The sequence below is a fragment of the Brevibacterium gallinarum genome, assembly GCF_014836885.1.
Classification (GTDB): domain Bacteria; phylum Actinomycetota; class Actinomycetes; order Actinomycetales; family Brevibacteriaceae; genus Brevibacterium; species Brevibacterium gallinarum.
Genome location: NZ_JACSPY010000003.1, coordinates 57672 through 115342, shown reverse-complemented (window position 1 = coordinate 115342; position 57671 = coordinate 57672). Strand labels below are relative to the sequence as shown.

Annotated in this window: 54 protein-coding genes and 1 riboswitch (2 of these 55 cut by a window edge); of the genes, 50 read left to right on the top strand and 4 right to left on the bottom strand. The window is 68.5% G+C overall.

Annotated features, from left to right (window positions below):
• The 10 genes from H9634_RS04670 to H9634_RS04625 form a co-directional block, all read left to right on the top strand.
• Window positions 1-1592, top strand: the 3' portion of a protein-coding gene (locus tag H9634_RS04670; protein ID WP_191725600.1) for an alpha/beta hydrolase family protein. It extends 442 nt beyond the left edge of the window; the window shows 1592 of its 2034 coding nt (coding positions 443-2034); its start codon lies beyond the left edge, outside the window; it ends in the stop codon at window positions 1590-1592.
• A 94-nt stretch (window positions 1593-1686) separates the two neighbouring features.
• The gene (locus H9634_RS04665) at window positions 1687-2166 is read left to right on the top strand and encodes an NUDIX hydrolase (RefSeq protein ID WP_191725599.1); all 480 of its coding nucleotides are present in this window, start codon (window positions 1687-1689) and stop codon (window positions 2164-2166) included.
• A 105-nt stretch (window positions 2167-2271) separates the two neighbouring features.
• Window positions 2272-3027 carry a YebC/PmpR family DNA-binding transcriptional regulator gene (locus H9634_RS04660; RefSeq protein WP_191725598.1) on the top strand — a complete coding sequence of 252 codons (756 nt, stop codon included), beginning with the start codon at window positions 2272-2274 and terminating at the stop codon, window positions 3025-3027.
• Between the two features lie 4 nt (window positions 3028-3031).
• Window positions 3032-3643: a crossover junction endodeoxyribonuclease RuvC gene (gene ruvC, locus H9634_RS04655; RefSeq protein ID WP_191725597.1), complete on the top strand. Its 612-nt coding sequence runs from the start codon at window positions 3032-3034 to the stop codon at window positions 3641-3643.
• Between the two features lie 126 nt (window positions 3644-3769).
• Window positions 3770-4384 carry a Holliday junction branch migration protein RuvA gene (gene ruvA / locus H9634_RS04650; RefSeq protein WP_191725596.1) on the top strand — a complete coding sequence of 205 codons (615 nt, stop codon included), beginning with the start codon at window positions 3770-3772 and terminating at the stop codon, window positions 4382-4384.
• On the top strand, window positions 4381-5469 hold the full coding sequence (gene ruvB / locus H9634_RS04645; RefSeq protein WP_191725595.1) for a Holliday junction branch migration DNA helicase RuvB: 1089 nt from the start codon (window positions 4381-4383) through the stop codon (window positions 5467-5469). The genes ruvA and ruvB overlap by 4 nt, the downstream gene beginning before the upstream one ends.
• A 73-nt stretch (window positions 5470-5542) precedes the next feature.
• Window positions 5543-6031 (top strand): preprotein translocase subunit YajC, encoded by a 489-nt coding sequence (locus H9634_RS04640; protein ID WP_318244997.1) that lies wholly within the window; start codon window positions 5543-5545, stop codon window positions 6029-6031.
• Window positions 6032-6055: 24 nt separating this feature from the next.
• A complete protein-coding gene (gene secD, locus H9634_RS04635; protein WP_191725594.1) occupies window positions 6056-8161 on the top strand; it encodes a protein translocase subunit SecD in 2106 nt (701 codons plus the stop codon).
• Complete coding sequence (gene secF, locus H9634_RS04630; RefSeq protein ID WP_191725717.1) at window positions 8161-9186, top strand: protein translocase subunit SecF; 1026 nt, start codon at window positions 8161-8163, stop codon at window positions 9184-9186. The genes secD and secF overlap by 1 nt, the downstream gene beginning before the upstream one ends.
• Window positions 9187-9323: 137 nt before the next feature.
• Window positions 9324-11663 (top strand): RelA/SpoT family protein, encoded by a 2340-nt coding sequence (locus H9634_RS04625; RefSeq protein WP_191725593.1) that lies wholly within the window; start codon window positions 9324-9326, stop codon window positions 11661-11663.
• Between the two features lie 10 nt (window positions 11664-11673).
• Here H9634_RS04625 and H9634_RS04620 read toward each other — a convergent pair whose 3' ends face one another.
• Window positions 11674-12252 carry a hypothetical protein gene (locus H9634_RS04620; RefSeq protein ID WP_191725592.1) on the bottom strand — a complete coding sequence of 193 codons (579 nt, stop codon included), beginning with the start codon at window positions 12250-12252 and terminating at the stop codon, window positions 11674-11676.
• A 121-nt stretch (window positions 12253-12373) separates the two neighbouring features.
• Window positions 12374-13816 (bottom strand): DUF349 domain-containing protein, encoded by a 1443-nt coding sequence (locus H9634_RS04615; protein ID WP_191725591.1) that lies wholly within the window; start codon window positions 13814-13816, stop codon window positions 12374-12376.
• A gap of 127 nt (window positions 13817-13943) precedes the next feature.
• Here H9634_RS04615 and H9634_RS04610 point away from each other — a divergent pair, with 127 nt between their 5' ends.
• A complete protein-coding gene (locus H9634_RS04610) occupies window positions 13944-14627 on the top strand; it encodes an MBL fold metallo-hydrolase (protein WP_191725590.1) in 684 nt (227 codons plus the stop codon).
• 130 nt (window positions 14628-14757) lie between these two features.
• Window positions 14758-16110 carry a histidine--tRNA ligase gene (hisS, locus tag H9634_RS04605; protein WP_191725589.1) on the top strand — a complete coding sequence of 451 codons (1353 nt, stop codon included), beginning with the start codon at window positions 14758-14760 and terminating at the stop codon, window positions 16108-16110.
• Window positions 16111-16129: 19 nt separating this feature from the next.
• Here hisS and H9634_RS04600 read toward each other — a convergent pair whose 3' ends face one another.
• Window positions 16130-16519 (bottom strand): ArsR/SmtB family transcription factor, encoded by a 390-nt coding sequence (locus H9634_RS04600; RefSeq protein ID WP_191725588.1) that lies wholly within the window; start codon window positions 16517-16519, stop codon window positions 16130-16132.
• Window positions 16520-16646: 127 nt separating this feature from the next.
• Here H9634_RS04600 and aspS point away from each other — a divergent pair, with 127 nt between their 5' ends.
• The 13 genes from aspS (at window position 16647) to nusB (ending at window position 31118) form a co-directional block, all read left to right on the top strand.
• Window positions 16647-18425, top strand: a complete 1779-nt coding sequence (gene aspS / locus H9634_RS04595) for an aspartate--tRNA ligase (RefSeq protein ID WP_191725587.1) — start codon at window positions 16647-16649, stop codon at window positions 18423-18425.
• Window positions 18422-19858 (top strand): replication-associated recombination protein A, encoded by a 1437-nt coding sequence (locus tag H9634_RS04590; RefSeq protein WP_191725586.1) that lies wholly within the window; start codon window positions 18422-18424, stop codon window positions 19856-19858. Before aspS ends, H9634_RS04590 begins: the two co-directional genes overlap by 4 nt.
• Before the next feature lie 245 nt (window positions 19859-20103).
• Window positions 20104-20730 (top strand): 30S ribosomal protein S4, encoded by a 627-nt coding sequence (rpsD, locus tag H9634_RS04585; protein ID WP_102160322.1) that lies wholly within the window; start codon window positions 20104-20106, stop codon window positions 20728-20730.
• 170 nt (window positions 20731-20900) lie between these two features.
• The gene (gene alaS, locus H9634_RS04580; RefSeq protein ID WP_191725585.1) at window positions 20901-23558 is read left to right on the top strand and encodes an alanine--tRNA ligase; all 2658 of its coding nucleotides are present in this window, start codon (window positions 20901-20903) and stop codon (window positions 23556-23558) included.
• The gene (gene ruvX, locus H9634_RS04575) at window positions 23558-24034 is read left to right on the top strand and encodes a Holliday junction resolvase RuvX (protein ID WP_191725584.1); all 477 of its coding nucleotides are present in this window, start codon (window positions 23558-23560) and stop codon (window positions 24032-24034) included. Before alaS ends, ruvX begins: the two co-directional genes overlap by 1 nt.
• 1 nt (window position 24035) lies before the next feature.
• Window positions 24036-25184 (top strand): endolytic transglycosylase MltG, encoded by a 1149-nt coding sequence (gene mltG / locus H9634_RS04570; RefSeq protein WP_318244996.1) that lies wholly within the window; start codon window positions 24036-24038, stop codon window positions 25182-25184.
• Between the two features lie 75 nt (window positions 25185-25259).
• Window positions 25260-26141, top strand: coding sequence for a shikimate dehydrogenase family protein (locus tag H9634_RS04565; protein WP_191725583.1), 882 nt, complete (start codon window positions 25260-25262; stop codon window positions 26139-26141).
• Window positions 26138-26908, top strand: a complete 771-nt coding sequence (locus tag H9634_RS04560) for an A24 family peptidase (protein WP_191725582.1) — start codon at window positions 26138-26140, stop codon at window positions 26906-26908. Before H9634_RS04565 ends, H9634_RS04560 begins: the two co-directional genes overlap by 4 nt.
• Before the next feature lie 10 nt (window positions 26909-26918).
• Window positions 26919-28112, top strand: a complete 1194-nt coding sequence (aroC, locus tag H9634_RS04555; protein WP_191725581.1) for a chorismate synthase — start codon at window positions 26919-26921, stop codon at window positions 28110-28112.
• Window positions 28109-28825: a shikimate kinase gene (locus H9634_RS04550; protein WP_318244995.1), complete on the top strand. Its 717-nt coding sequence runs from the start codon at window positions 28109-28111 to the stop codon at window positions 28823-28825. The genes aroC and H9634_RS04550 overlap by 4 nt, the downstream gene beginning before the upstream one ends.
• Window positions 28822-29925 carry a 3-dehydroquinate synthase gene (gene aroB, locus H9634_RS04545; RefSeq protein ID WP_191725580.1) on the top strand — a complete coding sequence of 368 codons (1104 nt, stop codon included), beginning with the start codon at window positions 28822-28824 and terminating at the stop codon, window positions 29923-29925. The genes H9634_RS04550 and aroB overlap by 4 nt, the downstream gene beginning before the upstream one ends.
• Before the next feature lie 84 nt (window positions 29926-30009).
• Window positions 30010-30573, top strand: a complete 564-nt coding sequence (gene efp / locus H9634_RS04540; protein ID WP_102160310.1) for an elongation factor P — start codon at window positions 30010-30012, stop codon at window positions 30571-30573.
• A complete protein-coding gene (gene nusB, locus H9634_RS14455; protein ID WP_191725579.1) occupies window positions 30570-31118 on the top strand; it encodes a transcription antitermination factor NusB in 549 nt (182 codons plus the stop codon). Before efp ends, nusB begins: the two co-directional genes overlap by 4 nt.
• Window positions 31119-31207: 89 nt before the next feature.
• Here the strand turns inward: nusB and H9634_RS04530 are convergent, their stop codons facing one another.
• A complete protein-coding gene (locus H9634_RS04530) occupies window positions 31208-32371 on the bottom strand; it encodes an alpha/beta fold hydrolase (RefSeq protein WP_191725578.1) in 1164 nt (387 codons plus the stop codon).
• A gap of 132 nt (window positions 32372-32503) precedes the next feature.
• Here H9634_RS04530 and pyrR point away from each other — a divergent pair, with 132 nt between their 5' ends.
• From pyrR to H9634_RS04405, 25 genes are all read left to right on the top strand, one after another.
• Window positions 32504-33076 carry a bifunctional pyr operon transcriptional regulator/uracil phosphoribosyltransferase PyrR gene (gene pyrR, locus H9634_RS04525; protein ID WP_191725577.1) on the top strand — a complete coding sequence of 191 codons (573 nt, stop codon included), beginning with the start codon at window positions 32504-32506 and terminating at the stop codon, window positions 33074-33076.
• Window positions 33073-34047 carry an aspartate carbamoyltransferase catalytic subunit gene (locus tag H9634_RS04520; RefSeq protein WP_191725576.1) on the top strand — a complete coding sequence of 325 codons (975 nt, stop codon included), beginning with the start codon at window positions 33073-33075 and terminating at the stop codon, window positions 34045-34047. Before pyrR ends, H9634_RS04520 begins: the two co-directional genes overlap by 4 nt.
• Window positions 34044-35357, top strand: coding sequence for a dihydroorotase (locus tag H9634_RS04515; protein ID WP_191725575.1), 1314 nt, complete (start codon window positions 34044-34046; stop codon window positions 35355-35357). Before H9634_RS04520 ends, H9634_RS04515 begins: the two co-directional genes overlap by 4 nt.
• Window positions 35345-35839 (top strand): PH-like domain-containing protein, encoded by a 495-nt coding sequence (locus H9634_RS04510; RefSeq protein ID WP_191725574.1) that lies wholly within the window; start codon window positions 35345-35347, stop codon window positions 35837-35839. The genes H9634_RS04515 and H9634_RS04510 overlap by 13 nt, the downstream gene beginning before the upstream one ends.
• Window positions 35836-37026 carry a glutamine-hydrolyzing carbamoyl-phosphate synthase small subunit gene (gene carA / locus H9634_RS04505; protein ID WP_191725573.1) on the top strand — a complete coding sequence of 397 codons (1191 nt, stop codon included), beginning with the start codon at window positions 35836-35838 and terminating at the stop codon, window positions 37024-37026. The genes H9634_RS04510 and carA overlap by 4 nt, the downstream gene beginning before the upstream one ends.
• A complete protein-coding gene (gene carB, locus H9634_RS04500) occupies window positions 37019-40291 on the top strand; it encodes a carbamoyl-phosphate synthase large subunit (protein ID WP_191725572.1) in 3273 nt (1090 codons plus the stop codon). The genes carA and carB overlap by 8 nt, the downstream gene beginning before the upstream one ends.
• Window positions 40288-41163, top strand: a complete 876-nt coding sequence (gene pyrF / locus H9634_RS04495; protein ID WP_191725571.1) for an orotidine-5'-phosphate decarboxylase — start codon at window positions 40288-40290, stop codon at window positions 41161-41163. Before carB ends, pyrF begins: the two co-directional genes overlap by 4 nt.
• Before the next feature lie 41 nt (window positions 41164-41204).
• Complete coding sequence (gene mihF / locus H9634_RS04490) at window positions 41205-41522, top strand: integration host factor, actinobacterial type (RefSeq protein WP_175294823.1); 318 nt, start codon at window positions 41205-41207, stop codon at window positions 41520-41522.
• On the top strand, window positions 41519-42094 hold the full coding sequence (gene gmk / locus H9634_RS04485) for a guanylate kinase (protein WP_191725570.1): 576 nt from the start codon (window positions 41519-41521) through the stop codon (window positions 42092-42094). Before mihF ends, gmk begins: the two co-directional genes overlap by 4 nt.
• A 10-nt stretch (window positions 42095-42104) precedes the next feature.
• Complete coding sequence (gene rpoZ, locus H9634_RS04480; protein WP_191725569.1) at window positions 42105-42443, top strand: DNA-directed RNA polymerase subunit omega; 339 nt, start codon at window positions 42105-42107, stop codon at window positions 42441-42443.
• Window positions 42440-43711 carry a bifunctional phosphopantothenoylcysteine decarboxylase/phosphopantothenate--cysteine ligase CoaBC gene (gene coaBC / locus H9634_RS04475; protein WP_191725568.1) on the top strand — a complete coding sequence of 424 codons (1272 nt, stop codon included), beginning with the start codon at window positions 42440-42442 and terminating at the stop codon, window positions 43709-43711. Before rpoZ ends, coaBC begins: the two co-directional genes overlap by 4 nt.
• A 9-nt stretch (window positions 43712-43720) precedes the next feature.
• A complete protein-coding gene (metK, locus tag H9634_RS04470) occupies window positions 43721-44920 on the top strand; it encodes a methionine adenosyltransferase (RefSeq protein ID WP_191725567.1) in 1200 nt (399 codons plus the stop codon).
• Window positions 44921-44941: 21 nt separating this feature from the next.
• Window positions 44942-47113 (top strand): primosomal protein N' family DNA-binding protein, encoded by a 2172-nt coding sequence (locus H9634_RS14450; RefSeq protein WP_225210591.1) that lies wholly within the window; start codon window positions 44942-44944, stop codon window positions 47111-47113.
• A 30-nt stretch (window positions 47114-47143) separates the two neighbouring features.
• Window positions 47144-48088 carry a methionyl-tRNA formyltransferase gene (fmt, locus tag H9634_RS04460; RefSeq protein WP_191725566.1) on the top strand — a complete coding sequence of 315 codons (945 nt, stop codon included), beginning with the start codon at window positions 47144-47146 and terminating at the stop codon, window positions 48086-48088.
• Window positions 48081-49577 carry an RsmB/NOP family class I SAM-dependent RNA methyltransferase gene (locus tag H9634_RS04455; protein WP_191725565.1) on the top strand — a complete coding sequence of 499 codons (1497 nt, stop codon included), beginning with the start codon at window positions 48081-48083 and terminating at the stop codon, window positions 49575-49577. The genes fmt and H9634_RS04455 overlap by 8 nt, the downstream gene beginning before the upstream one ends.
• Window positions 49578-49602: 25 nt before the next feature.
• The gene (rpe, locus tag H9634_RS04450; RefSeq protein WP_191725564.1) at window positions 49603-50265 is read left to right on the top strand and encodes a ribulose-phosphate 3-epimerase; all 663 of its coding nucleotides are present in this window, start codon (window positions 49603-49605) and stop codon (window positions 50263-50265) included.
• A gap of 89 nt (window positions 50266-50354) precedes the next feature.
• Window positions 50355-50480: riboswitch (FMN riboswitch) on the top strand.
• A 101-nt stretch (window positions 50481-50581) separates the two neighbouring features.
• On the top strand, window positions 50582-51250 hold the full coding sequence (locus tag H9634_RS04445; RefSeq protein WP_191725563.1) for a nicotinamide mononucleotide transporter family protein: 669 nt from the start codon (window positions 50582-50584) through the stop codon (window positions 51248-51250).
• A 328-nt stretch (window positions 51251-51578) separates the two neighbouring features.
• The gene (locus tag H9634_RS04440; protein ID WP_191725562.1) at window positions 51579-51842 is read left to right on the top strand and encodes a phosphoribosyl-ATP diphosphatase; all 264 of its coding nucleotides are present in this window, start codon (window positions 51579-51581) and stop codon (window positions 51840-51842) included.
• 68 nt (window positions 51843-51910) lie between these two features.
• Window positions 51911-52750, top strand: coding sequence for an ATP phosphoribosyltransferase (hisG, locus tag H9634_RS04435; RefSeq protein ID WP_191725714.1), 840 nt, complete (start codon window positions 51911-51913; stop codon window positions 52748-52750).
• 40 nt (window positions 52751-52790) lie between these two features.
• Window positions 52791-53198 carry a PH domain-containing protein gene (locus H9634_RS04430; RefSeq protein ID WP_175294809.1) on the top strand — a complete coding sequence of 136 codons (408 nt, stop codon included), beginning with the start codon at window positions 52791-52793 and terminating at the stop codon, window positions 53196-53198.
• A gap of 134 nt (window positions 53199-53332) precedes the next feature.
• Window positions 53333-54541, top strand: a complete 1209-nt coding sequence (locus H9634_RS04425; RefSeq protein WP_175294808.1) for a CaiB/BaiF CoA transferase family protein — start codon at window positions 53333-53335, stop codon at window positions 54539-54541.
• On the top strand, window positions 54538-56043 hold the full coding sequence (locus tag H9634_RS04420; RefSeq protein WP_175294807.1) for a carboxyl transferase domain-containing protein: 1506 nt from the start codon (window positions 54538-54540) through the stop codon (window positions 56041-56043). The genes H9634_RS04425 and H9634_RS04420 overlap by 4 nt, the downstream gene beginning before the upstream one ends.
• A gap of 16 nt (window positions 56044-56059) precedes the next feature.
• The gene (gene hisF / locus H9634_RS04415) at window positions 56060-56833 is read left to right on the top strand and encodes an imidazole glycerol phosphate synthase subunit HisF (RefSeq protein ID WP_191725561.1); all 774 of its coding nucleotides are present in this window, start codon (window positions 56060-56062) and stop codon (window positions 56831-56833) included.
• Complete coding sequence (hisI, locus tag H9634_RS04410) at window positions 56830-57201, top strand: phosphoribosyl-AMP cyclohydrolase (protein WP_175294805.1); 372 nt, start codon at window positions 56830-56832, stop codon at window positions 57199-57201. The genes hisF and hisI overlap by 4 nt, the downstream gene beginning before the upstream one ends.
• Window positions 57179-57671, top strand: the beginning of a protein-coding gene (locus tag H9634_RS04405; protein ID WP_191725560.1) for an anthranilate synthase component I. The gene runs 1040 nt beyond the window's last position; 493 of the gene's 1533 nt are visible here — the first part of the coding sequence; its start codon is at window positions 57179-57181; the stop codon falls past the right edge of the window. The genes hisI and H9634_RS04405 overlap by 23 nt, the downstream gene beginning before the upstream one ends.

Sequence of the window (57671 nt, the reverse complement as noted above, 5' to 3'; positions counted from 1 at the left end):
CCGAGGCCCCGCGCCACATCACCGCAGCAAGCTACCTCAGCGACGGACTCGGCTACGGCGGCGACCGCCTCACCCAGCTGTTCTCCGTCGACCTGACCGACCCGGGGATGACCGCCGAGAGCCTGCTCGGCAGCGACACGCTGCCTGAGTCTGTGCAGCTGACCGACCACGCCGAGGACGTCAGCGACCCGCAGTTCAGCCCAGCCGGCCAGCTCAGCGTCGTCGCAGGCCTCGAACAGCCGACCGGCGACGTCGATCTGCGCTCCCACCTGTGGCTTATCACCGATGAGGGCATGGAGCGCATCGACCTGGGCATGCACAGCGCCCACGCCCACACGTGGCTCGACGAGGACCGCATCGCCTTCATCGGCGTCGAACACCGACAGTCGGTCATCGACTTCGTCGCCGCACTGCCCGGTCTCTTCATCCACGACCGCTCCACCGGCCAGACCACCCGGATCACATGCGATGAGACAATCGAACTCGAAGGCATCCGGCCGGTCATCGCCGACGGCTGCGCCTACGTCGTCCTCACCGTCGACGGCTCCCAGCGCGCCGCCCGCATCCCGCTCGATGCCGGCACGGTGAGCCTGGCAGACGGTGAGCTCACGCTCGCCGAGGCGACCGGCGCCTCGGGCGCGGAGAGCGCACCAGCCCTGCTGAGCCCGCCCGAACTCGTCGTCACCGGCCTGTGCCGGCACGGCGAGCAGCTCATCGTCACCGCAGCGACCGTCACCTCACCCGGTGAGGTCTTCGCTATCGACGCATCAGGCGGCCTCACCCAGCTCAGCGACTTCGCCACCAGCCTCGTCGACGAGCCGCTGCGTGTCTCCACCCCGCAGCCGGTGTCGGCGACGACTCCGCTGGGCGATGTGCACGGCTGGGTGGCGATCCCTCACGGTGAAGGCCCGTTCCCTGTCATCCTCAACATCCACGGCGGGCCGTTCTCCCAGTACACCGAGGCGCTGTTCGACGAGACCCAGGTGCTCACCGGCGCCGGGTACGCCGTCGTGTATGCCAACCCGCGCGGCTCCAATGGCCGCGGACGCGCCTGGGGGCAGGCCGTGCAAGGCGATATGGCCGCTCCGGCACACGCTGATGTGCTCGCGATCCTCGATGCGGCACTGGCCGCCCACCCGCAGCTCGATGCCAGCCGGCTCGGCATCCAGGGCGGATCCTACGGCGGCTACCTCACCGCGATGGTCCTCAATGCCGAGGGCCGGTTCGCCGCCGGCATCGTCGAACGCGGCTACCTCGACCCGACGACCTTCATCGGCACCTCTGACATCGGCCGGTTCTTCAGCGAGGAGTACTCCGGACGCGACCCGGAGCGGATCGCCGCCCAGTCGCCGATGACGGATATCGAGGGCAACACCACTCCGACGCTCGTCATCCACTCCGAACGCGACTTCCGCTGCCCGCTGGAGCAGGCGCAGCGGTACTACGCCGCCCTGCAGCGCGCCGGCACGCACACCGAGCTGCTCATCTTCCCCGGCGAGAGCCACGGGCTCTCCCGCACCGGCCAGCCGCGGCACCGCGTGCAGCGCTTCGAACACATGCTCAACTGGTGGAGCACGCACCTGCGCACCTGAAGTGATATCCACCGCGCCCCCGCAGTCCCGGCGGGAGGCCGCCGCAAACGACCGCACGAGAGCTGGCGCACCAGCTCAGCCGAGAGGAAGCAGAATGAAAGCCCGCACCGCAGCACGCGTCGTGCTGCTCAACCCGGCAGGAGAGGTGCTCCTGCTGCATGTCAAGGACATGCACGACGATTCACGCCACTGGTGGATCACCTGCGGTGGCGGTGCCCAACTCGGTGAGACCGCCGTGCAGACAGCCGCACGCGAGCTCTCCGAGGAAGCCGGCATCGAGTGCGACCCAGCCGACCTCCTCGGCCCGCTGGCCAGCCGCTCGTTCGTCATGGAGTTCAAGCACCACTCGACGATCCAGCACGAGACCTATTACGGCATGCAGTGCGATGAGGACTTCGACTTCGATGAGGCGATCTGGACTGACATCGAAAAGGCCTCGATCGTCGAAGGCCGGTGGTGGTCGCTGTCCGAGCTGAGCTCCACCACCGACGTCATCTACCCGCCGCAGCTGCCGACCCTGGTGCAGATGGTGCAGCGCCGGGACGTGCCGGACGAACCGCTGGTGCTCGAATAGCGGCCAGTCGCGGCGGTACACTTCAGACAGCCCTGCGGCAGGCCCCGGCGCTGCTGACGCCGGCCGCAAACGGCACAGACGCACAACCGAGACGAGGAGACATCCGTGGCAGGCCACTCCAAGTGGGCGACAACCAAGCACAAGAAGGCAGCGATCGACGCCAAGCGCGGAAAGCTGTTCGCCAAGCTCGTCAAGAACATCGAAGTCGCAGCCCGCAACGGCGGCGCCGACGTCGAGGGCAACCCCACCCTGTTCGACGCGATCCAGAAGGCCAAGAAGTCCTCGGTGCCCAATGACAACATCGAGCGGGCCGTCAAGCGCGGCGCCGGACTCGACGGCGGCGGTGTCGACTACGAGACCATCATGTACGAAGGCTACGGCCCCGGCGGTGTCGCCATGCTCATCGAATGCCTGACCGACAACCGCAACCGCGCCGCCTCCGAGGTCCGGGTCGCGGTGACCCGCAACGGCGGGTCGATGGCCGATCCCGGTTCGGTCTCCTACAACTTCAACCGCAAGGGCGTCATCGTCGTCCCCGCCGAGGGCACCGATGACGAGGCGATCATGGAGGCCACCCTCGAAGCCGGCGCTGAAGAGGTCAACGACAACGGCGAGACCTTCGAGATCATCTCCGAGGCCACTGACCTCGTCGCCGTGCGCACCGCACTGCAGGAAGCCGGCATCGACTACGATTCAGCCGACGCCTCCTTCGTGCCCAACATCGAGGTGCCCCTCGACGCGGCGACCGCGAAGAAGGTCTTCAACCTCATCGACGTGCTCGAAGACTGCGATGACGTGCAGAACGTCTACTCCAACGCCGACGTCTCCGATGAGGTGCTCGCCGAGCTGAACGGCGCCTGAGCCGATGCGCGTGATGGGAGTCGACCCGGGCCTGACCCGCTGCGGCATCGGCGTCATCGACGCCGCGCGCATCCACCGGCCGGCTCTCGTCGCCGTCGACGTCATCGAGACCCCCAGCGTCGGCGCCGTCGACACCCGCCTCGGCGCGCTGGCCGATGCCTTCGACCGGTGGCTCGATGCGCACCGGCCCGATGTCGTGAGCATCGAACGGGTCTTCGCCCGCCACAACGTCTCCACCATCATCGGCACCGCCCAGGCATCCGGGCTGACGATGGGCCTGGCCGCCCGCCGCGGCATCCCCGTGGCCATGCACACCCCGTCTGAGGTCAAGGCCGCGGTCACCGGCAGCGGCCGGGCCGGCAAGGCGCAGGTGACGAACATGGTCACCCGGATCCTGCGGCTTGACGCCCCGGTCAAGCCCGCCGACGCCGCCGATGCCCTGGCCCTGGCGATCTGCCACCTGTGGCGCGGCGCCGGCGCGGCCGGATCGACCCCGGGAATGACGAAGGACGTCGACACCCGGCAGAGTGGCGGCCGGCAGGGCAGCTCGCTGACCCCGGCTCAGCAGCAGTGGGCAGAGGCTCTCAAGAGCGCCGGGACGCCGCGGCGCCGCTGACGCCGCGCACGTGACCCCGCGCACGAGGCACCCTGGCCTCGGCACACGCCGGAGCCGAGGTGCCCGGTTCCGTCCGCACGACCGATTAGAGTGGTATTCGTACATACGTTCACACCTGGAGCTTGAGTGATCACCTACCTTTCGGGCACGGTCGCCAGCGTGCGCCCTGACAGCCTCACCGTCGTCACCGCCGGCATCGGACGCCGCGTCTTCGCCACCCCGGCCCTGACTGCTGGCGTGCGCCACGGCCAGGACATCGAACTGCACACCGTGCTCGTCGTCCGCGAGGACTCGCTGACCCTGTTCGGATTCGGCGACGCCGCGGAGCGCGACCTGTTCGAAACCCTGCAGACGATCTCCGGCATCGGCCCCCGCCTGGCCCTGGCAGTGCTCTCGGTGCTCAGCCCAGATGAGCTGCGCCAGGCGATCGCCGATGAGGATCAGGCGGCGCTGACGAAGGTGCCCGGCATCGGCAAGAAGGTCGCCGCCCGGCTCATGCTCGAACTCGCCGGCAAGCTCACCGCCTTCCCGCAGCCGACCGGCACAGCAGCGGCACCCGCAACTCCGGCAGGTGGGACCGATGTGGTCTCCGCACAGGTCGTGGAGGGACTCGTCAACCTCGGCTGGCGGCAGGCGCAGGCTGAGAAGGCCGTGGCTGACACGCGCGCAGAGTTCGACACCGAGCCGACCACCCCTGAACTGCTCAAGGCCACCCTCAAGACGATCGGCGGGCGTGTATGAGCGAACCGAGCTACGAAGTGGAGTTCACCGGCGATGCCCTCACCGGTGCCGAGAGCGCACGCCTGACCCGCGCTGGAGCCGATGACGCTGAACGAGCCGCCGAGGTCGCACTGCGCCCGCGCGGGCTCGAGGACTTCACCGGCCAGCCGCAGGTGCGCGAACAGCTCTCGCTCGTCCTCGATGCCGCAGCTGCGCGCAACCGCGCTCCCGATCATGTGCTGCTTTCCGGCCCGCCGGGACTGGGCAAGACCACCCTGGCGATGATCATCGCCCACGAGCTCGGCACCCAGATCCGCGTCACCTCGGGACCGGCCGTCCAGCACGCCGGCGACCTCGCGGCGATCCTGTCCTCCCTCGAAGAGGGCGAGGTGCTCTTCATCGACGAGATCCACCGGGTCGCCCGCGCAGCCGAGGAGATGCTCTACGTCGCCATGGAGGACTTCCGCGTCGACGTCATCGTCGGCAAAGGACCCGGTGCCACCGCCATTCCGCTCGACCTGCCGCCCTTCACCCTGGTCGGGGCCACCACCCGTTCCGGTCTGCTGCCGGCACCGCTGCGCGACCGTTTCGGCTTCACCGGCCACCTCGACTTCTACTCCGAAGAAGACCTGCACACCGTGCTGCGCCGTTCAGCGCAGATGCTCGACGTCGAAGCCGATGCCGCGGGACTGCAGGAGATCGCCACCCGCTCCCGCGGCACCCCGCGCATCGCCAACCGGCTGCTGCGCCGGGTGCGCGACTGGGCGCAGGTCCGCGGCCGCGGCATCGTCGACTACGACGCCGCGCGCGCCGCGCTCAAGGTCTACGAAGTCGACGAGCGCGGCCTCGACCGGCTCGACCGAGCTGTGCTGCGCGCCCTGTGCGAACGCTTCGACGGCGGGCCGGTCGGCCTGCGCACCCTGGCGGTGTCGGTGGGGGAGGAGCCGGAGACCGTCGAAGAGGTCGCCGAACCGTTCCTCGTGCGGGAGGGCCTCATCTCCCGCACTCCGCGCGGACGCATCGCCACAGGTCAGGGCTGGCGCCACCTCGGGCTCGCGCCGCAAGACGCCGAACGGGCTCTCTTCGAGTTCACAGACGACGATTAGTGATTGCCGCCGCATCGCCACTAGACTGACTTCTTGGCTATAGCCCCGTCATATCGAAAGGCTGATCTCACTCGTGGATCCCACAACACTCATCTTCCTTGGCCTCGGCGCCCTCATGCTGTTCTTCCTGTTCAGCAGCCGCAAGAAGCAGAAGGCCCGCCAGGAGAGCATCAAGTCCAATCTGGTGCCCGGTGCCGAGGTGATGACGACGTTCGGTGTGTACGGAACCGTGCTCACTGTCTCGCCGGAGGATCACATCGTCACGATCGAAAGCGGCCCCGGCACTGTGCTGCGCATCCACCAGCAGGCCATCGGCCACATCGAGCCGTCCGCCGGTGTCGCCACCGACGGGCTGTCCGAGGACACCGCCGCTGACGTCGACCGCGACCTGCCTGCCGATGACACGCTGGCTGCCGATGACCGTCTGGCAGACGAGCGCGTGGATGATTCCGATCGCCTCGACAACTATCGCGGCGGCAACTACGGCGGCGGCGACTACACGTCCGACAACGACCTCGATGACCGGCGCCGCGATGACCGCGGTGACGACTTCAAGGCCTGATCACACCCCAACGAAAGATCCCCTGTGTCAACTTCCGCAGACAAGCCCCGTCCGGGACTGCGCTTTGCGTGGCTGACGATCTTCACGCTGGCCCTCGTCGCCCTCATCGGCGGCGGGGCCATCTGGTCGAACGCCTCCTGGACCCCGAAGCTCGCCCTCGACCTCGAAGGCGGCACCTCCATCATCCTCGAACCGCAGCTGGAGGATCAGCGCATCACCCAGGAGCAGCTCGAACAGGCGGTTGCGATCATCCGCCAGCGCGTCGATTCCACGGGTGTGTCCGAAGCTGAGATCACCACGCAGGGCGACCGCAACATCATCGTCAACCTGCCGGGCAACCCGGATGAGCAGACCCGTGAGCTCGTCCGCTCCTCAGCGCAGATGGTGTTCCGCCGCGTCGCCGTCGTCGCCCCTCCCGAGCCGGACACCGGCGAGCAGCCTGCCGAGGAGCAGGGCGAGGAGGGCAACGACGCCACAGACGAGGAGAAGAAGCAGCTCGAGGAGCTGCTCAAGGATCAGGGCGGCGACGAGCAGGCCCCTGCAGAAGACGACCCAGCACAGGGCGGTGCCGGTTCGGTGACGGCTGCCGATGGCACCGACGTCAGGGCCCAGCAGCCCAGCGACGCCGGCACTGTGCCCGGCCCGGCCGGCAACCCCGGCGATGCCGAGGATGCCGAGTCCGGTCAGGACACTGTCAAGGAAGGCGAATTCCCGCGCTTCGACCCGCAGACCGATCAGTCGTGGCTGACGCCGGAGATCCTGCAGACATTCCAGGAACTCGACTGCACCAAGGAGGAGAACCGCATCCGAGGCGAAGCAGGCCCTGACGATCAGCCGGTCGTCGCCTGTGACCAGAGCGGTGCGGCGAAGTACGTGCTCGGACCCGTCGAATTCGACGGCTCGCACATCACCGATGCCGAGTTCACCTTTGAGACGACCGCACAGGGCGCTCAGACGAACCGTCCCGCCGTCTCCATGACCCTTGACAACTATGGCGCTGAGGCCTTCGGCCAGATTTCGGGCGCGCTCACCGGTCTGCAGGAGCCCTACAGCCAGTTCGCGATGGTGCTCGACGGTCAGGTGCTCTCCGCGCCGCGCTCCCAGGCCCACATCACCGACGGCCGGATGATCATCACCGGTGAGTTCACCGTCGAGGAAGCCGAGACTCTGGCCAGCCAGCTGAAGAACGGCTCGCTGCCGATCAGCTTCCAGGTCCAGAGCGAACAGCAGATCTCACCCACCCTGGGTGCCGACTACCTCGCCAAGGGCCTGCTGGCCGGCGGCATCGGCCTGCTGCTCGTCGTCGGCTACTCGCTCATCCAGTACCGCGTCCTCGGCCTGGTGACGGTCTCCAGCCTCGCCGTCGCCGGTGTGCTGACGTATCTGCTGCTGCTGTTCGTCACATGGCGCTACGGCTACCGGCTGTCACTGGCCGGTGTCGCCGGCCTCATCGTCGGCATCGGCATGACCGCAGACTCCTTCATCGTCTACTTCGAACGCGTGCGAGACGAGCTGCGCTCCGGGCGCAAGCTCACGAGCGCCGTCGAAATCGGCTGGGACCGCGCCAAGCGCACGATCTTCGCCTCGAAGGCCGTCAACATGCTCGCTGCGGTGATCCTCTACATCCTCGCCGTCGGCAGCGTGCGCGGCTTCGCGTTCACGCTCGGCCTCACCGTCATCATCGACGTCATCCTCGTCATCCTCTTCACCCACCCGATGCTGCAGGTGCTGGCGCGCACGCACTTCTTCGGTTACGGCCACCCGTGGTCGGGTATGGATCCGCGTCAGCTCGGCGTCAAGATGGCCGCCTACCGCGGTGCGATGGGCCTGGACCTGGAGAAGGCGAAGGAGAAGTCGAAGAAGCGCGGCTCCTACCGGGAGGCCAAGCGCCGGCAGGCCAGCATCGACAAGCGCTCCGGTTCTTCGACACGCGTCAGCCGGAAGTCCACCGGCACGTTGAGTGCTGACCGATCAGAGCTCTCGATCGCCGAGCGCAAGGCGCTGCGCGAGAAGGAAGCGCGCGAGAAGGAGGCCCGGAAACGGGAGGCAGGTGCCGAGGCCGATGAGGCGCGCACCGACAGCGATGACGTGACTGCCGGAGCCGGACGAACGGACGGTGATGCCCGATGATGCGCTCGTTCTTCGCCTGGGGCAATGACCTGCACTCGGGTCGCACCTCGATCCCGTTCATCAAGCGCTCGAAGCTGTGGCTGGGCATCGCGGTCGCCCTCATGATCGCCTCGCTCATCGTGCCGCTGCTGGGCGGATTCAACCTCGGCATCGCCTTCAAGGGCGGATCCCAGTTCCAGATCGCCAACACCTCCGACACCTCCGAGCAGCACGCCCACGACGCAGTCGCCGAGGTCGTCGGCAACAGTGTCTCGACCTCCGTCGTGCCGACCTCGGACACCTCCATCAAGATCGACACCGACCAGCTGACCGATGATCAGATGCAGCAGGTCCGCGACGCGCTCGTGACGTCGTACAGCGTCGAGAACGAGGACGTCACCTCGAACTTCGTCGGCCCCAAGTGGGGTCAGGACGTGACCGAGAAGATGACGCGGGCGCTCATCATCTTCGTCGCGATCGCGATGCTCGTGATGGCGATCTACTTCCGCACCTGGAAGATGTCGCTGGCGGCGATCCTCGGCCTCGTCTTCGTCATGGTCCTCACGATGGGCATCTACTCCGCCCTCGGCTTCGAGGTCACACCGGAGGCGATCATCGGCTTCCTCACGGTGCTGAGCTTCTCGCTGTACGACACGGTGGTGGTCTTCGACAAGATCCGCGAGAACACGGAGGACTTCAAGGAGAATAACCGCATGAAGTTCTCCGAGCTCGTCAACCTCGGCGTCAACCAGACGACCGTGCGTTCGATCAACACCTCGATGATCTCGGTGCTGCCGATTGCAGCCATCCTCTTCATCGGCGTGTTCCTGCTCGGCGCCGGCACCCTGACCGACATCGCGCTCTCGCTGTTCATCGGCACGATCGTCGCTGCCGCCTCGACCCTGTTCGTCGCCTCGCCGCTGTACAACCTGCTGCGGCAGAACGAACCGGCCGTCAAGGAACAGGAGGCGATGGTCGACGAGCACCGCCGCAAGCGCGGACTGCCCGACCGCCCACCGGTGCTGTTCGAGGACGTGCGCGCCTGAGCCCCAGCAGCGGACACGAGCGCCTCGATCGCGCGGCGCACAGAAGCGCGTAAGATGGACAGACCATGACAGGATTGCACTCCTGTCATGGTCTGTTGATTGTGTGACGTCGGTTGACGATGTGACGTCTGCTGATCATGCGACGAAGGGAGCGACACGTGGCCGATACCACCGGTGAGTCCACGCGCAGGCCGCGCGGCATTTCCCGACTGGCCTTCTGGACGGCCCGCTCCCAGCACGCCCCGCAGCACCCGAAGGCCCTCGGCCCGCTGCTGCAGGCCGTCGCCCACAACCACCCGAAGGACGATGTCGAGCTCATCGTCCGGGCATACCGCACCGCCGAGAAATGGCATCGCGGCCAGATGCGCAAGAGCGGCGACCCCTACATCACCCACCCGGTCGCGGTCGCCACCATTCTCGCCGAGATCGGCATGAACTCCTCGACGCTGGCTGCGGCCCTGCTGCACGACACCGTCGAGGACACCGACTACAGCCTCGACCAGCTGCGCGAGGACTTCGGCGACGAGATCGCGCTCATGGTCGACGGCGTCACCAAGCTCGACAAGATCGAATACGGCGCCGCCACCCAGTCCGAGACCGTGCGCAAGATGATCCTGGCGATGTCGAAGGACATCCGGGTGCTCGTCATCAAGCTCGCTGACCGGCTGCACAACGCCCGCACGTGGAAGTACGTCCCGGCCGCCTCGAGTGAGAAGAAGGCCAAGGAGACCCTGGAGATCTTCGCCCCGCTGGCACACCGGCTGGGCATGAACACCATCAAATGGGAGCTCGAGGATCTGTCCTTCCAGGTGCTCTACCCGAAGGTGTACAGCGAGATCGTCCGGCTCGTCGCCGAGCGTGCTCCCGAGCGCGAGAAGTACCTCGCGATTGTGTCGAAGGAGATCAAGGACGAAGCCGGCGAAGCCAACATCATCGCCGAGATCTCCGGCCGCCCGAAGCACTACTACTCGATCTACCAGAAGATGGTCGTCCGGGGCCACGAGTTCGCCGACATCTACGACCTCGTCGGCGTGAGAGTGCTCGTGGAGACAGTGCGCGAATGCTACGGCGTGCTCGGCCTCGTACACGCGAAGTGGTTGCCGATCGCAGGGCGTTTCAAGGACTACATCGCGATGCCGAAGTACAACATGTACCAGAGCCTGCACACCACGGTCATCGGACCCTACGGCAAACCGGTCGAGATCCAGATCCGGACGCACGAGATGCACCGGCGGGCCGAGTTCGGCATCGCCGCACACTGGAAGTACAAGGACCGCCGGAAGGTCAACCCGCAGGCGATCAACGCCGCCGGCGGCCGGATGGCGAAGGTCGGCGACTCCGGTGAGGTCGACCAGGTCGCCTGGCTGCGTCAGCTGCTCGACTGGCAGCGGGAGACCTCCGATCCCGACGAGTTCCTCGACAACCTGCGCTTCGAGGTCAACTCCAAAGAGGTCTACATCTTCACGCCCAAAGGCGACATCATCTCCCTGCCGGCCGATGCCACCCCGGTCGACTTCGCCTATGCCGTGCACACCGAGGTCGGACACAAGACGATGGGGGCCCGCGTCAACGGCCGGCTCGTGTCGTTGGATTCGAAGCTGCACAACGGCGATGTCGTCGAAGTCTTCACCTCCAAGGACGAGAACGCCGGACCGTCCCGCGACTGGCTGGCCTTCGTCACCAGCCCGCGGGCGCGCAACAAGATCCGCCAGTGGTTCTCCAAGGAGCGCCGTGAAGAGGCGATCGAGACCGGTCGCGATCAGCTGGCCCGGGCGATGCGCCGTCACCACCTGTCAGCCGATGCGCTCATGAGCCAGGAGGCGCTGCTCGTCGTCGCCAGCGAGCAGCGGCTGCCGGATGTCACCGCCCTCTACGCCGCCATAGGCAACGGCAACATGTCGGCTGCCCACGTCGTCGACCTCCTGGCCAAGGAGGTCTCGGCGGACGAGCAGGAGGACGACCAGCCGACGACGGAGATCCTGCGGCCGTCGAACCGGCGCGGCAAGTCCCGCGGCCACCATTCCTCAACCGACGGTGTGCGCGTCAAGGGCTCCGACGACATCCTCGTCAAGCTCGCCCGCTGCTGCACTCCAGTCCCCGGCGACACCATCATGGGATTCGTCACCCGCGGAGCAGGGGTGTCCGTCCACCGGACCGACTGCAAGAACGTCTCCAGCCTCAAACGCGAACCCGAGCGCATCGTCGAAGTCGAATGGGCACACCATTCGCAGGGCATCTACCTCGTCCAGATCCAGGTCGAGGCACTCGACCGCGCTGGACTGCTCTCCGACATCACCAAGGTGCTCACCGACAACCACGTCAACATCCTCTCCGCTTCGGTGGCGACGTCTCGCGCCCGTGTTGCGCAGTCGCGGTTCGTCTTCGAGATCGGCGACTCCACTCACCTCGACACGGTGCTCTCGGCAGTCAAACAGGTGGAAGGGGTCTTCGACGTCTACCGCATCACCGGAGGCTGAAGCGCCGGTCTCAGCGCACCGGCAGCAGCGTGCGCGCGTGCGGGATGATGTCGCCGAGCAGCTGGCGCATCCGCACAAGGTGCGGGCGCCGGTACTGCTCAGCGACGAACCGGGTGAGCGCGATCTGCTCATCGAAGCCGACTGATTCGAGCACTGACTCAGCCGCGGTGCGCAGCGTCTGCTCGTCCGTGCCGGCATCGAGGAGCTCATAGAGCAGGTCGTACAGAGTCCGTTCCGGACTGGTCAGCGCCAGCCCGGCCAGCTCAGCCTCCTCACCGGGACACACATCGCGTTCGTGGACGACGACCGGCAGGCGGGCGGCCCGGATGCGGCGCCGCACCCGGGTGGTGTACTCCGCGACCACCGGGGCCAGACCCGAACCCCACCACACCCAGTGCGCCGACCGGTGGCTGAGCACCAGTCCCGGCAGGGGAGCGGCCTCGACGCTGCTGGCCCGCAGCCGCGCATCGACGGGCATGCCCACCGGCGCCCAGCACGTGGCCGAAAGCCGGAAGGCCAGCCCATCGAAGGTCAGCTCCATGAGCTCGGTGTAGCTCAGCGGCTCACCCAAACGCAGCAGATCGTCCATGCCCCCACTCTGGCCCACCGGAGCGGGCCAGACCAGACGCTGTGAGAATCTGTGGACACAGCACTGCGGCCCGCCTGATGACAGGCGAGCCGCAGTCGGCAGTCTCAGACGGACACTGCCGTCACTGCATCTCCTCAGCCGTGCGCGCGACCTGGTCGCGCCAGGCGCGCCGGGCCTCGAGCGCCTCCCGCGCTGTGGCGATGTCGCCGTCCTTGCCGGCGGTCTCGGCCTTGTCCAGCTCTGCCTCCAGCTCAGCGATCGAGGCATCGAGCTGGGCGAGCATGCCCGAGGTGCGGGCCTGATGCTCGGGGTTCGTGCGCCGCCACTCGGCGTCCTCCGCCTCCGCCAGCGCCCGTTCGACGGCCCGCAGCCCGCCTTCCATCCGGGAGATGTCAGCCCGCGGCACCTTGCCGGCGTCCTCCCACTGATCCTGGATGACGCGCAGCTTCTCCTTCGCCGTCACCGGATCGGTGATCGGCAGCAGCGCCTCAGCCTCAGCCAGCAGCTGCTCCTTGACCTTGAGATTGCCGACGTACTCGGCCTCAACCTCTTCATTGGCCCGGTTGCGGGCAGCGAAGAACCGGTCCTGGGCGGCCCGGAACTTCGCCCACAGGGCGTCGTCGTCCTTGCGTCCGGCGCGCGGGGCGGCTTTCCACCGGTCCATCAGGCGCCGGTACTGCTGGGCGGTCTCGCGCCAGTCAGTCGAATCCGACAGCGCTTCAGCCTCGGTCACGAGCTTCTGCTTGATCCGCTTGCCCTCGGCGTTGCGCTCATCGAGGGCGGAGAAGAACTCGCGGCGGGCCTTGTCGAAGCGGTTGCGGGCCTTGGAGAACCGTCCCCACAGCTGCTGGTCCTGCGACCGCGGCAGCCGTGGCGTCGTCGCCTGCACCTGCTTCCACTGCTCGAACAGCTCCTTCATGCGGGCACTCGACTGCTTCCACTGCACCCGCGCCGGATCAGCGTCGGCGATCGCCTCGGCTTCCTCCACCACGGCGATGCGCGCCTGCAGGCCGGCGGCCTTCGACTCCTCATGCGCCCGCGCCTGCTGGGCGGTGGCCTCAGCGGCCTGCTCCGACACAGCATCGAGCCGGGCGCGCAGCGCATCGAGGTCACCGACGACCTGCGCCTCAGCCAGCGCCTCGCGCTGGGTTCCCGCCGCCTCGGCGACGGTCGCACCGGCGGCACCGGCAGCCAGACGCTGCTCGAGCAGCGTGACGGCATCGGCGAGATCGAGGTACTTCTTCGCGAAGTACTCCAGCGCCTGGGACTCATCGGCATCCGGGTACTGACCGACCTCCCGCTCACCCTCAGCGGTCGTGACGTAGACTGTCGAATCCTCACCGACCCGGCCGAACGTCTTCGCCTCAGCGATCTCAGCGGTCCGGTCGTGGGCGGGCGCCACGGGGGCGGCAGGGGCCTGACCGGGCCGGGGGCGCAGGGCCGCCGGCGACGGGATCGCAGACGGCTTGGGCACCGGTGCCGGCTTCGGCTTCGGGGCGTCGGAGGACTGGGAAGCGCCGGCAAGCGTGGGCGCGGAAGTGGGCTGCTGCGTCTCGTCGGTCATATGGCACCTTGTCGTATCGTCGGTCGAATCCTGTGACGGATCACTCAACGCGGGAATGTACCTTCCCAGCATAACGACAAAACCGCAGCCTCCTGCCGCGCTCCGCACCGGCCGATACACTGGTCGTATGGAGATTGCCGGAGTCCGCGCCGAGTTCCTCGACGTCAACTGCTATGCCGTCGCCGCTGAGCACCCCGAGGGGCAGGCCCGCGAATGCCTGCTCGTCGACGCCGGCTTCGACTGCGCCCCGCGCATGAAGACGCTGCTCGACGAACTCGGCTGGACCCCGGTCGCGGTGCTGCTCACCCACGGCCACCCCGACCATGTGCTCGGCCTGCCCCGCCTGCGCGAGGTGTTTCCGCACCTGGAGGCCCATCTCGCCGCCCCTGACGTCTACCGGCTGACAGACCCGGCCGGAACCCTGTCACCGGAGCTCGGGCAGATGCTCGGCGGGATGATCGGCGACTGGACCGCCCCCGAGGTGGTCGAGACCGCCGATGGTGCGTCCTGGCAGGCTGCCGGGCTGGCGATCGAGGCGACCCTCGCCCCCGGGCACACCGAGGGCTCGACACTGTGGCGGGTGCGCGACACCTCGGGCGCGGCAGAGGACCTGGAGGTGCCCGAAGTGCTCTTCACCGGCGATGTGCTCTTCGCTGGGTCGATCGGGCGCACCGATCTGCCCGGCGGCGACGATGCGGCGATGCGCACCTCGCTGCGCCTGTTCGCCGCGCTGCCCGACACCCCGATCCTGCCCGGGCACGGGCCCGGCAGCACGATCGCCCACGAGCTGCGCACCAACCCCTTCCTCTGAACCCGGCTCCTGCCGCAGGAGACCAGCGCACATGACGACCAGCCGGCCGGCTGGCACCGGCTGCCGCCTATGATGGATGCGGTCGGCGCCCACCACGGCCGGCACCCACCTGGCAAGGAGAACGACTCACATGGCACAAGCCGCACGCCTGTCCGGATTCCCCGAATGGCTGCCCGCTGACCGCATCGTCGAGGAGCGGGTCATCGACCTGCTCAAGCACACCTTCGAACTCAACGGCTATGCGGCGCTGCATACGCGTGCCGTCGAACCGCTCAGCGCCCTGGCCAAGGACGGTGAGATCGACAAGGAGATCTTCGCCGTCTCTCGGCTGCACGGCGACCCGTCTGACTCCCGCAACCCGATGGGCCTGCACTTCGACCTGACCGTGCCCTTCGCCCGCTACGTCGTCGAGAACGCCGGCCACCTGTCGTTCCCGTTCAAGCGCTACCAGATCCAGCCGGTGTGGCGCGGTGAGCGCCCCCAGGACGGGCGCTTCCGCGAGTTCATCCAAGCCGACATCGACGTCGTCGCCGAGGACAGCCTCGCCGACCACTTCGAAGTCGAGGTCCCGCTGGTGATGGCGCAGGCCTTCGACGCGCTTCGCGAACTCGGCGTGCCACCGGTGCGGATCCTGGCCAACAATCGCAAGCTGCTCGAAGGCTTCGCCCGCGGCCTGGGCCTGGAGAACATCCCGGCTGTGCTGCGCAGCCTTGATAAGTACGACAAGATCGGCCCCGACCGGGTCGGCGAGCTGCTCGCCGCCGACGCCGGCGCCTCGGAAGCCCAGCAGCAGGCGCTTTTGAAGCTCGCGGCCATCGAATCCGACACCTCGGCCTTCGCCGATGAGGTCCTCGCCCTCGGTGTCAGCGATGCGCTGCTCGATGAGGGGCTCGAATCCCTCGTCCGCCTCGTCGATGCCGCCCACCGCATCCAGCCCGGCGTCGTCGTCGCCCAGCTCAAGATCGCCCGCGGCCTGGACTACTACACCGGTTCGGTGTACGAGACCCAGCTGCTCGGCCACGAATCGCTCGGCTCGGTGTGCTCCGGCGGCCGCTACGACTCCCTGGCCTCAAACGGCAAGAAGACGTATCCCGGTGTCGGCATCTCACTCGGCGTCTCGCGGCTGATGTCGCGGCTGGTCGGCAAGAACCGGATGCTGGCCGCGACCCGGTCGGTGCCGACAGCCGTGCTCATCGCCGTCACTGACGAAAGCGGCCGCAGCGAAGCCGATGCGGTGGCCATGCAGCTGCGCCGCCGCGGCATCCCCGTCGACGTCGCACCGGCTGCCAGCAAGTTCGGCAAGCAGATCCGCTTCGCCGACCGCCGCGGCATCCCATATGTGTGGTTCGTCGATGGTGAGACCGGCCACGAGGTCAAGGACATCCGCTCCGGTGAGCAGGTCTCAGCCGACCCCGAGCTGTGGACGCCGCCGGCTGAGGACGTCTGGCCGCGCGTCGAACGCGTCACCGGCGACGAGGGCTGAAGCGGCTGAAGACTGAGCCTCAGCTCTCGCCCTGGACCCGCAGCGGGGCCGCCGCGCGCGGCTCCGGATCCGGGGCCAGCGAGCCGTCTGGGGCGATGTGGTCGAAGATCTCCGAGACCATCGTCACCACGTGCGGGTCGTCGACGACGTAGAAGATGTGCTTGCCGTCCCGCCTGGAGGACACGAGGCCGGCCAGGCGCATCTTCGCCAGATGCTGGGAGACGACCTGCACGCTGACCCCGCACTCCTCGGCCAGGCTGCTGACATCGCGCTCCCCATGGAGCAGATGCCACACGATGAACAGCCGGGTCGATGAGGACAGCATCCGGAACGTCTCGGCAGCGACGTCGACCTGGGCGGGCGTCGGCACCTCGGGAACGGCAGATCCGGGGGGAGTGTCATGAGTCATTCGCAGCATCCAGCCTTTCCATCAGTACCGCGCACTATGACTATCATGGTGCAAGCGCAGAGTCTGCACACCATCCGTGCCCGCAGACCGTCACCTCAATCCTCACACCATGAAGGAGTTCCACCCCATGCTACGCACCCGTGAGGCGGCCACCCTCGGCACGCCCGACATCGACAGCACCGTCACCCTCACCGGATGGGTCGACCGGCGCCGTGACCACGGGGGAGTGGCCTTCATCGACCTGCGCGACTCATCGGGCATCGTGCAGGTCGTCGTGCGCGAAGACGTCGCCGACAAGCTGCGCAACGAGACCGTCATCCAGGTCACCGGCACCGTCGCCGCGCGCCCGGAGGGCAACACCAACGCGCAGCTGGCCACCGGTGAGATCGAGGTCGTCGACACCGAGGTGACCGTGCTCTCGCAGGCGGCACCGCTGCCGTTCCAGGTCTCCGACCACGCTGAGGACTCCGGCACCGTCGGCGAGGAGGTCCGCCTCAAGCACCGCTACCTCGACCTGCGCCGCAGCGAACCGGCCCGCATCATCCGCCTGCGCTCCGAAGCCAACAAGGCCGCCCGCCGGGTGCTCGATGAGCACCGCTACATCGAAGTCGAGACCCCGACGATGACCCGCTCGACCCCTGAGGGCGCCCGCGACTTCGTCATCCCGGCCCGCCTGCGCCCCGGCTCCTGGTACGCGCTGCCGCAGTCGCCGCAGCTGTTCAAGCAGCTGCTGCAGGTCGGCGGCATCGAACGCTACTATCAGCTCGCCCGCTGCTACCGCGATGAGGACTTCCGCGCTGACCGGCAGCCGGAGTTCACCCAGCTCGACATCGAGGCCTCCTTCGTCGAACAGGACGACATCATCGCCCTGGCCGAAGACGTCCTCGCCGCCCTCTGGGAGCTCATCGGCCACACCATCGACCGGCCGATCCCGCGCATGCCCTACTGGGAGGCGATGGAGCGCTACGGCACCGACAAGCCCGACCTGCGCTTCGACATCGAACTCACCGACCTCACCGAGTACTTCGCCAGCACCCCGTTCCGCGTGTTCCAGGCACCTTACGTCGGAGCCGTCGTCTACCCCGGCGGCGGATCGCTGCCGCGCCGCCAGCTCGACGGCTGGCAGGACTGGGCCCGCCAGCGCGGCGCGAAGGGCCTGGCCTACGTGCTCATCGGCGAAGACGGCACCCTCGGCGGCCCAGTGGCCAAGAACATCTCCGAAGAGGAGAAGGCCGGACTGGCCGAGAAGGTCGGTGCGAAGCCCGGCGACGCGATCTTCTTCGCCGCCGACAAGCCGGCAGCGGCCCGCGCGCTGCTCGGTGCCGCCCGCAACGAGATCGCCGAGCGCACCGGCCTCATCAAGGACGGCGACTGGTCGTTCGTGTGGATCGTCGACGCCCCGGTCTTCGAACCGGCAGAGGACGCCGTGGCTGCCGGTGACGTCGCCGTCGGCGAAGGCAAGTGGACGGCCGTCCACCACGCCTTCACCGCCCCGAAGCCCGAATACCTCGACACCTTCGACACCGATCCCGGTTCGGCTCTGGCCAGCGCCTACGACATCGTCTGCAACGGCAACGAGATCGGCGGCGGCTCGCTGCGCATCCACCGCCCCGAGGTCCAGCAGCGGGTCTTCGACGTCATGGGCATCACGCAGGAGGAAGCGCAGGAGAAGTTCGGCTTCCTGCTCGAGGCCCTGAGCTTCGGTGCGCCCCCGCACGGCGGCATCGCCTTCGGCTGGGACCGCATCGTCGCCCTGCTCGCCGGCACCGACTCGATCCGCGAGGTCATCGCCTTCCCCAAGACCGGCGGCGGATACGACCCGCTCACCGACGCCCCGGCGCCGATCACCGCCGAACAGCGCGCCGAGGCCGGGGTCGACTACGACCCTGACGCCGAGGACGAATGAGCGACCTGTTCTCATCGGCCAACGAGGCGGCTGCAGGCGCCGACGAGGCACCGGCAGCCGCCTCTGGCACCGAGCCCGCCGGCAGCGCCGCGTCATCAGATCCTGATAACCTCAGCGGTGTCAGCGCGCTCGATCCGCTGGCGGTGCGGATGCGCCCGCGCAGCATCGACGAGATCGTCGGCCAGGAGCACCTGACCGCTCCCGGCTCACCGCTGCACCAGCTCGCCGAGGCCCGCACCGGAGCACGGGCCGGGGCCACCTCAGTGATCCTGTGGGGCCCACCCGGAGTCGGCAAGACGACGATCGCCCACGTCATCTCGCACAGCCCCAATCGCAAGTTCGTCGAACTCTCGGCCATCACCGCGGGCGTCAAGGACGTCCGCCAGGTCATCGAGAACGCCCGCAACGACCGGGAGCTCTACCAGCGCACCACGGTGCTGTTCCTCGATGAGATCCACCGCTTCTCCAAAGCCCAGCAGGACGCCCTGCTGCCGGCCGTGGAGAACCGGCTCGTCGTCCTCATCGCCGCCACCACCGAGAACCCGTCCTTCTCCGTCATCGCCCCGCTCGTCTCTCGCTCGCTCGTCCTGACTCTCAAGCCGCTGACCGACGAGGGCGTCGCTGCACTCATCGACCGGGCGCTGGAGTCCCCGCGGGGACTGGCCGGCACCTTCACCCTCGATGACGACGCCCGGGACTACATCGTCCAGGTCGCCTCCGGTGACGGCCGGCGTGCGCTGACCGTCCTCGAAGCCGCCGCCGCCAGCGCACGCGCCACCTCCGGCAGCGATGAGACCACCGCCATCACCCGGGAGCAGGCCGCCGAATCGGCCAACCAGGCCGTCGTGCGCTATGACCGGGCAGGTGACCAGCACTACGACGTCATCTCCGCGTTCATCAAGTCGATCCGCGGCTCAGACCCCGACGCCGCCCTGCACTACCTCGCCCGGATGATCGTCGCCGGTGAGGACCCCAGGTTCATCGCCCGGCGCATCGTCATCGCCGCAGCCGAGGACATCGGCATGGCCGACCCGCAGGCCCTGCCACTGGCCGTGGCCGCCCAGACCGCCGTGGAGCGCATCGGCATGCCCGAAGGCCGGATCCCGCTGGCCGAAGCCGTCGTCTACCTCGCCTGTGCCCCGAAGTCGAACGCCTCCTACACCGCCATCGACGCCGCGATCGCCGACGTCAAAGCCGGCAAGGCAGGCGAGGTGCCCATGCACCTGCGCGACGCCCACTACCCAGGTGCGAAAGCCCTCGGGCACGGTGCCGGCTACAAATACGCCCACAGCTACCCGCATTCGGTGGCCGCCCAAGACCATCTGCCCGAATCCCTGGCAGGTGCCCAGTACTACACGCCGACGGCCAACGGAGCGGAGAAGGGCATGGCCGAGCGTCTGGCAGCGATCGCCCGGCTGCGCGCTGGGAAGTGAGCCCGGCCCGCCGGCCGGCGGGCCGCCTCGGACGCGGTGCATCCCATTTGCTCCGTACACCTGCCAGCCGGTAAGGTAGTGCGGTGCTGTGCCTGGCCGAAATCGGCTGCAGGGCGGTCGATGGGCTCCGGTCTCGCGGAGCCGATCCTCTTTCCACTCGCGGAAACAGCAGCCTCCCACGCTGACCGAGACACCCGCATGCGCGGGATCAGCGGAGGCAGAAGAATGATGAAAGGTTGGCATCCATGCCTGCACCCGCACGTTCGCGTCGCCAGGTCCGCCTCTCGCGGTCCCTGGGACTGCCGCTGACTCCGAAGGCCGAGAAGTACTTCGAGCGCCGCCCGTACCCGCCCGGCGAGCACGGCCGCGCCCGCCGCCGCAACGACAGCGACTACTCGGTCCGCCTGAAGGAAAAGCAGCGTCTGCGCGCCCAGTACAACATCCGCGAAGCCCAGATGCTCAAGGTCTACAAGGAGGCCCGCCGCGAGCAGGGCCTGACCGGTGAGAACCTCGTCGAGCTCCTCGAGATGCGTCTCGATGCCCTCGTGCTGCGCGCCGGCTTCGCCCGCACCATCCAGCAGGCCCGCCAGTTCGTGGTGCATCGCCACATCATGGTCGACGGCCAGCGCGTCGATCGTCCGTCCTTCCGCGTCAAGGAGGGCCAGATGATCCACGTGCACCAGAAGTCCGCTGAGATGGAGCCCTTCCAGATCGCTGCTGCCGGCGGTCACCGCGACGTCCTGCCGGCCGTCCCGGGCTACCTCAAGGTCGATCTCGAAGCCCTGCAGGCGACGCTGCTGCGCCGCCCGAAGCGCGAAGAGGTGCCGATCACCTGCGACATCCAGCTCGTGGTCGAGTACTACTCACGCTGATCCTGACGTCTGCGCAGACCCTGCGCAGCACCTCCTGCCCGGGTGTTCGCCACTGCGAATGCCCGGGCAGGTTTGTATGATGGCGCAGGAGGAACGCTCCGCGCCCGAGGCGCCGGCCGCCGGCCGTCATCGCCTCCCGCCTGACCCCGCAACAGTTTCGAAAGGTTCGCATGAAGACTGCAGAGATCAAACGGCGCTGGCTCGAATACTTCGCCGCCAACGGCCACACCGTCGTGCCGTCCGCGTCGGTGATCAGCAGCGACCCGACGATCCTGTTCAACATCGCCGGCATGGTGCAGTTCATCCCGTACCTCTCCGGCCGCGAACCCGCCCCGTACCCGCGGGCGACCAGCGTGCAGAAGTGCGTGCGCACCCAGGACATCGAAGAGGTCGGCAAGACCACCCGCCACGGCACGTTCTTCCAGATGAACGGCAACTTCTCCTTCGGTGACTACTTCAAGGACGACGCCATCCGCTTCGCCTGGGGACTGCTGACGAACTCCGAGGCCGACGGCGGCCTCGGCTTCGACCCCGACCGGCTGTGGGCGACCGTGCACGCCGATGACGCCGAGACCATCGACCTGTGGCTGGAGAACACCTCGATCCCGGCCGAGCGGATCCAGACCCGCGGCAACGAGGACAACTTCTGGCACACCGGCCAGCCCGGACCCGGCGGCTACTGCTCGGAGATCTACTACGACCGCGGCCCGGCCTACGGCGCCGAAGGCGGCCCGGTGGCCGATGAGGACCGCTACATCGAGATCTGGAACCTCGTGTTCATGGAGTTCGCGCTCTCCGAGGTCCGCTCCAAGGTCGACTTCACGATCGAGAAAGAGCTGCCGGCCAAGAACATCGACACCGGCATGGGCCTGGAGCGCGTCGCCTTCCTCAAGCAGGGCGTCGCGAACATGTACGAGATCGACGAGGTCTACCCCGTCATCGAGGCCGCCTCGCAGCTCTCGGGCCGGAAGTACGGTGACAGCGAAGAAAACGATGTGCGCATGCGCGTCGTCGCCGACCACGTCCGCTCAGCCCTCATCATCATCGGTGACGGCGTGCGCCCGGCCAATGAGGGCCGCGGCTACATCCTGCGCCGTCTGCTGCGCCGCGCGGTGCGCGCGATGCGCCTGCTCGGTGTCACCGAACCGGTGCTGCCGACCCTGCTGCCGGTGTCGAAGGACGCGATGAAGGACTCCTACCCGGAGCTGGAGACCGACTTCGACCGCATCTCGCGCATCGCCTATGCCGAGGAGACTGCGTTCCTGCGCACCCTCGAATCCGGCACCCAGCTGCTCGGCCGCTCCGTCGACGCCGTCGGCGAGGGCGGCACCATCAGCGGTGATGTCGCCTTCGCCCTGCACGACACGCACGGCTTCCCGATCGACATGACCCTCGAGATGGCCGCCGAACACGGCGTGTCCGTTGACGAGGAGGGCTTCGCAGCGCTCATGGCCGAACAGCGTCAGCGCGCCAAGGCCGATGCCAAGGCCCGCAAGGGCGGCCTGCACACCGACCTGTCTGCCTACTCCGCGCTGCTCGAAGAGGGCTCGACCGAATTCATCGGCTACGACAACCTCACCGCCGACTCCCGGATCCGCGGAGTCGTCGCGGCAGGGGAGAGCGTCGAGGCAGCCGAGCCCGGTGACGAAGTCGACCTCGTCCTCGACGTCACGCCCTTCTACGCCGAATCCGGCGGCCAGAAGGCCGACGTCGGCATCATCCGCGGTGACGGCTTCGTCGCCGAGGTCCTCGATGTGCAGAATCCGCTCAAGGGCCTGCCGGCCCACCGGGTCCGCATCGTCGAGGGCGCCCTGCACCCCGGGTCCGAGGTGCACGCCGAGGTGGATGCCGGCCACCGCTTCCAAGCCGCGCAGGCCCACTCGGCCACCCACCTCATCCACGCCGCGCTGCGCGAGGTGCTCGGCTCGAACGCCGTGCAGGCCGGTTCGCTCAACCAGCCCGGCTACATGCGCTTCGACTACTCCTTCCCGGAGGCCCCCTCGGCTGCTGCTCGCGCCGAGATCGAGGACGCGGCCAATATCGCTGTGCGCGACAACCTCGACGTGGCGTATGAGTACATGCCCTTCGAGGATGCCAAGCGCTCCGGCGCTCTCGCGCTGTTCGGCGAGAAGTACCCTGACGTCGTGCGCGTCGTCGACATCGGCGGTCCGTTCTCCCGCGAACTGTGCGGCGGCACCCACGTGCTGCGCACCACCGAAGTCGGCCCGATTTCGGTCGTCTCCGAAGCATCCGTCGGCTCCGGCACCCGCCGCATTGAGGCGACCGTCGGTCTGAGCGCGTTCCGCGAACTGGCCAAGGAGCGCACGATCGTGCAGTCGCTGTCGGACATGCTCAAGGTGCCCGGCCCTGACGTCATCGACCGCGTGTCCGGTCTGCTGGCCAAGATCAAGGAGGCCGAACGGACCATCGCCAAGCTCAACCAGCAGCAGGTGCTCGCCGCTGCCGGGACGGCCGTGCAGGCAGCCGAGCGGATCGGTGAGATCGTCTTCAGCGGCACCGAACTCGGCGCCGTGTCCTCCGCTGACGATGTGCGCTCCTTCGTCCAGGATGTGCGCAACCGCCTCGGCTCCGAGGCGGCCGTGGTCGCTGCGATCGGCAGCGCCGGAGGCAAGCCCAGCGTCGTCGTCGGACTCAACGACGCCGCACGCGAGGCCGGATACAAGGCCGGCGATCTCGTCAAGACCGCCTGCCGGATCCTCGGCGGTGGTGGCGGCGGCCGCCCCGATCTCGCCCAGGGCGGAGGCACCGACCTGAGCAAGGCGCCAGAGGCTCTGGCCGCACTGCGCCGTGAGCTCGGAGCCGCCTAGTGGCATTCCGGCGCGGCCGCAGGATCGCCCTCGACATCGGCTCGGTGCGCATCGGCGTGGCGCAGTGCGATCCCGACGGGATCCTCGCCACGCCGCTGACCACCGTGTACCGGCGCGACGGCGATGAGCGCGCACTCACCGAGCTGCACGCGCTCATCGCCGAACACGAGCCGATCGAGATCATCACCGGACTGCCCACCTCACTCGACGGCCAGCAGCGTGCCTCGGCCGCGGCGGCCCGCTCATTCGCGCAGGTCCTTGCAGGTCAGACGGACATTCCGGTGCGCGAGGTCGATGAGCGGTTCACCACCACCCAGGCACACGGCATGTTACAGTCAGCTGGCAGAAGCTCGCGCCAGAGACGCGAGATCGTCGACTCTGTCGCAGCGGTGATGATCCTGCAGGCGGCGATCGATCAGGAGAAGCGCACCGGCCAGCCCGCCGGAAGCCCCATCGCCACGACCGAGGAGCCCTGAGGTGAACCTGTCAGAGGAGTTCGACGCAACCGACGACGGTCTCTCGCGCCAGGAGCTGCGGGCCAAACGCCGCCGGCAGATGATGCGCCGCAGGCGCACCGTCACCATCCTCACCGCTGCCGTGCTCGTCCTCGGCGTCGTGGGCGCTGTCGCTTTCTCCACCGCCACCGGAGTGGTCTCGGAGATCTTCGCTGAGAAGGGCGATTACGAAGGCGAAGGCAAGGACGAGATCGTCATCACGGTCATCCCCGGCAGCTCCGCCCGGGAGGTCGCGAACCACCTCGTCGAACAGGACGTCATCATGTCCTCGAAGCCCTTCCTCGACGAGATCGAGAAGCGCGATGCCGTCATCCAGGCCGGTGACTTCACGATGCGCAAGCAGATGAGCTCGGCAGCTGCCGTCGAAGCGCTCATCAACCCGCTGGCCAACCAGCGCCTGGCCATCCCCGAGGGCTTCAGCATCAAGCAGATCAAGGGCCGGATGCTCGACTCCGGCATGGACGAAGCCTCGATCAACGAAGCGATCGACGAGAAGAAGCCAGCCGACTACGGACTCGACATCGAGGCGCCGAGCCTCGAAGGCTACCTGTACCCGGCAACCTATGAGATCCGTCCGAACATGACCGCCGAGCAGATGGTCCAGGAGATGGTCGACAAGACCAAGACCGAGATCGACCAGATCGGCATCCCCGCAGACAAGGTCAACGAGGTCTTCACTCTGGCGAGCATCGTGCAGGTCGAAGCCCCCGGCAACCCCGAAGACCGGGCAAAGGTCGCCCGCGTCTTCCTCAACCGCATCGACAAAGGCCAGGCGCTGCAGTCCGACGCGACCGTCAGCTACATCCACGGCGCCCGCTCCGACCTGACCACCACGCAGGAGGAGCGCGAATCCGACAACCCCTACAACACCTACAAGCACACCGGACTGCCTCCAGGACCGATCAACTCACCCAGTGCTGAAGCAGTCGACGCTGCGCAGAACCCCGCCGACGGACCATGGCTCTTCTTCGTCGCGGTCAACCCCGACACCGGGGAGACGAAGTACGCCGAGACGTACGCCGACCACCAGAAGAACGTCGAAGAGTACCGGGTGTGGCTGCGCGAGCACCGCAAGAACAACCCGAGTGACGACGCCGAAGGCGAGGGCTGAGGTCGAACCGGAGGCCGAGCACAGGCTGAGATGATGTCGTGAGGTGGGAGACCACCGCCAGGAGAGGAGAATCTGATGACCGGGATCACCGCTGCGGTGCTCGGCTCGCCGATCGGCCACAGCCTCTCACCGGTGCTCCACACGGCAGGCTATCGCGCCCTCGGCATCGCCGGCACCAGCAGCTACGGCCGCTTCGAGGTCACCGAAGACCAGCTCGCAGACTTCCTCGCCGCACACCGGGATCACACCGGATTCTCGCTCACGATGCCGCTCAAGACCGCGCTCGTCCGCCTTGCTGCCGAGCGCGGCTGGCACAGCGATGAGACCTCCGCCCAGACCGGGGCTGCCAACACCCTCATCCGGCACCCCGACAGGCAGCAGATCGCCAACACCGACGTCATCGGCATCGTCGAGGCGATCGCCGAATGCCAGCCCGCGGCCGCTGACACCGCCGCGATCCTCGGCAGCGGGGCGACCGCCGCCTCGGCTGTGGCCGCACTCCACCGCCTCGGCCTCACCGCCCTCGATCTCTATGCGCGCAGGCCGGAGCGGGCCAGGGGAGCCGCCGATCTCGCTTCCGGCCTCGGCATGCAGGCGGCCGTCCATCCACTGGCCGAGTATCAGCCCGGGCAGTGCCTGCTGACCGTCTCCACGCTGCCTGCTGGCGCACTGCGCGCTGAGTCCTTCAGCTGGCCAGGCCACCTGGATCCGGCCACGGTGCTCCTCGACGTCGCCTATGCGGCAGGCGGATACAGCATCGGCGCCGATCTCGCCGCGCACGGCGGACAGGCGATCGCAGGGGAGCGGATGCTCATCCACCAGGCCGTCGAACAGCAGCTGCTCTTCGCCGCCGCTGCCGGGATCGACGCGCCCCCGCAGACCTGGCGGCCGCGCCTGGCCGCCGCCATGACCGAAGCCCTCACCACCGCGCACACCGCGAGAGGAGACCGCCGATGATCGAGCAGCTGTCGCTCGTCGCCAGCCTCACCATCACCGTGGGCGTCGCCCTGCTCACCAGCCTTCTGATCTGGCTGCGGTTCCCGTGGATCATCGACGATGAGGCGGGCATCCGGCTGCTGCGCGGGGTCAACAGCATCAACCGGCCAGGCGGGCTCGTCACCTTCGTGCTCACCAGTGTCGGCCTCGTCATCTCCTGGCTGGCCGCCTTCATCGTCCCCGGCTCCCTGTCGCGCACCCTGGCAGACGTGCCGCTCATGATCGCCTTCGCGATGGTCGCCGGTGCCACCGGCTGGCTGTTCTGGATCGACATCTCCATCCACCGGCTGCCCAACCGGATCGTCATGCCGATCACCGTGCTGTCGCTGGCGCTGTTCCTCATCTCGCTCATCATGGGCGTCGGGCAGGCCGATCGCAGCGACGACCACCTGTGGGCCGGCGCCGGCACCCCAGCGCTCAACGGGCTCATCGGCGCTCTCGGCATGCTCATCTTCTTCGTCATCCTCAACGTCGCCGGCACCCTCATGCGCCGGTCGACGATGGGCATGGGCGACGTCAAGCTCTCGATCAGCGTCGGTCTGCTCACCACCGCCCTGAGCCCGAGCGGCCCCATCCTGGCGCTGCTGCTCATCAACGGCATCGCCGTCGTCCACGTGCTCATCCTGCTCGCGACCAAGCGCCGGCAGTGGGCTTCGAAGATCGCCTTCGGGCCCTACATGCTGATCGGAACGTGGACGACCGTGCTGGTCGGCGCGGCCTTTTTGTAGGATGGGTTGAATGTTGAGATGGCTGACTGCAGGCGAGTCACACGGTGAGGCACTTGTCGGGATCCTGGAGGGGATCCCGGCGCATGTTCCCGTCACTCGCGACGATATTTCCCAGGCACTGGCGAGGCGCCGGCTCGGCTACGGCCGCGGCGCCCGCATGAAGTTCGAAGCCGATGAGGTGCGCATCCTCGGCGGTGTCCGTCACGGCTCCACGCTGGGCTCACCGATCGCCATCGAAGTCGGCAACACCGAATGGCCCAAATGGGAAACCGTCATGAGCGCCGACCCGGTCGATCCCGAGGTGCTCGCCGACCAGGCGCGCAACGCCCCGCTCTCGCGCCCGAGGCCAGGTCACGCCGACCTGGTCGGCATGCAGAAGTACGGCTTCGACGAGGCCCGCCCGATCCTCGAACGCGCCTCTGCTCGCGAAACCGCGATGCGCGTCGCACTCGGCGCTGTCGCTGCCCGCTTGCTCGCCGAGCTCGGCGTCACCGTGCTGTCCCACACTGTGGCGATTGGCCCGGTCACCGGCTCCGGTGCGGAAGCCCAGCCGACCATCGACGACGTCGCAGCCCTCGATGCCGACCCGCTGCGCTGCTTCGACGCTGAGCTCTCCGCCCGCATGGTCGCCGAGGTCGAGGACGCCAAGAAGTCCGGCGACACCCTCGGCGGCGTCGTCGAGGTCATCGTCGACGGCGTGCCCCCGGGGCTCGGCTCCCACGTCCACTGGGACCGCAGGCTCGACTCCCGGCTGGCCGGAGCCCTCATGGGCATCCAGGCGATCAAGGGTGTCGAGGTGGGCGACGGATTCCGCACCGCCGCCCGCCGCGGCTCGGCTGCGCATGATGAGATCGAGACCTCCGAGGGCCGCATCACCCGCCGCAGCAACCGCGCCGGCGGCACCGAAGGCGGCATGTCGACCGGTGAGAGCCTGCGGGTGCGTGCGGCGATGAAGCCCATCGCCACCGTCCCGCGGGCACTGGACACCATCGACGTCACCACCGGTGAGGCCGCCCGCGCCCACCATCAGCGCTCTGACGTCTGCGCCGTGCCGGCCGCCGGCGTCGTCGCCGAGGCGATGGTCGCCCTCGTCGTGGCCGAGGCCGTCTGCGAGAAGTTCGGCGGGGACTCCCTGGCCGAGGTCAAGCGCAACCTCGACTCCTACCTCGCCGCGATTCCGGATACGCTGCGCTCACACTCGTGAACGGCCCGGAGCTGCCCGTCCCGCGTCCGGCCCCGCCGCTCGACCCGGTGCCGGCGGCCACGGCCCGGGTCGTGCTCATCGGGCCGCCCGCGGCAGGGAAGTCGACGATCGGCCGGCTGCTCGGCGACCGGCTCGGGATCCCTTTCACCGACACGGATGCGATGATCGTCGCCGCTCACGGCCCGATCGCTGAGATCTTCCGCACTCGCGGGGAAGCCCGCTTCCGGGAGATCGAACGCGAGGTCGTCCGCCGTGCCCTGCGTCGGCTGCTCGACCGGCCCGGCGTCGTCTCCCTCGGCGGTGGGGCGATCCTCAACTCCGGCACCCGCGCCCAGCTCAAGCACCCGGCGATCAAGGTCATGAGCATCGAGATCGACGAGGAGACCGCTTCGGCCAGGCTGCACGGCTCCCACCGGCCGCTTTTGGCCGACGAGGACCCGGTCGAACGGTGGAAGGCCCTGGCCGAGGAGCGCCGGCCGCTGTACGAGTCGGTGGCCACCGCGACCGTCTCGGCGTCCAACGACCCGCCGTCGACGGTCGTCAACCGGGTCGTCGACGTGCTCACCGGCCTGCAGCGGGCAGAGAACTACGCGAAGTTCGCCGCCGAGGACGAGGCGGCAGGTGACGCCGATGGCGGGTACGCTGAGGACGGCCAGCGCACAGTCGCAGACGACACAGACGCAGACGACACAGAAGGAAGTGATGAGGCGTGAGCTCCACGCGCATCGACGTGACCGGCGGCGGCGACTACAGCGTCCACGTCGGCTCAGGACTGCTCGGCACTCTGCCCGAGCTGCTCGGCTCACGTGTGAGCAAAGTGCTCGTCATCCATCCGCGGGCGCTGCGCACGACCGGTGAACTCGTCCGCGAAGACCTCGGCGCTGCCGGATTCGAGGCGCTGTCGGCTGAGATCCCCGATGCCGAGGAGGCCAAGCACATCCAGGTCGCCAGCTTCTGCTGGCAGGTCCTCGGGCAGGCCGACTTCACCCGTACGGATGCGATCGTCGCCGTCGGCGGGGGAGCGGTGACCGACCTCGCCGGCTTCGTTGCCGCGACCTGGCTGCGCGGCATCCGCTTCGTCACCATCCCGACCACGGTGCTCGGCATGGTCGATGCCGCCATCGGCGGCAAGACCGGCATCAACACCGCCGAGGGCAAGAACCTCGTCGGCGCCTTCCATGCCCCTGCCGGCGTGCTCGCCGACACCGACACACTGGCCACCCTGCCGGAGAACGAACTGTTCACCGGCCTGGCCGAGGCGGTGAAGTGCGGCTTCATCGCCGACCCCGCGATCCTCGACATCATCGAATCGACACCCCGCGAGCAGCTGGCAGACCACACCTCGGCTCAGCTGCGCGAGGTCATCGAACGCTCCATCCAGGTCAAGGCCGATGTCGTGTCCGAAGACTTCAGGGAATCCGGCCGCCGCGAGTTCCTCAACTACGGGCATACCCTCGGGCATGCGATCGAGCGCACCGAACGCTACCAGTGGCGTCACGGAGCAGCCGTGGCCGTGGGCATGATGTTCGCCGCCGAGCTCTCGGCGATGACCCGCAACCTCGACACCGCGATCGTCGACCGGCACCGCAGCGTGCTCGAGCACCTCGGCCTGCCGACCGGCTACCGCGGTGACAAGTGGCCGCAGCTGCTGGAGACGATGCGCCGGGACAAGAAGTCCCGCGGCAGCCTCATGCGCTTCATCGTCCTCGACGACCTGGCCAGCCCCGGCGTCCTCGAAGCCGCCGACACCAGCCTGCCCTACACCGCCTACCAGGCCATCGGCACCGAATCTCCGGTCACCCGGCTGAGCTGACCTGACAGGCCGAAGGGCCTTGCTACACTTGACCGGTGGTGCGCCGCGAACGGCGCCGCCGTCATCGACTGCGAAGGATTTCCATTGGCAACGACCAACGACTTGAAGAACGGCATGGTCCTCAAGATCGAGAACCAGCTGTGGCAGGTGCTCGAGTTCCTCCACGTCAAGCCCGGCAAGGGCCCGGCTTTCGTGCGCACGAAGCTCAAGAACGTCACCTCCGGCAAGATCATCGACAAGACGTTCAACGCCGGCACCAAGGTCGAGACCGCCAACGTCGACCGCCGCGACATGGAATACCTCTACAACGACGGCACCGACTACGTCTTCATGGATCTCGAGGACTACGACCAGGTCTCCCTCGCCCCGGAACTCGTCGGCGACTCTGCGAACTTCATGCTCGAGAACCAGAAGGTCCAGGTGGCCTTCCACGACGGCGCAGCCCTCTACATCGAGCTGCCGCCCAGCGTCGAGCTGGCCATCACCCACACCGAGCCCGGACTGCAGGGCGACCGCTCCACCGGCGGTTCCAAGCCGGCAACCGTCGAGACCGGATACGAGATCCAGGTGCCGCTGTTCCTCGAAGAGGGCACCAAGGTCAAGGTCGACACCCGCTCGGGCGAGTACCTCGGCCGCGTCAAGGAGTGAGCTCCCGGTCCCGCGCGCGCAAGCGCGCCCTCGAACTGCTCTTCGAGTCCGAGCAGCGCCGCCTGCCCGAGCCCGAGCTCATCCGCATGCGCTCGGGCGATCCGGACTACCCGATGAAGCCCTACGCCGTCGAGATCGTCACCGGGGTCGTCGAGCACCGTGATGAGATCGACGGGCTCATCGAGGAGTTCGTCACCGACTGGCCGGTCTCCCGCATGCCGGCTGTCGACCGGGCGCTGCTGCGCATGGGCATCTGGGAGATCATGCACAACGACGACATCGACGATCCCGTCGCCATCGACGAGGCGGTTGGTCTCGGGCGTCTGTACTCCCGTGACGAGTCACCGGCCTTCATCAACGCAGTCCTCGACGCGGTCAGCCGCAAACGGCGGACCGGTGAGACACAGGCGGCGGTGCCCGCGCCCACGGCATCGGGTGCTGACATGCCCGCTGGATCGACGCTGACGCTTGTTGAGGACGCTCCCGGTTCTCACGGCTCCGACGGCCAGGCGCCGGAGGCGGACGGCACTGACTTCTCAGCCTGAGACCACACCGCAGTCACCCCAGCCACCGCGAAGCCCCGGCCACCGAGATCTCTCGGTGGCCGGGGCTTGAGCATGCGCAGCTGAGCGCTTCAGCCTTCCTGACGCACGGAGGCGAGCCAGTCGGTGAGCACCTCGGTGGTGTGGATCGGCTTCTCCTGCACTACCCAGTGGCCGGCTTCGATGATGCGCTCCGTCAGCTGCGGGATCGCCTCGCGCATCGGCTCGGCCATCGTCGAACCGAGAGTGTCGCAGACCTGGTCGTAGCGGGCGTGGACGAACAGCGCCGGCTGAGTGATCCGCCCGCCGCCAGGCAGGCTCTCGGTGAACGCGGCATTCGCTTCGACATTGCGGTACCACGCGTTCGGGTAGGCGAAACCGGTGCGCGAGAGCGAGGCGACGAGCGCGTCGTAGTCCTCGGCACTGAGCACCCGGCCATCGCGCTCCCGGAACGGCACGCCATCAGGGAACCAACCGCCTCGGGACCGGATCTTGGCCTGCAGGGCAGGCTTCGACATCTGCTCCGGGTTGCCCCGGCGCATGATCGTGGCGATGAAGCCGGGCACATCGGCATCGAACTCCGCCGCGAGCTTCTCCGGCATCTGCTGGTGAGCGACCATATAGTCCCACTGGCCGTAGGGGAACGTGTCCTCCGGGTACATCGACCGGTTGACATGGGCGGTCATCGACGCACCGGCCGGCAGGTGCGGCACGCACATCCCGGCCACCGCCCGGCACATCTGCGGGTGCGCGGCAGCGAACGACCAGGCGACCGGGGCACCGTAGTCGTGGCCGACGACGATCGCCTCAGCGTGCTCGCCGGGCTTGAGCGAGCTGATGAGCCCGCGCACATCGGCCACCGCATTCTCGATCGCATACGCCGAGGTCTCGGCATAGACCGTCGAGGCGCCGTAGCCGCGCATATCCGGGGCGACGGCGAAATAGCCCTCGGCGGCGATCATCGGCAGCAGCGAGGCGAACGAGCGCCCGAGCTCCGGCCAGCCGTGCAGGAACACGATGAGCGGATCGTCCGCGCTGCCGGCGTGCAGGTAACCGCAGGTGTGCTCGCCGTCAGCGGTGGGGTAGGTGGCGGTGGCAAACGACACCTCGGCAGGCAGGCCAGCGGTGTGGACGTCGAGGTCGAGAGCGGGCAGCTGTGCGTGTGATGATGCGGAACTCACGCGGTTCTCCTCACGAAGGGCGTATCCGCCCGGCGCAGTCGGGCCGGGCTCGGGGCGCTCAAGTGCATCGCGCATGGATGAGAGTCTAATCACAGCCTGCCGGGCACACCACCCAGGGGGCATCCGCTGCCGGCCGAGGGGGTACACTCGTGTGCAGACGACACTCCTTTAACCACCGTCCCGTGAGGCGGAGAAGGGGGACCGCACATGCGTGTTCGCACAGTACTGAACGCCGACGAGATATCCCGCGCCATCACGCGGATCGCCCATGAGATCCTCGAGAGCAACAAAGGCGCCGGCGACCTCACCATCCTCGGCATTCCCACCCGCGGCGTCCCGCTGGCACAGCGGCTGACCGCCAAGATCGCCGACATCGAACCCGGCGTCGATCCCGCCCAGATCTGCGGCAGCCTCGACATCACGATGTACCGCGACGACCTGCGCCACGGCAAGCTGCGCGCACCCGAACCCACCCACATCCCGCCCGGCGGCATCGACGGACGCGCCGTCGTACTCGTCGACGATGTGCTGTTCTCCGGGCGCACCATCCGCGCAGCCCTCGACGCGATCGCCGACATCGGACGCCCGGCTGCCGTGCGGCTGGCCGTGCTCGTCGACCGCGGCCACCGCAGCCTGCCGATCCGCGCCGACCACGTCGGCAAGAACCTCCCGACCGCCCTCGACGAGCGCGTCTTCGTCGGCCTCGAAGAGATCGACGGTGAGGACACCGTCACGATCTCCTGGCCTGAGACCGCCGAGGCGGAAGGAGACCAGGCATGAAGCACCTCCTGTCGACCGCAGACCTCAGCCGGGAGGACGCCATCGGCCTCCTCGACGTCGCCGAGGAGATGACCCAGGTCAGCACCCACTCGGTGAAGAAGCTGCCGGTGCTGCGCGGCCACACCGTCGTCAACCTCTTCTTCGAAGACTCCACCCGCACCCGCATCTCCTTCGAAGCCGCCGCCAAACGGCTCTCAGCAGATGTCATCAACTTCTCCGCCAAAGGGTCGAGCGTGTCGAAGGGCGAGAGCCTGCAGGACACCGCCCAGACCCTCGGCGCGATGGGCGCAGACGCCGTCGTCGTCCGCCACAACGGCTCCGGCACCCCCTACCGGCTGGCCACCACCGGCTGGATCGACGCCGGGGTCGTCAACGCCGGCGACGGCACCCACGAACACCCCACCCAGGCGTTGCTCGACTCCTTCACCCTGCGCCGCACACTCACCGGATCGCCGGCCTCGGGACCGGGAGGACACGCCCGCGGCACCGACCTGGCCGGCACGACCGTCGCCGTCGTCGGCGACATCCTCCACTCCCGGGTCGCCCGCTCCAACGTCCACCTGCTCACCACGCTCGGCGCCCGGGTCGTGCTCATCGCCCCGCCGACCCTGCTGCCGTGGGGCGTGGAGACGTGGCCGGCGGAGGTGTTCTACGACTTCGACGAGGCGCTCGACGCCCACGACTTCGATGCGGTCATGATGCTGCGCGTGCAGTTCGAGCGCATGCACCAGTCGTTCTTCCCCAACACCCGCGAATACAGCCGCCTGTGGGGCCTGACCGCCGGGCGCTACGCGCGCCTGCCCGAACACACCGCGATCATGCACCCCGGACCCATGAACCGCGGTTTCGAGATCTGCGCCCAGGCGGCCGACTCCCCGCGCGCGGTCATCCTCAATCAGGTGGAGAACGGTGTGGCCGTGCGCATGGCCGTGCTCTACAGTCTGCTCACCGGTAAGGAAGGTGCCCTATGACCTCGCTGCTCATCCGCGGTGCGAACATCCTCGGCCAGGAGGTCGGCGACATCGCGATCGATCACGGCCGCTTCGTCGACCCGGCCTCGCTCACCAGCCCTGATGAGGTCATCGACGCCACCGGGCTCATCGCCCTGCCCGGGCTCGTCGACCTGCACACCCACCTGCGCGAACCCGGCCGCGAAGACGCCGAGACCGTGCTCACCGGCTCCCAGTCAGCCGCCCGCGGCGGCTTCACCGCCGTGCACGCAATGGCCAACACCGCACCGGTCGCCGACACCGCTGGCGTCGTCGAGCAGGTCTACCACCTCGGCCGCGAGGCCGGCTACACAGAAGTCGTGCCGATCGGCGCGGTCACCGTCGGGCAGAAGGGCACCCAGCTGGCCGAACTCGGAGCGATGGCCCGCTCGGCTGCCGGGGTGACGATCTTCTCCGACGACGGGCTGTGCGTGTTCGATCCGCTCATCATGCGCCGGGCCCTGGAGTACGTCAAGACCTTCGGCGGGGTCATCGCCCAGCACTCCCAGGAGCCCCGGCTGACCGAAGACGCCCAGATGAACGAAGGCGTCGTGTCTGCCGAACTCGGTCTGCCCGGCTGGCCGGCGGTGGCCGAGGAGGCGATCATCGCCCGCGACGTCCTGCTCGCCGAGCACGTCGGCTCCCGGCTGCACATCTGCCACCTGTCGACCAAGGGCGCCGTCGACCTCGTGCGCTGGGGCAAGTCCCGCGGCGTGCAGGTCACCGCCGAGGTCACCCCGCACCACCTCATGCTCACCGATGAGCTCGCCCGCAGCTTCGACCCCGTCTACAAGGTCAACCCGCCGCTGCGCACCCAGGCCGATGTCGACGCCGTGCGCGCCGGCCTGGCCGACGGCACCATCGACATCATCGGCACCGACCACGCCCCGCACCCGGCCGAGCACAAATGCTGCGAATGGACCGCCGCGGCGATGGGCATGGTCGGCATGGAGACCGCGCTGCCGATCGTCGTCGAGGCGATGGCCGACTACGACTTCGACTGGGCTGATATCGCCCGCGTCATGTCGCGCACCCCGGCTGAGATCTCCGGTCTGCGCGAACAGGGCAGCCTGGAGATCGGCACCGGTGCCAACCTCGTGCTCGTCGACCCGGAGGCCGCAGACCGGATCACCCCGGATGCCCACGCGACGATGGGACGCAACAACCCGTTCGCCGGGATCGAGGTGTCATCCCGGATCGTCCACACGATCCTCTACGGCCACCGCGTCGTCACCGACTCCCAGCTGTCCGACCCCCACCCGATCACGAGAGGCGGCACATGGATCGCCTGATCCCGACCCTCATCGTCGCAGCCGTCATCGTCGCCCTGTTCGCCCTCATGTGGCTGGGCTGGCGGGCGCGCAAGAACCGGCAGTCCGGCATCCCCGCTCCCGCGGCGCCGGCTGCCGACCTCAAGCTCAGCTCACCTCCGGTCGCGGGCACCTATGTGGCGACCACCCTGGCAGCCGAACCGCTCGAACGCGTCGCCGTCCACCACCTCGGCGTGCGCACCACCGCCTCACTGGGCATCAGCGGCACCGGCATCGTCCTCGACCGCGACGGCGTGCCCGACATGCTCATTCCAGCAGCCGCACTCGAAGGCGTGCGCACCGATTCGGGGATGATCGGCAAGTTCGTCGAACGCGACGGGCTCATCATCATCACCTGGCGGCTCGGCGACACCCGCGTCGACACCGGCTTCCGCCCCCGGCACGCAGCCGACCGCACACCGACACTGAATTCCATCCGCCAGCTCCTCGGGGAGGACTCATGACCCTGCACCAGCGCCCACCTGCCGTCCTCGTCCTCGACGACGGCCGCACCCTCACCGGCCGCGCCTACGGCGCTGAGGGCTCGACCACCGGTGAGGCCGTGTTCGTCACCTCGATGACCGGCTACCAGGAGACCCTGACCGACCCGTCCTACCAGCGGCAGATCGTCATCCAGACGATGCCGCACATCGGCAACACCGGCGTCAACGACGAAGACGACGAATCGCGCGACATCTGGGTCGCCGGCTACGTCGTCCGCGACGCCGCCCGCCGCCGGTCGAACTGGCGGGCCACCGGCGATCTGGAGGCCCGGCTGGCCGCACGCGGCATCGTCGGCATCACCGACATCGACACCCGCGCTCTCACCCGCCACCTGCGGGACAAGGGCGCAATGCGCGCCGGAATCTTCTCCGGTCCCGAGGCGCAGCGCCCGAGCGCAGAGCTGCTCGCCGAGGTGCGCGCCGCCGAACCGATGGCAGGGGCGAACCTGAGCGCAGAAGTCACCTGCGACAAGCCGTACACGATCCCGGCGGACGGGGAGAAGAAGCACAGCGTCGTCGCCTACGACCTCGGCATCAAGACGACGACACTCGACCAGTTCGCCGCCCGCGGCATCGAGACCACCGTCGTGCCGGCTGACTTCACCTTCGAACAGCTCACCGAGCTGGACCCCGACGGCGTGTTCTTCTCCAACGGCCCCGGCGACCCGTCGAGCGTGACGAACGCAGTCGAGGTGCTCTCCCGGGTGCTGGAGGCCAAGATCCCGTTCTTCGGCATCTGCTTCGGCAACCAGCTGCTCGGCCGGGCACTCGGCTTCGAGACCTACAAGCTGCCCTTCGGCCACCGCGGCTCGAACCAGCCCGTCCTCGACACCGCCAACGGACGGGTCCACATCACCACCCAGAACCACGGCTTCGCCGTCGCCGCCCCGCTGCGCGAGGTGCTCACCGCCCCGGCCGGTGAGCACCTCGGCCGGGTGGAGGTCAGCTACATCGGACTCAACGACGACGTCGTCGAAGGCCTGCGCTGCCTCGACCTGCCGGCGTTCTCCGTCCAGTTCCACCCCGAATCCGCAGCCGGCCCGCACGACGCCCGCGACCTGTTCGACCGGTTCATCGAACTGCTCGACGGCGCCGCCACCGTCACCCCGAGCATCGAGACCACCGAAGGAGACAACGCACATGCCTAAGAGGGACGATCTCTCCTCAGTCCTCGTCATCGGCTCCGGGCCCATCGTCATCGGCCAGGCCTGCGAGTTCGACTACTCCGGCACCCAGGCCTGCCGCGTCCTCAAACGCGAGGGCATGCGGGTCATCCTCGTCAACTCCAACCCGGCGACGATCATGACCGACCCGGAGCTCGCCGACGCCACCTATGTCGAGCCGATCGACCCAGCCGTCATCGAGACGATCATCGCCAAGGAGCGCCCCGACGCTCTGCTGCCCACCCTCGGCGGGCAGACCGCACTCAACGCCGCGATCAACCTGCATGAGGCCGGCGTGCTGGAGAAGTACGGCGTCGAGCTCATCGGCGCCGACGTCGACGCGATCCAGCGCGGTGAGGACCGTCAGCAGTTCAAGCAGGTCGTCGAACGCTGCGGTGCCGAAGTCGCCCGATCAGCGATCTGCCACTCGATGGAGGAATGCCTCGCCGCTGCCGAGGAGCTCGGCTACCCGATGGTCGTCCGGCCGTCATTCACGATGGGCGGGCTGGGCTCCGGCATGGCCTTCAGCGAAGCCGACCTGCGCCGCATCGCCGGCGACGGGCTCGTCGACTCGCTCACCCATGAGGTGCTGCTCGAAGAGAGCATCCTCGGGTGGAAGGAATACGAACTCGAGCTCATGCGCGACAAGAACGACAATGTCGTCGTCGTGTGCTCGATCGAGAACGTCGACCCTGTCGGCGTGCACACCGGCGACTCCATCACCGTCGCCCCGTCGCTGACGCTCACCGATGTCGAATACCAGGAGATGCGCGACATCGGCATCGCCGTCATCCGCGAAGTCGGCGTCGACACCGGCGGCTGCAACATCCAGTTCGCCATCGACCCCGACGACGGCCGCATCGTCGTCATCGAGATGAACCCGCGCGTCTCCCGCTCCTCGGCGCTGGCCTCGAAGGCCACCGGCTTCCCGATCGCCAAGATCGCAGCGAAGCTCGCAATCGGCTACACCCTCGATGAGATCCCCAACGACATCACCGAGGTCACCCCAGCCGCATTCGAACCGGCATTGGACTACATCGTCGTCAAGGTCCCGCGGTTCGCGTTCGAGAAGTTCCCGGCCGCCGACCCGACCCTGACGACGACCATGAAGTCCGTCGGCGAGGCGATGGCCCTGGGCCGGAACTTCACCACTGCGCTGCAGAAGGCGATGCGCTCGATCGAGCAGAAGAACTCGTCGTTCTCCTGGGACGACCCGCTCGACATCTCCACCGATGCCGCCCGCGCCCAGGTCATCCGCGACCTCGGCCACGCCACCACCGAGCGCCTCTACACCGTGCAGCGGGCGCTGGCCGCCGGGATGAGCGTCGAAGAGGTCCACGAGGCCTGCGACATCGACCCCTGGTTCCTCGACCAGATCCAGCTCATCAACGACGTCGCTGAGGAGATCGCTGCCGCTGAGAGCCTCGATGTCGACACCCTGCGCCTGGCGAAGAACCACGGCTTCTCCGACGCTCAGATCGGCCAGCTGCGCCACCTCGACGAATCCGTCGTCACCGCCGTGCGCCAGGCCCTCGGGCTGCGCCCGGTGTTCAAGACCGTTGACACCTGCGCTGGAGAGTTCGAGGCGAAGACCCCGTACCACTACTCCAGCTACGACGTCGAGACCGAGGTGTCCCCGCGCGAACGCGAGGCCGTCATCATCCTCGGCTCCGGACCCAACCGAATCGGCCAGGGCATCGAATTCGACTACTCGTGCGTGCACGCCACCATGGCGCTGGCTGAGGCCGGCTACGAGACGATCATGGTCAACTGCAACCCCGAGACCGTCTCCACCGACTACGACACCGCCGACCGGTTGTACTTCGAACCGCTGACCTTCGAAGACGTCATGGAGATCTACCACGCCGAGAAGCAGGCCGGCCCCGTCGCCGGTGTCGTCTGCACCCTCGGCGGGCAGACCCCGCTCGGCCTGGCCGACCAGCTCAAGGCCGCCGGAGTGCCGGTGCTCGGCACCCAGCCCGAGGCCATCGACCTGGCAGAGGACCGCGGCGAGTTCGGCCAGGGGCTCGCCGAGGCCGGGCTGCGCGCGCCCAAGCACGGGACCGCCACCACCTACGATGAGGCCCAGTCGATCGCCGAGGACATAGGCTACCCGGTGCTCGTGCGCCCCAGCTACGTGCTCGGCGGACGCGGCATGCAGATCGTCTACGACACCGAACAGCTGATGAACTACATGGCGACCGCCACCGAGGTGTCGATCGACCGGCCGGTGCTCGTCGACCGGTTCCTCGAAGACGCCGTCGAGATCGACGTCGACGCCCTCTACGATGGGTACGAGACGTACATCGGCGGGATCATGGAGCACATCGAGGAGGCCGGCATCCACTCCGGTGACTCCGCCTCGGTGCTGCCGGCCCTGACACTGGGTGCCAACGTCATCGAACAGGTCCGCAACGCCACTGCCGCGATCGCCCGCGGCACGAACGTGCGCGGTCTCATCAACATCCAGTTCGCCGTCGCCGCCGACGTCCTCTACGTCATCGAGGCCAACCCGCGTGCTTCCCGCACGGTGCCGTTCGTCTCGAAGGCCACCGCTGTGCCGCTGGCCAAGGCGGCCGCGCTCATCGCCGTCGGCGCGACGATCAGCGAGCTGCGCGGGAGCATCCTCGCCTCCGAACACGACGGCTCGACCCTGCCCGATGACCACCCGGTCGCCGTCAAGGAGGCAGTGCTGCCGTTCCGCCGGTTCCGCACCGTCGACGGCAAGGTCGTCGACTCGATCCTCGGCCCGGAGATGCGCTCGACCGGCGAGGTGATGGGCATCGACACCGCCTTCCCGGTCGCCTTCGCCAAGGCCGAGCTCGCCGCCGGGGCCGCGCTGCCCACCTCGGGCACGGTGTTCGTCTCGGTCGCCGACCGCGACAAGCGCTCCTCGGTGCTGGCCGTCAAGCAGCTCGTCGACATGGGATTCGACGTCGTCGCCACCGCCGGCACCGCCGCGATGCTCGACCGCTACGGCATCACGAGCACCCGGATCGCGAAGTACTACGAAGCAGCCGAAGGGGAGCGCACGATCCTCGACGACATCACCGAAGGCCGCATCGACCTCGTCATCAACGTGCCCGCCGGCCGGCAGGAGCGCGCCGACGGCTACGAGATCCGCGCCGCCGCCGTGGCCTCCTCGATCCCGCTGGTGACCACGGTCGCCGAGTTCACCGCCGCGGTCACCGCGATCGAAGGCCAGCAGGCAGCGGCCTTCGATGTGCGCTCCCTGCAGGACTGGGCATGAGCGCGCACGACACAGGCGCCCAGCCGGGACGCGACTACGGGCGCGACTGGCCGCAGGCCAACCGCACCCGGCTGTGCGTCGGCATCGACCCGCACGCCGGGCTGCTGGCCGACTGGTCGCTGCCGGACTCGGCAGTCGGGGTGCGCGACTTCGGCCTGCGCGTCGTCGAGGCGGCCGCAGGGGAGTGCGGGACGGTCAAACCGCAGGCGGCGTTCTTCGAACGCCACGGCTCCCGCGGGATGGCCGCCCTCGAAGACGTGCTGAGCGCTGCCCACGCTGCCGGGCTGTCGACGATCCTCGACATCAAGCGCGGCGACATCGGCTCGACGATGGCCGGCTACGCCGAGGCGTATATGAACCCGGCCTCCCCGCTGTACGCCAACGCCGTGACCCTCTCGCCGTATCTGGGCTTCGGCTCACTCGAACCGGCTTTCGAGTGCGCACGCACCTACGGCACCGGCGCGTTCGTCCTCGCCCTGACGTCGAACCCCGATGGTGCCGCCGTCCAGCATGCGCGCACCTCCGGCGGCCAGCCGGTCGCCGCCGAGGTGATCGCAGGCGTCCGGGACGTCAACGCACAGCTCGGTGCCCCACGCCTCGGCGTCGTCATCGGGGCGACCACCGGCACCGCTGCCTGCGACCTCTGCATCGACCTGACAGCAGGCGACTACCCGATCCTGGCACCGGGCTACGGTGCCCAGGGCGGGGGAGTCGAGGATCTGCACACCGTGTTCGGCGCAGCGTTCACCGACGGCCGGGTCATTGTGAATGCGGGACGTGCGATCCTCTCGGCAGGGCCGGGGATTCCAGCACTGCGCGAGCGGATGAGGGAAACGACCCGTGCGCTCACCGGTGCAGACGGTCTACACTGATACAAATCTGCTGATGCGGACTGGACGACTAAGGAGTAGACGTGGCTCTCCAACCCCTGACACCCGAACAGCGTTCTGCAGCACTCGACAAAGCGTTCAAGGCCAGGCAGGCTCGGGCAGATGCCAAGGCTGCACTGAAGTCAGGTGAGAAATCCCTGTCGACAGTCCTGAAGGAAGCTACAGACGACGAAGCTCTGAGCAAGATGAAGGTCCATGACCTGCTGCGCTCCATGCCCGGCGTGGGCAAGCGGCGCGCCTCAGCGCTCATGGAGCAGATCGGCATCGCCGAATCCCGGCGACTCAAAGGCCTCGGTGTGCACCAGAAGGCCGCACTCCTGGAGAGATTCGAAACCGCGTGACCCAACGACTGACTGTTCTGGCAGGACCGACCGCCGTCGGCAAAGGCACCGTCGGCGCACACATCCGCAGACACTTCCCGCAGATCTGGTTCTCCGTCTCAGCCACCACGCGCCCACCGCGTGAGGGCGAACGCGAAGGCGTCGACTACTACTTCGTCAGCGAAGAGGAGTTCGACCGCATGATCGAAGCCGGCGAACTCCTCGAATTCGCCACCGTGCACGGCCGGTATCGCTACGGCACGCCTGCCAAGCCGGTGCGCGACGCACTCGAAGCCGGCTCCCATCCGCTGCTGGAGATCGACCTGCAGGGCGCCCGCCAGGTCAAGGAGACGATGCCTGAGGCCAGGTTCGTGTTCCTCGGCCCCCCGAGCTGGGACGAGCTCGTCCGCCGGCTCATCGGCCGCGGCACCGAATCCGAAGAGGAACAGGCCCGGCGGCTGGAGACCGCGAAGGAAGAGCTGGCCGCTGAGACCGAGTTCGACCACACCGTCATCAACCACGACATTTCAGAAGCCGCCGAGGAACTAGTAACATTGATGGGGTTGTCAATCGACAACACCCCCGACAACTGATGGAGTTTGAGTGTCCGCTGAACCGAAAGGTATCACCAATCCGCCGATCGACGACCTGCTGGCGGTGACGGATTCGAAGTACGAACTCGTCATCGAATCGGCTCGCCGCGCCCGGCAGATCAATGCCTACTACGCGCAGCTCCAGGAAGGCCTGCTCGAGAACGTCGGCCCGCTGGTGACCCCGGAGCCGAACGAGAAGCCGCTGTCGATCGCCCTGCGCGAGGTCAACGAAGGCAAGATCCTCATCCGCGAGCCGCGTGAAGAGGACTTCGCCGCACCGGTCGTCGAAGACTTCGAGACCGCTGAAGCCGACATCGACCTGAGCTTCGACACCCCCACCGAGCAGTGAACATCGTCGTAGGGGTCAGCGGCGGCATCGCGGCCTACAAGGCCTGTCATGTCGTCCGCGCCCTGCGAGAACTCGGGCATGCCGTCAAGGTCGTGCCCACCGACTCGGCGCTCACCTTCGTCGGCGCCGCCACCTGGGAGGCGCTGAGCGGCCAGCCGGTGCAGACCAGCGTGTTCGAGCGCATCGACGAAGTCGAGCACATCCGCATCGGCCAGCACGCCGACCTCGTGCTCATCGCCCCGGCCACCGCCGACCTCATCGCGCGGCTGCGCGCCGGGCGGGCCGATGACCTGCTGACCGCCACCGTCATCTCCACGACCGCGCCGGTGGTGCTTGCGCCTGCGATGCACACCGAGATGTGGCTCAACCCCGCCACCGCAGACAACGTCGCCGTGCTGCGCGACCGCGGCATCCACATCATCGAACCGGCCAGCGGCCGGCTCACCGGAGCCGACTCCGGGCCCGGACGGCTGCCCGAACCCGAGGACATCGTCACCGCCGCCCTCGACGTCCACCGTACCCGCACCTCGGGAACGGACGCCGAGGCGGCACTCACCGGCCGGCGCGTGCTCGTCACCGCAGGCGGCACCCGCGAGCCGCTCGACCCGGTGCGCTTCCTCGGCAACCGGTCCTCGGGCAAACAGGGCATCGCCCTGGCCCGTGCGGCAGCCGGCCTCGGTGCCGATGTCACCCTCATCGCCGCCAACGTCGAGGACAGACTGCTGGAGGGTCTCAGCGACCGGATCACCGTCACCGGCATTGAGACGACCGCCGAACTGCAGCACGCCGCCCAGGCCGCCCAGCCCGATGCCGACATCATCATCATGTGCGCCGCGGTTGCCGACTACCGGCCGGCCGAGACCGCCGAGCACAAGATGAAGAAGTCCGGGGACTCCGGGCTGACGATCGGACTCGTGCAGAACCCCGACATTCTCGCCGGCCTCGTCGACACCCGCGCCGAGGGCCAGACGATCATCGGATTCGCCGCCGAAACCGGCTCCCCGGACGCCAGTGCTGAGGAGCTCGCCCAGCAGAAGCTGCTGCGCAAGGGCTGCGACATGCTCGTGCTCAATGACGTCTCCGCCGGCCAGGCCTTCGACCGCGACGACAACAGCCTCGTCGTCTACGAACGCATCACGGCCGACCCTAGTCAGGGTGAAACCGCTGGTCAGAGCGCTTCAGTGCGCGAGGTGCTGCGCACGGCGGGGTCGAAGGAGAATGTGTCGCAGGAAGTCATGGCCGCTGTCGCTGTCCGTGCGAATCGGTAGGATGGCCGGGTGAGCACACAACATCTTCGCCAATTCACCTCAGAGTCCGTCACCGAAGGACACCCCGACAAGATCTGCGACCAGATCAGCGACGGCGTCCTCGACGAACTGCTGAGCCAGGACCCCGACGCCCGTGTCGCCGTCGAGACGATGGTCACCACCGGCCTCGTCCACGTCGCCGGTGAAGTCTCGACAGACGGCTACGCCGATGTCGCCGGCATCGCCCGCAGAATCATCACCGGCATCGGCTACGACTCCTCAGAAAAGGGCTTCGACGGACACTCCTGCGGGGTGTCCGTTTCGATCGGCGCGCAGTCGCAGAACATCGCCGATGCTGTCACCACCTCCCTCGAGCACCGCACCGGCGGCGAGGTCGAGGATGCCGATTCGCTGCTCGGCGCCGGCGACCAGGGGCTCATGTTCGGGTACGCCGATGACTCCACCGACGTGCTCATGCCGCTGCCGATCCACCTGGCCCACCGGCTGAGCGAGCAGCTGAGCCAGGTGCGCAAGTCCGGCCGCCTCGACTACCTGCGGCCAGACGGCAAGACACAGGTGACGATCGGCTACGACGGCGACACCGCCTGCACCGTCGAGGCCCTTGTCGTCTCCACCCAGCACGATGCCGCGATCGGCCAGCACCAGCTCGAAGCCGAGGTCAAGCGCGAGGTCATCGAACCGGTGCTCGCCGACTTCAGCCTCGACACCGCCGCCACGAAGTTCTACATCAACCCCGCCGGCCCCTTCGTCGTCGGCGGCCCGATGGGCGACGCCGGCCTGACCGGCCGCAAGATCATCGTCGACACCTACGGTGGATTCGCCCGCCACGGCGGCGGAGCGTTCTCCGGCAAGGACCCCTCGAAGGTCGACCGCTCCGGTGCCTACGCGATGCGCTGGGTCGCTAAGAACGTCGTCGCCGCCGGACTGGCCCGCCGCTGCGAAGTGCAGGTCGCATACGCGATCGGCTCCGCCCGCCCGGTCGGCCTCTACGTCGAGACCTTCGGCACCGAGACCGTGGACCCGGCCCGCATCGAATCGGCCATCCGCGAGGTCTTCGACCTCCGCCCATCGATGATCATCAAGAGCCTCGACCTCAAACGCCCGATCTACACCGAGACCGCCACCCACGGTCACTTCGGGCGCACCGGTGAGAACTTCACGTGGGAGCGCACGGACCGCGCCGAGGACCTGCGCCGCCTGTGCTCCTGACCCGGTCAGGGGAGCAGACACATGAGCCAGCAGCCGCGGCTCATCGCCGACGACGGCGATGACGACGGCCTCGACTCCGGCATCCGGGTGCGCGGCGGCAAGACGCCGGCCGCGCGCCTGCCGGTCGCCGAGGTGCTCGTCGAAACCCAGCTGCCGCACCTGGCCCGCCCCTTCGACTACGCCGTCACCGAAAGCCTCGCCGCCGACGCACAGCCCGGAGTGCGCGTGCGGGTTCGCTTCGCCGGGCGGCTCATCTCCGGATTCGTCGTCTCCCGCAAGGCCAGCACCGAACACGTCGGTGAGCTGACCGCCATCGAGCGGGTCGTCTCCGACCTCGTCGTCCTGACTCCCGGACTGCGCCGCCTGTGCGAGGAGATCGCCGCCCGCTACGCCGGCACCCTGCCCGATGTGCTGCGCCTGGCGATCCCGCCTAGGCACGCGACAGCCGAGAGGCGCGCCCGCACGGCAGATCCTGCGCCGCTCGGCGAGGTCGAACGCCAGCAGATCTGCGATGAGATCAGCGCACACTCCGATGAGCCGAAGGCTTTCGCCGACTATCTCACCGCGCTCGACACCTGGATCGGCGCGGCACCAGCTGCCGGCGATACCACCAGTGCAGCCGGCGGCGACACCACCAGCACAGCTGCCGGCCACTCCAGTAGCTCAGCCGACAGCGACACCAGCAGCACAACCGACAGCGACACCACCAGCGCAGCTGCCGGCCCGCGCGCAGCCATGGCGCTGCTGCCGGGCAGCATGCCGGGCACCGGATGGATCCACTACGGACTGCGCGCGGCCGCCCGCGTGCTGCGGACCGGCCGATCAGTGCTGTGGCTCGTCCCCGATCACCGCGAACTCGCTGCCCTCGAAGCCGCCCTCGGCGACCTGAAGCCGCTGGCGATCCGCCTGTCAGCCGATCAGGGCCAGTCTGCCCGCTGGTCGGCCTGGGTGCGCGCGCTGCACGGGGCCGCCCGCCTCATCATCGGCACCCGCGCCGCCGCCTTCGCCCCGGCATCTGACATCGGACTCATCATCTGCCTCGATGACGGCGACGAGAACTACCTCGACCAGCACGCCCCCTACCCGCACGCCCGCCAGGTGCTGCTCACCCGCATCCAGCAGACCGGCAGCGCAGCCCTGTTCCTCGACTACAACCGCACCGTCGAGATCCAGCGGCTCGTGCGCATCGGGTGGTTCGGCGAGATCACCTACCCGGGGCCGGTCCACCGCCAGCAGGCCCCGAACTGTCAGCTGCCGCCGGAGGATCTGCCCCCGCACCAGCACCAGCGGCTGCCCGAACTCGGGTTCCGTCTCACCCAGGCGGCGATCGGGCGCACCAAGGAATCGCCGGCCATCGGTCCAGTCCTCGTGCAGGTCCCGCGCGCCGGCTACCTGCCGGTCATCGCCTGTGCCGGCTGCCGCAGCGTCATCGAATGTCCGCAGTGCGCAGGCAAGCTCGAAGCCGCCTCCCAGACCGGGCCGTTCGCCTGCCGCACCTGCGGATTCCGGGCCGAGACCTTCACCTGCCCGCAGTGTGCGAGCAACGCTGTGCGCGCTGTTGTCGCCGGCATCGAGCGCACATTCGAAGAGCTCGGCCGCGCCTTCCCCGGCACCAAGGTCATCCGCTCCGGCGGCAGCCACATCATCGATCGCGTTCCCGACGAACCGAGCATCGTCGTCGCCACCACCGGCGCCGAACCCTACGCCGACAACGGCTACGCCCTGGCCCTGCTGCTCGACTCACTCTGGCCGGGTCCTGGCCTGCAGGCCACCGACCGTGCCATCGCCCGCCGCATGCGGGCTGCCTGCCTGGTGCGCGGCTGGCAGCACGGCGGGCGCATCCTGCTGATGGACGACGACCCCTCGATCCGCCAGGTCATCGCCGACTTCGCGCCCGTCGCCTGGGCTGATGAGCAGTACCAGGCGCGCAGCGAACTGCGCTTCCCACCGGCGGTGCGCACCATCGCCCTGCGCGGCGACCGGTCTGCCGTCGCCGAGGTGGTCGCTGCCGCATCCGAGGTGGGCCAGGTGTGGGACATCTACGCCCACGAGGAGCCGTACGAGCGGATCATCGGCACGACGATCGCCTCCGGTCCCGCCGTCACCCGGCGGATCGCCGCCGAGGTCGCCGCTCGTTCGATGCGGCAGGAGGAGTCCGTGTTCGCCCGGGTCGACGATCCCGACGTGCTCTGAACCGTCCCTTCCGGTCGTTAGACTGGCGGGGTGAGAATCGTCTTCGCAGGAACCCCCGCCGTCGCTGTGCCCGCTTTCGAGGCGCTGCTTGAGTCCGACCATGAGGTCATCGCGGTGCTCACCCGCCCCGATGCGCCTGTCGGCCGCAAGCGTGTGCTGACGCCGAGCCCGGTGAAGGAACGCGCCCTCGCAGCCGGGATCCCGGTGCTCGAGGCCGACCGGCTGCGCGGGGAGATCCTCGATGAGCTCGCAGGGCTCGACCCCGATGCCGTGGCCGTCGTCGCCTTCGGCGCGATCGCCGGACCGCGTGCCCTGTCGATCAGCGCACACGGCTGGTACAACCTGCACTTCTCCCTGCTGCCGCAGTGGCGCGGAGCCGCGCCGGTGCAGCGGGCGCTCATGTCCGGGCAGACCACCTCGGGAATCACTGTCTTCCGCATCGACACCGGCATGGACACCGGGCCGGTGCTCGCCCAGCAGGAACTCGAACTGCCCTCAGCACCGGCCGGTGAGGTCCTCGACTCCTACGCCCGCACCGGGGCCGCACTGCTGGTGAGAGCCTTCGACCAGCTCGCAGACGGCACCGCCGAGCTCACACCCCAGCAGGGGGAGAGCAGCCATGCTGAGAAGATCACACCTGACGAAGCCGCACTCGCCTTCACGTCCACGACCTCCGAAATTGTCGCCCGCGCCAACGGCGTCACTCCCGCACCGGGCCCATGGGCGCTCATGGACGGCAGACGGACCAAGCTCTCCGGCCTCACCGCGGCCGATGACCCCGGCAGCGCAGCCTGGCAGCAGCCCGGCCAGCTCGCCGCTGGCGCCGACGGCTCCGTACTCATCGGCACCAGCGACGGAGCGGTCATCGTTGAACGGATCCAGCCCTTCGGCAAGGCGATGATGGACGCCGCCGACTTCCTGCGCGGCCGCGGCCAGGCCGCCTTCGACATCAGCGAGGAGCCCGCCGATGCCTGAAGGAAGCGGAGACCGCACGTCCGGCCCCCGCACGCCTGGCCACGGCACGCCCGTGCCCGGCAAGCCCGGCCCCGGGGTCAGGCGCCGGCGAGCCAGCCACGGGCGCACCCGCGTCAACCCCGGCCGACGGATCGCCTTCGACGTGCTCGTCGCCGTCGACGATGACGACGCCTACGCCAACCTGCTGCTGCCGGCTCGGCTCAGCCGGGCCGGGCTGAGCACCGCCGATGCCGGGCTGGCAACTGAGCTGACCTACGGCACCCTGCGCGGCCGCGGCCTCTACGACGCGATCATCGCCCACGCCGCCGGCCGGCCCGTCGACAAGCTCGACACCCCTGCCCGCAACGCGCTGCGGCTGGGCGCCCATCAGCTGCTGGAAATGAACACCGCCGCCCACGCCGCCGTCAACGAAACCGTCGGGCTCATGCGCGCGACGAAGCACATGAAGGCAGCAGGCTTCGTCAACGCCGTCATGCGCCGCATCAGCGAACGCAGCCGCGCAGAATGGCTCGACCTCGTCACCGCCGCCGCCGGGGACGATGAGAGGACCGGGCTGACCTACGCACACCCGGCATGGATCGTCGCGGCACTGCGCCGATCGCTCACCGCCCACGGACGCGACGCCGGTGAGCTCACCGCCCTGCTCGAAGCCGATAACGTGCCTGCCCGCGTGTGCCTGACGGCCCTGCCCGGCCTGGCCGACCGCCAGGCGATCGCAGCCGACTGCGGCACGCCCACCGCACTGTCCCCGCTCGGTGTGGAACTGACCTCCGGAGACCCGTACGCGCTTGCCGAGGTGCAGGCAGGACGGGCCCGCGTCCAGGACGAAGGCTCCCAGCTCGTGGCGCTTGGCCTGACGGCAGCCTGCGCCCCGGACGGCCCGGTCCTCGACCTGTGCGCCGGACCCGGCGGCAAGACCGCCATCCTCGCAGCAGACGCCGCGGCCACCGGCACACCGGTCGTCGCCTGCGACGTCTCCGCGCACCGGGCAGAACTCGTCCGCGACTCCGTGCGCGCCATCGATGCAGACGTCACCGTCCTCACCGCCGACGGTCGCAGCCTGGCAGACGACCACCTCGGGAGCTACGCCCGCGTCCTCGCCGACGTGCCCTGCACCGGCCTGGGTGCACTGCGCCGCCGGCCCGAAGCCCGCTGGAGGCGGCGAGCTGCCGACGTTGAGGCGCTGCAGCCGATCCAGCGCGAACTGCTGACCCGGGCGATCGAGCTCACCGCCCCTGGGGGAGTCGTGGCCTACACCACCTGCTCACCCCACCACGGCGAGACGATCGACATCGTCACACAGGTGCTCACCGCCTCGGGCACGGACGTCGAGGTGCTCGACGCGCCGTCGATCCTCGCCAAGGTCACCGGCCAGGACGCGGCGGCGTTCGCCTCGGCGAAGATCGGGACCGGGCAGGCCGTGCAGCTGTGGCCGCACGTGCACGGCACCGACGGGATGTTCCTCGCACTGCTGCGCCGCACCCGCTGAGGCACCGAGGCTCTATGCTGGGAGGGTGAGCATTCGCATTCATCCCAGCATCCTGTCCTGTGACTTCTCCCGCCTGTCTGAGGAACTCGACGCGATCTCGGCAGCCGATATGGCCCACGTCGACGTCATGGACAACCACTTCGTTCCCAACCTCACCTTCGGCCCGCCTGTCGTCGAGCGGATCCGCGAGGTCTCGCCGATCCCCATCGACGCGCATCTCATGATCGAACAGGCCGACCGGCACGCCCCGGTCTACGCGGACATGGGCTGCGCCTCGGTGAGCTTCCACGCTGAAGCCTCCGCCGCCCCCGTCCGGCTGGCGCGCGAGATCCGCGCACTCGGGGCGAAGGCGTCCCTGGCGATCCGCCCGGCCACCCCGATCGAGCCCTACATCGACCTGCTGGCCGAATTCGACCAGATCCTCATCATGACCGTCGAACCGGGATTCGGCGGCCAGTCATTCCTCGACGTGTGCCTGCCGAAGGTCACCCGCACGCGCCAGGCGATCGACGACGCCGGACTCGAAGTCCAGCTGCAGGTCGACGGGGGAGTCTCGGCCACGACCGTCGCCCGCGCTGTGGCCGCCGGAGCGAACGTGCTCGTCGCAGGCTCCGCCGTCTACAGCGCCGAGGACCGCACCGCAGCGATCGAAGAGCTGCGCGAACTCGCCCACGACGCCCAGCGCTGAACAGGCGCGCGGGCAGAGAATGCTCAACAGCCACGCAGGCAGAGCAGAGTTGCCGCGCATGTGAGCCAGAGCCTATAGTGCCACCAGGAGTACGTGCTCCGGGGTCGGTGAAAGTCCGAGCCGGCGGTGACAGTCCGCGACCCCCGTTCCGACGGGGCTGAACTGGTGGGATTCCAGTACCGACGGTGAAAGTCCGGATGGGAGGAAGCACGTCTGCGTCCGCGCAGCTGATGGCGATATGCGCCTGAGCCTACGCGGCACCACCGCGCTATTCACGCGTCGCAGCCCCGGAGCCTTGAGCGAAAGGTTTCGGAAAGTGGATATCATCTCGTGGCTCAACGCCCCGGTCTTCGAACTCATGGGCAAGCCCGTTCCCTGGTCCGATGTCATCGGCAACATCTGCGCACTGGCAACGGTGTACCTCGCCCTGCGGCGCAACATCTTCTCATGGCCGGTGCAGATCACCGGTTCGATCTTCCTGTTCTCCGCCAGCATCTCGGCAGGGCTCGGCGGCAACGCCGCCCGCCAGGTCGTCATCGTCGCCGCCGCGATCTGGGGATGGAGCCAGTGGAAGCGCTCCCGAGAGGAGTCCGGTGAGATCCGCGTGCGCTGGGCAACCTGGCCCGAACGTCTGCTGCTCGTCGCCGCCCTGGCCGCCGGCACCGCCGGTTTCGGCTGGATCCTGGCGGTCAACGACTGGTCGTGGAACCCGTACCCGGACGCCTACATCTTCATCGGCTCGCTTGTCGCGATGTACGCCCAGGGCCGGGCGATCGTCGAGTTCTGGTTCGTGTGGCTGGCTGTCGACCTCGTGGGCATCCCACTGGCCGTCATGGGCGGGCTGCTGTTCTCCGGCATCGTGTACTTCGTCTTCCTCATCATGGTCATCGCCGGCATCATCGACTGGGCGAAGAAGTCCAAGCAGACGATCGCATCGCCGAGCGAACCCGCACAGACGATCGCCGGTCACGGCGCCGGCGGCTGAGCGCCTTCGAACGTCGGGCTGACGCCGAGCCCGATCATGTACGTCAGCCCTCGGCATTGCCCTGAACCATCCGGACTGCGCGCCATCCCGCAGGAGGGCTCGCTCCCGAGGTCACGGCAGGAGGATTCGGTGGCCTGGGGTTGTGATCCTCCCGCCCCCTTCCTCCTGATCGCTCTTTCAAACGTCCTCGTCTGGATGCGCCGGGCGCCGGCCGCAACCGCCGGGACCGCTCTTTCCAGCGCCTGCGCTGGAGCCCTCGCCTCTGCTCTGTAGGACGGCGCCTGAGACACCCTGCAGACCGGTTCCGGTGGTGTATTACCCTGGCCGTGTGAAGACCTTCGAAGAACTGTTCGCAGAACTGACCGAAAAAGCAGCCACCCGTCCCGCAGGCTCGTCCACCGTGGCCGAGCTCGACGCCGGGGTCCATGCGATCGGCAAGAAGGTCGTCGAAGAGGCCGCCGAGGTGTGGATGGCCGCCGAGTACGAATCCGATGCCGAACTCGCCGGCGAGATCGCCCAGGCGATCTACCACCTGCAGGTGATGATGATCGCCCGCGGGATCAGCCTCGACGACGTCTACCGCGAACTGTGAGCCGAAAGGAAGCTGTGAGCCGAGAAATCACCGACACCGGCCGCATCCCGACCGTCCGGACCGACGGCATGCTGCGCGTCGCTGTGCCGAACAAGGGCTCGCTGTCGGAATCAGCGACGACGATGCTGCGCGAAGCCGGCTACCAGGTGCGCACGACCTCCAAGCGGCTCGTCCACCGCGACGTCGATGCCGGCATCGAGTTCTTCTACCTGCGCCCCCGCGATATCGCCATCTACGTCGGCCGCGGCATCATCGACCTCGGCATCACCGGCCGGGACCTGCTGCTCGAATCCGGTGCCGAGGCCGAGGAGACCCTGCCGCTGGGCTTCGCCCGCTCCCGCTTCCACTACGCCGGAGCCGAAGGCGCCTTCCACGAGATCGACGAACTCGACGGCCTCACCATCGCCACCAGCTACCCGACGCTGGTCGAACGCGACCTCAGACAGCGCGGACTCCGCGCCCGTGTCATCAAGCTCGACGGAGCCGTCGAGGTCTCGATCGAACTGGGCGTCGCCGACGTCATCGCCGATGTGGTCGAGACCGGCACCACCCTGAGGATGGCCGGCCTGCAGACCTTCGGCGAACCGATCCTGCACTCCGAGGCCGTCGTCATCTCCAACCGCAAATCGAACCCGGACACCCGGAAGTTCCTGCGCCGGCTCGAAAGCGTCATGGTCGCCCGCGACTACGTCCTCGTCGACTACGACATCGCAGCCGAGCACCTCGCCGAGGCGACCGCGCTGACCCCCGGCTTCGAAAGCCCGACTGTCTCCGCCCTGCACGACAGCGACTGGTACGCCGTGCGCACCATGGTCGCCGCCCGCGACGTGCACAAGACCATGGACCAGCTCTACGAGGTCGGCGCCCGCGCCATCCTGGTGACGAACATTGGCGCCTGCCGCATCTGAGACCCGGCCATTCAGGCCCTACTTCACGAGGATCCTGACCGTGTTCCTCGCGATCACGATCGTCGTGTCCTTCGCGCTGCTGAGCTGGGGGCTGACCCAGCTGCACTGGACCGGCTGGAAGACCATCGACATCGTCTGGATGAACGCCCTGGGCCTGCTCTTCGGCGCCCTCGTCTGGCGCGTCGGGGCGATCGCGGCATTCGTCACCGACGACGCACTCATCGTGCGCAACATCATCGGCACGACGCGAGTCGAATGGACACGCATCCTCTCCATCAGCTTCCACCCGCGCGGTGGCGACTCCTGGGTCACACTCGACCTGTCCGACGGCTCGACGCTGTCGGTGATGGCGATCCAGTCCGCAGACGGGGACCGGGCGCGCTACGCCTGTGAGCGGTTGCGTAGACTCGTGGACACATACGGCTCACCCGATGTGCCGGACAACTGAACCGGCCTGACACCACCTGTGCCGGCACGCATCCGTGAGATGACAGCGCAGCGGCACCGGTGCCTCGGGCACACTGAGACCAGCCGCCGGGCACGGCTGCCAGCGGCCGAACGACGAAGGAGAACCGACCGACGATGAGCAGCACATCCGAGACCACCACCCGCCCCGGACCGCTGTCCGGCTACACAGTCGTCGACCTCTCCCGCGCACTGGCCGGACCGCACGCCGGGCAGATGCTCGGCGACCTCGGCGCCCGCGTCATCAAAGTCGAGAACCCCGCCGCCGGCGACGACTCCCGCTCCTGGGGGCCGCCCTTCGTCGGCCCGGCGGACGACCCGCAGGCCACCTACTTCTTCTCCTGCAACCGCAACAAGGAATCCATCGCCCTCAACCTCAAGGACGACGACGACAAGCAGGTCCTCGCCCAGCTCATCGAACGCGCTGACGTGCTCGTCGAGAACTTCCGCGGCGGTGTGCTCACCCGCCTCGGGTTCTCCACCGAACGCTGCATGGAACTCAACCCCCGGCTCGTCATCCTCTCGATCACCGGTTTCGGCCACGACGGGCCCGAAGCCTCCCGGGCCGGCTACGACCAGATCGCCCAGGGCGAGGCCGGCCTCATGTCGCTGACCGGCTCCGGACCCGATGACATGCAGAAGGTCGGTGTGCCGATCGCCGACCTGCTGTCCGGCATCTACGGCTCCTACGGCGTGCTCGCCGCCCTGCTCGAACGCGAACGCACCGGACGCGGCAAGGTCGTGCGCACCTCGCTCATCGCCGGCATGGTCGGCGTCCACGCCTTCCAGGGCACCCGCGCCACGATCGCCGGCGAGAATCCCGCCCCCGGCGGCAACCACCACCCGTCGCTGTCGCCCTACGGCCTGTTCCACTGCAAGGGCGGTGCGGTGCAGATCTCGGTGGGCAACCAGAACCTGTGGCACAAGCTCTGCGCAGCCTTCGACATCGACCCCGAGACCCAGGGGATGGCCACCAACGCCGAACGCGTGGCCAACCGCCCGGCCGTCATCAGCCTCATCGAAGAGCGCTTTCGCGACTACACCGCTGAGGAGCTGCTGGAGAAGCTCGCTGCCGCCGGCATCCCAGCAGGCATCGTGCGCTCCCTGCAGGAGGTCTACCAGTGGGAGCAGGCGCTGTCGCAGGGACTGAAGATCTCCGTCGAGCACCCGGTGCTCGGCGAGATCGACCTGCCCGGCCCGCCGCTGCGCTTCTTCGACGCCGACACCGCAGGCGAGACCGAGTCGACGCCGCGCGAGCACCTCGCCCCGCCGCTGCTCAACGAACACGGAGATGCGATTCGCCGCTGGCTGGAGGAGACGCGATGAGCTCGCGACTGAGCGCCCGGGAGCTCATCGACCTCGTCGTCGACGACGGCACTTTCGTCTCCTGGGACGAAGAGCCGATCGAACCTGCTGACGGCATCTCCGAGACCTACGCCGCCGAACTCGCCGCCGCGGCCGAGAAATCCGGAGTCGACGAGGCGGTCATCACCGGCGAGGGCCGCATCTACGGCCGTCGCGTCGCCGTCGTCGCCTGCGAGTTCCGGTTCCTCGCCGGATCGATCGGCGTGGCCGCAGCCGAACGGCTCTGCCAGGCGATCGAACGCGCCACCGCTGAGGGCCTGCCGCTGCTGGCCGGACCGGCCTCCGGCGGCACCCGCATGCAGGAAGGCACTGTTGCGTTCCTCACGATGGTCAAGCTCGCCGCCGCTGTGAAGAACCACCGCAAGGCCGGGCTGCCCTACCTCGTCTACCTGCGCCACCCGACCACCGGAGGCGTGTTCGCCTCCTGGGGATCCCTGGGCCACTTCACCGTCGCCGATCGCGGCAGCCTCATCGGCTTCCTCGGCCCACGCGTGTACGAACAGCTCTACGGCGAGAGGTTCCCCGACAGCATCCAGACCGGAGAGAACCTCTACCGCAACGGCCTCATCGACGCCGTCCTCTCACCCGAGCGGATCGCCTCGACCGTCAACATGGTCCTCAACGTCCTCATGGGCGCCCGTGAGGTACCAGCCCCGGTGCCCGACCCGCAGACGGAACCGGACCCGCTGCCGCACAACACCCATGCCTGGGACATCATCACCGCCTCCCGCCGCCCCGAACGCCCGGGTGTGCGCGAGCTGCTGCGCCACGGCGCCACCGATGTGCTGCCGCTCAACGGCACCGGCCAGGGCGAGAAGGACCCCGGTCTGCTGCTGGCCGCTGCCCGGTTCGGCACCGCGCCGTGCATCGTGCTCGGCCAGGACCGCAGCAGGCAGGCCGCCGGGGAGCCGATGGGCCCGGCCGCCCTGCGCGAAGCCCGCCGCGGCATGGCGCTTGCCGCCGAACTGCACATCCCGCTCGTCACCATCATCGACACCCCGGGAGCAGCACTGTCGAAGAGCGCCGAAGAAGGCGGGCTGGCCGGCGAGATCGCCCGCTGCCTGGCCGACCTGGCGACCCTCGACGCCCCGACCGTCTCCCTCATCATGGGTGAGGGAACCGGCGGCGGGGCGCTGGCGCTCGTCCCCGCCGACCGGGTGCTCTCGGCAGAGAACGGCTGGCTGTCCCCGCTGCCGCCCGAAGGCGCCTCGGCGATCGTGTACCGCGATACCGACCATGCCCCGGAGATGGCCCAGAAACAGGGGGTGCAGGCCGAGATGCTGCTCAGACACGGCATCATCGACCGGGTCATCGCCGAGCAGCCCGACGCCGCGGACGAACCCGAGGAGTTCGTCACCCGGGTGGCGAAGACCCTGGAATACGAGATCATCACGCTGATGCGCGAACCCGCCTACCGGCGCGAGCACCGGCGCATCGAACGCTACCGCAGCCTCGGCCTGTGAAAGGAGACCCGCGAACATGACCCTTGCCGTGCGCGTCATCCCGTGCCTTGACGTCGATGCCGGCCGCGTCGTCAAAGGAGTCCGGTTCGAGAACCTGCGCGACGCCGGCGACCCGATCGAACTCGCCCGCCGCTACAGCGAACTCGGCGCCGACGAAGTCACCTTCCTCGACGTCACCGCCTCCAGCAGCGAACGGGAGACCACCTATGACATGGTCTCCCAGTGCGCGGAGACGGTGTTCATCCCGCTGACCGTCGGCGGGGGAGTGCGCAGCGCCGACGATGTCGACCGGCTCCTGCGGGCAGGCGCGGACAAGGTCGGCGTCAACACCGCAGCCGTCGCCCGGCCCGAGCTCATCACCGAGATCGCCGAACGGTTCGGCAGCCAGGTGCTCGTCCTCTCCCTCGACGCCCGCCGAGTCCCGGCGGACCAGCCGGCCACCGCCTCGAGGTTCGAGGTCACCACCCATGGCGGACGCCGCGGCACCGGCATCGATGCCATCGAGTGGATCCGCGAGGCGGCCGAGCGCGGGGCAGGGGAGATCCTGCTCAACAGCGTCGACGCCGACGGCACGCACGAAGGCTTCGACCTCGAGCTCATCCGCGCCGCCCGCGCCGCCGTCGACGTCCCGCTCATCGCCTCGGGAGGAGCCGGACAGCTCGAGCACTTCGCTCCCGCCGTCCACGCCGGAGCCGACGCCGTGCTCGCCGCCTCGGTCTTCCACTTCGGCACCTTCACGATCGCCGAGGTGAAGGACGCACTCGCCGCCGACGGGGTCACCGTCCGATGACCGGCGTTTCGGACTCCAGCCTCGACCCGGCGATCGCCGCACGCCTCAAGCGCGGCAGCGGCGGGCTGCTGCCGGTCGTCGTGCAGGAGGCGACGAGCCGCGAGGTGCTCATGCTCGCCTGGATGGACGACGAGGCGCTGGCCCGCACCCTGCGCACCGGCAGGGCAACCTATTGGTCGCGATCCCGCCAGGAGTACTGGGTCAAGGGCGAGACCTCCGGGCACACCCAGCGGGTCCGCTCGGTCGCCCTCGACTGCGACGCCGACACCATCCTGCTCATCGTCGACCAGGTCGGGCCGGCGTGCCATACTCAGACAGCCACCTGCTTCACCGGAAGGGAGCTCGATGCACATCTCGCCGACTCGTGAGGAGTTCCGCGCCGCTGCCGCGCACCATCGGCTCGTGCCTGTCTTCACCCGCGTGCTCGCTGACGCCGAAACGCCGCTGAGCCTGTACCGCAGGCTCGCCGCCGGCCGCAGCGGAGCGTTCCTCTTCGAATCGGCCAGCCAGGGCCAGTGGGACCGCTATTCCTTCATCGGCCGCGACCCGGTGGCCACCCTGACCGAACAGAACGGTCAGCTGCTGTGGCTCGGCACCGCCCCGGCCGGAGCGCCCACCAGCGGCGACGTGCTCACCGGCCTGCACGAGACGATGCGGCTGCTGTCGATCGAACGCCCGCATGCGGGGCTGCCGCCGATGATCTCCTCCTTCGTCGGCTACCTCGGCTGGGACTTCGTGCGCCGCACCGAACGCCTCGGACCCGGCCCGGAGCCCGTCGACGCAGTACCGGAGCTCAGCCTCTCGGTCCCCGGTGACGTCGCGATCTACGACCACTACA

Excerpts from the sequence above, each read along its gene's own strand:
- H9634_RS04665 (WP_191725599.1), top strand. The coding sequence starts at position 1,687 with ATGAAAGCCCGCACCGCAGCACGCGTCGTGCTGCTCAACCCGGCAGGA.
- ruvC (WP_191725597.1), top strand. The coding sequence starts at position 3,032 with ATGCGCGTGATGGGAGTCGACCCGGGCCTGACCCGCTGCGGCATCGGC.
- ruvB (WP_191725595.1), top strand. The coding sequence starts at position 4,381 with ATGAGCGAACCGAGCTACGAAGTGGAGTTCACCGGCGATGCCCTCACC.
- secF (WP_191725717.1), top strand. The coding sequence starts at position 8,161 with ATGCGCTCGTTCTTCGCCTGGGGCAATGACCTGCACTCGGGTCGCACC.
- H9634_RS04625 (WP_191725593.1), top strand. The coding sequence starts at position 9,324 with ATGCGACGAAGGGAGCGACACGTGGCCGATACCACCGGTGAGTCCACG.
- H9634_RS04620 (WP_191725592.1), bottom strand. The coding sequence starts at position 12,252 with ATGGACGATCTGCTGCGTTTGGGTGAGCCGCTGAGCTACACCGAGCTC.
- H9634_RS04615 (WP_191725591.1), bottom strand. The coding sequence starts at position 13,816 with ATGACCGACGAGACGCAGCAGCCCACTTCCGCGCCCACGCTTGCCGGC.
- H9634_RS04610 (WP_191725590.1), top strand. The coding sequence starts at position 13,944 with ATGGAGATTGCCGGAGTCCGCGCCGAGTTCCTCGACGTCAACTGCTAT.
- hisS (WP_191725589.1), top strand. The coding sequence starts at position 14,758 with ATGGCACAAGCCGCACGCCTGTCCGGATTCCCCGAATGGCTGCCCGCT.
- H9634_RS04600 (WP_191725588.1), bottom strand. The coding sequence starts at position 16,519 with ATGACTCATGACACTCCCCCCGGATCTGCCGTTCCCGAGGTGCCGACG.
- aspS (WP_191725587.1), top strand. The coding sequence starts at position 16,647 with ATGCTACGCACCCGTGAGGCGGCCACCCTCGGCACGCCCGACATCGAC.
- H9634_RS04590 (WP_191725586.1), top strand. The coding sequence starts at position 18,422 with ATGAGCGACCTGTTCTCATCGGCCAACGAGGCGGCTGCAGGCGCCGAC.
- rpsD (WP_102160322.1), top strand. The coding sequence starts at position 20,104 with ATGCCTGCACCCGCACGTTCGCGTCGCCAGGTCCGCCTCTCGCGGTCC.
- alaS (WP_191725585.1), top strand. The coding sequence starts at position 20,901 with ATGAAGACTGCAGAGATCAAACGGCGCTGGCTCGAATACTTCGCCGCC.
- H9634_RS04565 (WP_191725583.1), top strand. The coding sequence starts at position 25,260 with ATGACCGGGATCACCGCTGCGGTGCTCGGCTCGCCGATCGGCCACAGC.
- H9634_RS04560 (WP_191725582.1), top strand. The coding sequence starts at position 26,138 with ATGATCGAGCAGCTGTCGCTCGTCGCCAGCCTCACCATCACCGTGGGC.
- aroC (WP_191725581.1), top strand. The coding sequence starts at position 26,919 with ATGTTGAGATGGCTGACTGCAGGCGAGTCACACGGTGAGGCACTTGTC.
- H9634_RS04530 (WP_191725578.1), bottom strand. The coding sequence starts at position 32,371 with ATGCGCGATGCACTTGAGCGCCCCGAGCCCGGCCCGACTGCGCCGGGC.
- pyrR (WP_191725577.1), top strand. The coding sequence starts at position 32,504 with ATGCGTGTTCGCACAGTACTGAACGCCGACGAGATATCCCGCGCCATC.
- H9634_RS04520 (WP_191725576.1), top strand. The coding sequence starts at position 33,073 with ATGAAGCACCTCCTGTCGACCGCAGACCTCAGCCGGGAGGACGCCATC.
- H9634_RS04515 (WP_191725575.1), top strand. The coding sequence starts at position 34,044 with ATGACCTCGCTGCTCATCCGCGGTGCGAACATCCTCGGCCAGGAGGTC.
- H9634_RS04510 (WP_191725574.1), top strand. The coding sequence starts at position 35,345 with ATGGATCGCCTGATCCCGACCCTCATCGTCGCAGCCGTCATCGTCGCC.
- carA (WP_191725573.1), top strand. The coding sequence starts at position 35,836 with ATGACCCTGCACCAGCGCCCACCTGCCGTCCTCGTCCTCGACGACGGC.
- carB (WP_191725572.1), top strand. The coding sequence starts at position 37,019 with ATGCCTAAGAGGGACGATCTCTCCTCAGTCCTCGTCATCGGCTCCGGG.
- pyrF (WP_191725571.1), top strand. The coding sequence starts at position 40,288 with ATGAGCGCGCACGACACAGGCGCCCAGCCGGGACGCGACTACGGGCGC.
- H9634_RS14450 (WP_225210591.1), top strand. The coding sequence starts at position 44,942 with ATGAGCCAGCAGCCGCGGCTCATCGCCGACGACGGCGATGACGACGGC.
- H9634_RS04455 (WP_191725565.1), top strand. The coding sequence starts at position 48,081 with ATGCCTGAAGGAAGCGGAGACCGCACGTCCGGCCCCCGCACGCCTGGC.
- hisG (WP_191725714.1), top strand. The coding sequence starts at position 51,911 with ATGCTGCGCGTCGCTGTGCCGAACAAGGGCTCGCTGTCGGAATCAGCG.
- H9634_RS04425 (WP_175294808.1), top strand. The coding sequence starts at position 53,333 with ATGAGCAGCACATCCGAGACCACCACCCGCCCCGGACCGCTGTCCGGC.
- H9634_RS04420 (WP_175294807.1), top strand. The coding sequence starts at position 54,538 with ATGAGCTCGCGACTGAGCGCCCGGGAGCTCATCGACCTCGTCGTCGAC.
- hisF (WP_191725561.1), top strand. The coding sequence starts at position 56,060 with ATGACCCTTGCCGTGCGCGTCATCCCGTGCCTTGACGTCGATGCCGGC.
- hisI (WP_175294805.1), top strand. The coding sequence starts at position 56,830 with ATGACCGGCGTTTCGGACTCCAGCCTCGACCCGGCGATCGCCGCACGC.